The organism is Spirochaetota bacterium, from assembly GCA_034190085.1.
In the GTDB taxonomy this organism is placed as follows: domain Bacteria; phylum Spirochaetota; class UBA4802; order UBA4802; family JAFGDQ01; genus JAXHTS01.
The window spans coordinates 1-46,022 of sequence record JAXHTS010000045.1 but is presented as its reverse complement, the minus strand read 5'-3'; the positions used below and the strand labels follow the sequence as shown (position 1 = coordinate 46,022).

Sequence of the window (46,022 nt, the reverse complement as noted above, 5' to 3'; positions counted from 1 at the left end):
TTTTGATAGGAGGGGAAGCTCTATTCGCTCCCTATTCCTTGTAAATATCGTGATAACATTCGTATCCGTTCCAAATCCTGCATCGCATCTGCTTACATCATTAAGGCATATCATATCCAGATTCTTCTCTCTAAGCTTCTGTAGAGCATAGAACTCCATATCTTCTGTCTCAGCGGCAAAACCTACAATAAAGAGATTATCAATACCCCCTTCAGCACGAATTTTAGCTACAGTTTTGAGAATATCTGGATTTTTCTTTAGTTTAATAACAAGCTCTTCATTTTCCTTTTTAATCTTTGTTTTTGATTTATTGATAGGGGTAAAATCAGCAGGGGCAGCAGCCATGATCAAAACAGAATTATCCCTTATCTCTGAGAGTACAGCATTTAGAAGATCAACTGTTGTATCAATATCGATCATCCTATAGGATTTATTCGCTAATAGGGCTTTATCCATTGCGCCATGTATAAAGACTATCTCCCTTGCTTTAGCGCTGGCCTCATCAGCAATAGCAACTCCCATCTTCCCTGAGGAAGGATTTGATAGGAATCTCACGGTGTCAAGCCACTCACGGGTTGGGCCTCCGGTAACAATAATCTTTCTATCCCTTAATGGCTCCAACTGAAACCTCAAATATCTTTTGTATATCTGCAAGCTTGCCCCTACCCTCATCACCACAGAGCGCCTCGCCAATTTCTGGCTCAACAAATACTATATCCCATGATTTGAGTCTCTGTATATTCCTCTGAGTGGCAGGATGATTCCACATATTGGGATTCATGGCTGGAGCAATTACAACAGGACAGGTTACTGATAAAAATGTTGTGCTCAAAAGGTCATCTGCTATCCCATTTGCGAATTTACCTATAATATTTGCAGTTGCAGGGGCCACTAGCATGAGGGAGGCGTTCTCCTTCAATTCTATGTGAGCCATATCCCTTCTAACGACTGCGAAGCTATCTGTATATACAGGATTACCGGAAAGATTCTCCAGCGTAAGCGGTGTTATCAAATTTGTAGCCCTCTCAGTTAAAACTGCGTAAAGCGAATAATCAGCCTTAACAAAAAGACGAATGAGGTCACAGGCCTTATACGCAGAAATAGATGAGCTAATTCCTAATATTACCTTTTTTTTCATCATATCCTATGAAATATTTTCTCAAGATCCCTCTTTTCAAGCCTATGAATATATGGCCTTCCATGGGGACATCTTAGTTCATAGTCTCCCTTCAGGGCCTTGCAAACTATCATCCTGGCATCATCTGGAGAGATTGTATCCCCTGATCTCTTTGCGGAATGACAAGCAATCTTTTCAGCAATGATAGTTTTAATGTCTTTTGAATATTCTCCATTCGTTTTTAGGGATTCAACAACCTCAATAAAAAAATCTTCAACATCAAGATCAAGATCAAGATTCTCAGGTATCCCCCTTATAATAATTGCATTATCAGAAAAGCTATCAATATCAAAGGCTATTTTTTTGAAAAAATCCTTCTTTTCAATCACTATTTGGTAATCTTCAATAGAAAGTTCAATCACTGAAGGAAATATAAGCGTCTGAATTTCAAAGTCTGAATCTTCCTGAATAATTGAATCATAGATAAACCTTTCATGAGCCGCATGGAAATCAATAATATAGACTGCTTCATCCTCTTCGGCCATGATGTAGGTATCAAAAATAATACCCAATAACTTAATATCATCCCCTTGGCTATGCTTCTCAATCTCCTTGCTCAACCCTGCTACATCATCAATTAGGTATCTCAATCGATTAGTTGGATTGGGAACCCCCTCATGCCACCCTCCCCTACTGCTTTTTATACTCTTATCAGCATGTTCAACATGGTCTGATAGAAAAATGTCATTCACCGAACCCGGTTTGATCGTATTGATTGGGTTTTCTACTGAAATATCATTATCTTTATCCTTTTCTTCCCCATGCTTCAAAAAATTCGAACTAATTTTATGCGCCTGGTTACCAAGAACCCTCTTTGATATACCAAGTATAAGGTTATTGATATATCCCTGATCGAAAAACTTAACCTCTCTTTTGGCCGGATGTATATTAATATCAACCAATTGTGGATCTATTGATAACAGAATAAAAGCCGCTGGGTGTTTGCCCTTCTGGGTTAGTCCCTCATATGCCTTTGATAGAAGAAAGCCTAGGAATCGATATTCCACTGACCTCCTATTTACATATAATAGCTGAAGCGAACGGGATGATCTCATAAAGTGTGGTTTAGATAAATAGGCAGATATCTCGATCTTTAGGTCTTGTAATCGTTCAAAATAGAGATCACCCATGATGGTTTTACCGTATATCTGATGGATACGATCATCAATGCTTCCTACAGCAGGAAGCGTTATTTCCCGTTTACCGTCAACATTCAACGAAAAAGCTATTTCAGGTATTGGGAATGCTAATTTAAAAAAAACCTCTCTAATTTTTCTCAACTCATAATTTTTGCTCTTCAAAAATTTCTTTCTTGCTGGTGTATTATAGAATAGATTCTCAACTATGACTGATGTCCCGATCCTTCCTACATAGTCACTAATGTCCGTTGTATTATTAAAGCTAACAAACTTAGCGCCCACATCCTCCTCTCTCGATCTGGAATGTATTGACAATTTTGAAATAGAGGATATGCTGGAAAGAGCCTCCCCCCTGAATCCGAATGAGGTTATTTTATTTATATCACTAATATCGCTGATCCTGCTTGTAGCATGATCAACTATTGTAAGAGGCAGGTCCTCTCTATATATTCCGACACCATTGTCCCTGACAACCATTCTTTTAAAACCGCTATCAAATATTTCAACATCAATGTTAGTGGAACCTGCATCAATTGAGTTTTCCATCAACTCCTTTATTACAGAGAAAGGGCCCTCCACTACTTCACCGGCTGCTATCATCCTCTTAACTGAATCAGGAAGGGCGATTATTCTATTCACAATTTGTTATCCGAAATTAATAATATTATTTAAAAACCAACTTACTGCAAAGAAGGCTAGAATAAAGGGGTTATCCAAAAATTTCTATGAGAAATAGGATTAATAAACCACCCTAATGCAATATCAACCTTTCGATATGACTCTGTAGCGTTGCAAGGGTTGTGCCGATCTCTCCCTCAATAAAAACATCGGTTATTGATTCTGTTAAACTGGTATGCTCAATATTCATCTCAATAATATTAGCGCCTACACGTTTGGCAATATAGGGTATATTCATCGCAGGGTATACTAGAGCAGAGGTACCGATCACCATTACAACATCAGTGGATTCAGCAAAACGATGAGACTCAATCAATGCATTCTGAGGTATCATCTCGCCAAAAAAGATTACGCTTGGTTTTAATATATTGCCACAATTCCTGCATTCAGGTGGCATATCAATCAACTCAAATTCATCACGTCTAAAACTGCTCCCACAATTGAGACATTCAAGCCTGCTAAAATTTCCATGAAACTCAATAACATTCTGTGTGCCAGCATCCTGATGAAGATTATCTACATTCTGGGTAATAACAGCCTTACAGATGCCCATCTCCTCGAATCTCGCAAGCGCAAAATGAGCGGGATTGGGCTTTGCGTTTCCTATTATATCCTTCATTGAAAAAAACATATCCCAAACCTTTCGGGGATTATTCATAAAAGAATTGATATTTGCATATTCCATGGGATCAAATCTTTCCCATAGACCTCCCGGGCTACGAAAATCTGGTATACCGCTCTCCACTGATATTCCTGCGCCCGTTAGTGCAATTAAACACTTGGATTCCTTTATTATTCCAGCTGCCCTTTCATAAGATTCTTCCATACTTTTGCCCCCTTAAATGTAAGGCTTATATTCATTTTCCCAATATTATTCACAATAATTTTTCCTACTTATGTTTTTAAATGGGCTATATTCTTACAATTTTATAGATATCAATTTCTATTCCCTCAGTTTATTCCTAAGATTCACTTTCACTTATTTGCTCATTATGATGAAAATCATTATTTCCTAAACTTTGAAATACAAAAAAATTGATCATTAAAATTAAAAATAATCCTTAACAAGGGAATCATAGCACAACAGGAATAGCAAGAGAAATTTTCAATTCTGATTCTATAAAAGCACTTCACAAAGGGGGAAAAATTAAAAATATTGAATAAATATAGTTGATGATTTATCCTAAATTCTTTATAATTATATATATGTTAGTGTAATTGAACTAATATTTTTAGTTTATATTCATCCAATACTAACCAAAATGCAGCATTAATATCCGAATTAAAATAGTATTATTAGTTATATCTATAGAAATGCATGAAGAGGAACATACAGGGTAAACAGGTAATAAGAGAAATTGAATGGCAAATCACATAAACCCGTTGATGATGAGATTATCAACGCATTTTTATTGCTTTTTGATCCCATCAGGAAGGTCTCTCCAAATTTGATAAGTGGATTAAAACAGGAAGAGATTAAGACAGCCTATAGAAAAAAGGCCTTCGAGACTCATCCAGACCGAGCCAAATCAATCGGCGAGAGCGAATCGGATATGGCAGAGAGGTTTAAACAAGTAAATCTTGCTTATGAAAAGTTATATTCCTTTTTAGAAAACAATTTAAGCAGCCTTAACAATATAAATTCATCAGAAAGTGACCATAATTCTAACAAAAGTAATAGTAAAAGAAAAAAATGGGCTTCTGATCCCTTTTATAATGGTATTATCCCGAATATGGAGCTTCTGATAGGCCAATTCATCTACTATTCTGGTTATATATCCTGGGGAACCCTCATTCAGGCAATAGTTTGGCAGAGAAGGCAAAGACCACTTTTTGGACAGATAGCTATTGATTGGAACATCCTTTCGGAAGAAGAGATTAGAGAGATTTTACAGGTAAAAACCTATAAGGATAAAATTGGAGAATATGCTCTTCGTAATGATTATATCAGTCTATTTGAGTATATGGCAATTATGGGAAAGCAGCGTAATCTTCAGCGACCCATTGGAGAATATTTTATCCAAAATGGATTTGTAAATTCAAAAAATATGGAGTCTATGGTAAAGAGATTACAAGTGCATAACAGGAGGGTAAGGCTAGGAGAATAATAATCACTGCTCTGGATAATCCAATACTAACTCCCTGTTCTCATTAAGACTGCCTTACATCCATCCAATTAACTTTCAACATAGAGCTATAATAATCGCTCATAGCTGAAAGTGAAGTTACAATTACAAAATAGAAGACGATAAAGTAAGATTAGATGCTGGCTATTTCAGCTAACAGGAAGCTTGAAGCTGATTTTCATAAACTACATCATCAGCTATCTCATCTTGAGTTATCAATTCCTTAACCTCAATACATTTACTCTCTATTGTTTTGCCTCTTGTAATATTTGCCGCAGATCCTTCAATGGGTTTTTTCACAACCTCAGTCAATTCAAGTAAAAAACCCCTCAATTCATTTAATAATGTGTCTATCTCAATCGATTTTTCAACTATGGATTGACCAACACTCTCCGTTTCAGCACTTAAATTTGTAATCTCTTTAAGATTTACAATGATGCTATTTGAATTATTTGATATTGCATAAAAGACAGAAGAGATACTTTGGAGAAAGAGATTTATTTTTTCAATTATTACTTGAGTTGAATTTATATTCTCTTCAATTTTAGGAACATTCTTTTGTATATGGTTCTGTAATCGATTTATATTTTCATAAATTGTCATGAATCCCTCAAATTCATTCGGATCACGAGAAGATTCAATTCGAGAATACATCCCAATAACCTTCATAGACTTTAATATGCTTTTAAGAAAGTTAACTATACTGTTAATTTGTTCATAATCCTCAATAAATTTCTGTATGGCGTTGTTTGAGTATACAATTTTTTTCTCAATTTCATTAAGCTGAGAAATAAGCTTACCTAAAGCCTGTGACATATAATTTGACGTATTGTTATTGTTGACTGACTGTTCTTTCACAATCGTAGTGGTTTTTTGTAACTCAGCTGATTCAGATATTATTGAGTCACAAAAAGCGACACAGCTTAAAGAAAATTCTAATTGACTCTTTGATTTAGTATTCACACCCTCAGCTGTTTGCCATATTGAAGAGGATTGAGAATGAATATGATCAATTATTTCCATATAGTCCTTGCTAGCGTTATATGCTGAGATTACCTCCTGTGTTTTTAATTGAAGATCCTCTCCGGCTTTTATAACATTTCCAGAACCCGTGATCGCTCCAATTGCATCTGTATCCATCTGACCTACTTTTTCGTTTATATCTTCAAGCATCATTTTCTGGTCATTTATTTTTTCCGCTGATGTATTTACCTTTAACATCAACTCATTAACCGCATTTTTCTGTTTATCAAGTATGTCCGTAAATTCTATGAAGTTTTTATGGCCCTCAGTAATATCATTTAGAATAATTGAATTTTCATTGATCAATTTTCCAATGCCATCGATAATCGGGTCCACAACATCTACTATGCTAATTAGGTTTTGATTAATAAAATTCGACATCTCATTTAATTTGTTGGCAAGGACATCGAATACCTTTGCATTATGCGAATATTTGCTAGATTCAACTGATGCATTTATCGCTAATAAAAAAATCTCTTCTGTATCGTTCTTAATCTCTTCGATTATATTATTCAGATTATCTATCTCACTTTCAAGGGTATTCAATGTCTTCTTAATATTATCGAGATTTAAAAGAATATCTGAAAAATGTTCAACATTTGATTTAAATTCCCCTGAATTGCTATCAATGCCATTATATGAGGATTTTAGATATTGGAGTATTTCCCCAAATTTTGTTTTCAGGGTCCCGCTCTCTTCAATCAATTTTTCAATTAATGATAGACTATTTGAGGTAATACTCTTTCTCTTATGCGAATCACTATTCACATATCTTGCTGTCTCCGTTATCTCATTAACAATGGTTGATATGCCTTCTATTATTTTTTGGACATCACTCATAAGCAATCCAATCTTCCTTTATTTATTAAAATATATGCTTAATCAATGCTTCTCCTGATCTAGAAGATTTTTTAGATAATCTTCTAGAATTTGTCCATTTTTAATATTCTTGCCTGAACCCTCTATTGGATATTTGGTTGCTTCAGTCATAACCCCAACTTCCTTTGCTGTGCTGTCGTAATATTCAATTTCCTTTTCTGTAGATTTTACCGCTTTATCCTCAATCTCATTATTGAGATGGCTGCTGTCAGCCATATCATAGTTTAGGGAACTCACATTCTTTATGTCTTTACAGGCTATTTTTACATTGATCATAATTCGATTAATTAATTCATGAATATCGCCGTTATATTCCATCTTATCAAGCGACTCTTCAATCTGAAGATATTTCTTAAACTTAAGCGATAGTATTACGGTAAGAACAGTAATGTATTGAAGATTCTCTTCAAAAATTCTATGTTTCTCTACAACCATATCCCTTAATGAGATTGAATCTCTGTGCAGTTGCTTAGTAAAGTTATTTACCTTTTCTGCAAACTCATATTGTGATGATGAACTCTTATTTACATCAACAGCGATATTCCATCCCTTTCTTGCCTCTTTGATGAGATTATTCAATTCAGAGAGATTATTATCCTCAATCAATTGCTGAACATTTTGAAATTTCTCCACCATTTGCAGACCGCGTTCCAAATTAGAGGATGAACCCTTGATAGCCTTCTTTGCATCCTGAAGGCTAATTTTTGTTATCTCCTTTAATGTTTTTAGAGAATCCTGCTGTAATTGTTTGCACATTAAGATCTTATCATCTATAAGGATTATTTCATTATCCATTTTAATTATTTTCTGGATATTTGATAAGGCATCATCTATCGCTTCAGACAGATAGTTAATTTTTGATATGCAGTCTTCAATAATATCAGCATTAATGGAAACACTCTTCTTCAGATCATTAATCATATCAATTTGCTCATTGATGTTTGACTTGAGAATTACGCATGTATTCAATACAACGTTATCTTGGTCTCTCATTATAATATTCGTATTTGCAACTGTTTCAAGGTCTTTCTTTAAGACCTCACCAATCTTTAGGGATTTATCGATATATTCCATAGCTTTCTCAGAGCATGCTTTTCTTGTCTTTGAAGATTCATTTACCTTTTTAGCTATAGAACCGAATTCATCAGCCTTCTCTCTTAAATTTTCGAATATTTGATGATTCATATACTCACCTCTGTTTCTTTTTAGTTACAATAACTAATTATAGCATCCGCCATTTTATTCAATGGCAATATTTCATCCACACCGCCAAGTTTAATTGCCTCATGAGGCATACCAAAGACAACGCATGTCTCTTCATCCTGGGCTATGGTTTTTATTCCAGCATTATGCATCTCCATCATACCAGCTGCTCCATCATCACCCATGCCGGTCATAATAATGCCAAGAGCATTTTTCCCAGCTACCTTAGACACAGATCGAAAAAGGACATCAACAGAAGGTCGATGACGGGATACACGTGGTCCGTCTTTGATTTGAACATATAAATTTTTACCCTTTATAGAAATAAGCATATGGCGATTACCGGGTGCGATTATTGCACAGCCATTTCGAACCTCATCGCCATCCTTTGCCTCTTTCACTTCAATGTCACAGAGCCTATCTAAACGTTGAGCAAAGGCATTGGTAAACTTCTCTGGCATATGCTGAACGATAACTATGCCCGGTGAACTACTAGGTAATGCTTTTAACACGTTCTCTATCGCGTTAGTGCCACCTGCTGATGCCCCTATCGCTACAAATTTTTCCTTGCTGGTTACAACACTTTTCTCAGCTCGTGGAGACAGTATAACATCAGCAGTAAGTTTAGGAGGAGCCGATAATTTCTGACTGGACTTTAGCGTTAGTCTACTTACCTTTGCATTGTAGGCTGATCGTACAGCATCCGTGATTGTAACAATAGACTCATTGAGAAAGTCCTTTATTCCAACCTTTGGTTTTGTAATAACTTCAACAGCGCCTGATGAGAGGGCCTCCATTGTGATCTCTGCATCCTTTTCAGCAAGTGTTGAACATATGATTACAGGAGTAGGTCTATCCCTCATTATCTCCTTTAAGAATGTTATGCCATCCTTGCGAGGCATTTCTATATCTAAAATCATCACATCAGGCCATTGATTCTTGAGATGGTGCATCGCAATAATGGGATCATGCGCAGCAGCCATCAACTCCATATCTGGGGTTGAGTCGATAATTTCGCCAATAACCTTGCGAACCGAGGCGGAATCATCCACAATCATTACTTTTATTTTTTTTTCCATTTTTGAATATTAAAATGTTGCTCCAGCAACTTCTCTCATAACTTCTTTAGATATTTCACCTTTGCTTTCGATTGATTGTAAGTGTTGAATAAGAATTGGCACATCAAGTATTAAAGCGACCTCTCCAGTGCCCAGTATTGTTGCACCTATAGCCCATTGAAGTTTTCTAAAGATTTTACCCAATGGTTTGATAACCGTTTGAAATTCTCCGATCAGCTTATCCACTACCAGGCCAATCCTTCTCTGATTATATTCGACGACAACAATATTCTCACGCTCTTTTTTCCCTTCAGTAACATTAAAAAAATCCCGAAGCCTTAAAAAGGGAAGAATTTCTCCCCTTAAATTCAGAAAGTTATACGCATCGCTTCCGCTGATATCCTCGGCTGTTATTTCTGAACACTCTATCACCATGTCCAATGGCAATACATAAAAGACACTGCCTACCTTAACCATAAAACCATCAATAATGGCTAAGGTTAGTGGTAGATGAATTCTCATTGTAGTGCCAATCCCTTCTTTGCTATCAATAGTGATATTGCCCCTTAAGGATTGTATATTCTTCTTTACAACATCCATACCTACGCCACGTCCTGATATGTTGGTAACCTTTTCAGCAGTAGAAAATCCAGGCTCAAAAATTAGTTGATATAATTCATTGTCAGATATATCCTGGCCAGGTTGTATCAGACCTTTTTCAATAGATTTATTCAGTATCTTTTCTCGATTAAGTCCGCCACCATCATCACTAACCTCAATTATAATGCTTCCTGTTCCATGATATGCGTTTAATAATATGGTCCCCTGAGGTTGCTTACCCTTTTTTACTCTATCCTCCGGTGTGCCGATTCCATGATCCACTGCATTTCGCACCAGATGCATTAGTGGGTCATTGATCTTCTCAATCAGGGTTTTGTCTAGTTCTGTCTCACCACCATTTATTATAAGTTTAATTTCCTTCCCCCTCTCATGACTCAAATCTCTCACAACGCGTTCAAATTTTCTAAATGTATCTCCGATTTGAACCATCCGCACATTCATCGTGCTATCTCTAATATCCTCGATCAATTTGGACATCTGTAAAACCGATTCTAATAATTCTGTATCTCCCAGCTTTTCTGATAGCTGTTTAACGCTTGCGCCTGTAATAACGAGTTCGCCAACATAATTGATTAAGTGATCAAGCTTTTCAGGATCTACACGTATAGAACGTATATTCTTCTTTACCTGTGTCTGTTTCTCAAGGGCAGCATTTACTACAGATTCCTGTACCATCTTTTCTTCTACAACAATCTCGCCTAGTGGTTTTTTTTGATCTTCATCCGAAACCTTGTTTAAGGCCTCCTGCAATCGAATCGCCTCTTCAAGCTCCAATTCAGTCAATGTGCCGATCTTCGTTAGAATCTCTCCGATACGCTGGGGGGTCTCAGGCAAATTCTGAATAAGCTCAACATACTCAGATATTGAACTCTTTGGAGAAAGAATTCTCAAGGTACAATCATCAATCAGAAATTCAAAAGCATCCTCTAATATTTCTTTATCCACATTGCCCTTGAAATCGATCTCAAATCCCAGATAACAACTCTCAGGATCAATCTCTTCCAAAGTTGGAATTCTATCACATACGGTTATAATGTTAACGATCTCGCCTATCTCTCCAAGGTATTTTATAAAGGGCATTGGATCCAATCTGTTTCTAAAGACATCTTCACCAAACCTTATTGATATATGCCAGCATTCATTTAAAACCTGTTTCCCATCTGATTGAAGGGTGTCAGTTGATAATTCCGGCCTTTTAGATGTGTTGCTATCAGATAATTTCGATGAGGTAGATAGATATGTATTCAATTTTTGATATAAAGATTCACCAGTTTCAGTCATCTCTTTATCAAGCACGTTGTCCTTTGAGTCCTCAAAAAGAACCACTAACTTATCAACATAATCATGACATTTCAGAAGAAGAGCAATAAGATCACTATCAACCTGTATTAAACCCTTTCGAACATCATCTAACATATTTTCTACTATATGTGTAAACTTCTCTATCTCAACAAAACCAAACATCCCAGATGCGCCCTTTATTGTGTGAATTGCCCGAAATAATGAATTAATGGATTCTTCATCACTGATATCCTTTTCAAGCTGCAAAAGAGAACTTTCCATCTCATCAAGCATTTCCCGGCAATCCAGAAAAAAAGCATTGATTGCATCCTGCATGTCATATTTTTTCTTTGATCCCATACATTCCTCTCAAAAATTAGTAGGATTCACCAAACAGATTAAATATATTTTCAACTTCCTGACTTGTATCCAAAATCTTAAATGGGATATCTCTTCGCTGAGATTCTATTTTAGCAAGAAGCAAAAGTTGAAATCCAGATGTATCAATTTTACTAACCATTGAAAGATCAATATTTATCTCATTACAATCAGTAAGATACTCGATTAGTGCATTTTTTATTTCACCTGCTGAGTATATCGTCATCTCTCCTTCTATAGCCATTGAAGTCTTCTTGGAATCATCACTCTTAATATGTATATCCATCTCCCTCGCTCCCCTCCTTGCTATAAATGAAAGGTCTATTCGTGTATCCAACCTTATAACATTAATTTTTTTACTGCGCTGATAAGTTGTTCATGCTTAAATGGCTTAACCAACCAGGCCTTTGCCCCAGCCTTCTTCCCCTCTGCCTTTTTATCTTCACCAGATTCAGTTGTTAACATTATCAATGGAGTAAATTTATAAGACGCATAGGCTTCATCGCTAGTTAACTTTTGAATAAAGGTAATCCCATCCATATTCGGCATATTAACATCACATACTATCATATCTACATGCTGGCCATCTAACTTATTCAATGCGTCCACCCCATCTTCAGCCTCAACAATATCATATCCCTCCTCCTGTAGCGTAAATCCAACAGCCTGACGAACAGATTGTGCATCGTCAACTACTAAAATTGTCTTTCCCATAACGATACTCCTATTGAAAATATAATCGTTATTTATGAAGCGATATAATAAATCTCTCCATTCTTTATATTTTTAAACTCCAATTATTTACAATTTACAAGATATCGGTTCTAATTTTGATCGATAATAGAAATAGTCTTTGAATACGAAAGGTGAACAATTCATATATTGTTATTTAAATAATTTCATATTATTTCATCCTACCAAAACTCCATCTCATCCAATTTGTTTACTATTATATTGCTGAAGAACTAAGACATCAGGAATAACTAGCGCTGCCTAATAACATCAATGTGTTCAGGTCTGTATCAGATTCTCCAAAATTGGAGATATCATCGATATTCAGTACCCTATTGAGATTCAGCAAGATTACAAATTTATCATCATCTATCTTTCCAATACCGCTGATGAAATCTGATCGTATTTTAGCTCCAAATCCCATTGTGCTCTCTATATCATCTGGAAGAATATCAACAACAGCATTGACAGCATCGATCATTGCTCCTACAAGAATTATTTCACCCTCATCCTCAACTTCAATCATAACAATGCATGTACGCCTTGTTATTTCATTCATATGATTATAAAATCTCATTGAAAGGTCAATTACAGGCACGACCTCTCCTCTCAGGTTTATCACTCCTTTAATATATTCCGGGACTAAGGGTATTTGGGTTACACTGCTAATTTGATTATATTCTATAACCTCTCTAATATTGTTAACCTTAAAACCATATAATTCATCTCCAAGATGAAAGGTTAGATACTGTTCAATATCATTTTCGCATTGCGTTGCTTCTTCAGATCGCTCCTTCTCCATAGCCCCTCCATCAATAATTATTACGCTTAACAATGACTATATTATTAGACGATTCTCAATTCATATCAATATGCTATTCCAATAATGCAGTATTGAGGTTAGAATAAGGTTCTTCCTCAATCGTATCTGATTGCATTGCAATATTTCCTGCAGATGAAGATGCATCTGACCCTGTCTCGGTCTTAAAGAAACCCATCAGTTCCTGCATTGCAGAGGCCTGATCACTTAGAAGCTCTGCTGTTGATGAGAGTTCTTCAGAGGATGCCGCATTCTGCTGTGTTACTTCATTCAACTGTTCCATGCCGCTGCTTATCTGCCCTATTGCAGAATCCTGTTGTTCTGATGCACTAAAAATATCCTGAACAAGATCTGCAGTCTTCTTTACATTTGGCACAATCTCATCGATTAGCCCCCCGGCTTTCTCTGCACGAATAACACTATTTGATGCCAGCCCACCTATCTCTTGAGCCGCCAGTTGGCTCTTCTCAGCGAGTTTCCTCACTTCCACTGCAACAACGGCAAAACCCTTTCCATGTTCCCCGGCCCTCGCTGCTTCAATGGCAGCGTTAAGCGCTAAAAGATTAGTCTGATATGCAATATCCTCAATAAGGTTTATCTTCTCAGCAATATCTTTCATGGCTTTCACAGCATCGCGAACAGCCTCTCCCCCGTTTTCGGCCTGCTTGGAGGTATCTTGAGCCAAAACATCAGTATTCTTGGCATTATCAGCATTCTGTGAAACTGTTGCTCCAATCTCTTCCATGGATGAGGTGATCTCCTCCACATTTGCCGCCTGCTCATTCGAACTCTGGCTCAAGCTCTGAGAAGTTGCCTTAATTTGTTCTGAGGCACTGGCAAAAGTATGCGAACTCATTTTAGCTTTTGTAATTATATTTCTAATTTTTGTGATAAACTTGTTAAAATTCGATGACAGTTCTCCAATCTCATCGCTAGTTTTTACCTCTAATTGCACAGTTAGATCGCCTTCACCCTCAGCAATATCTTTTAAGCTTGCTGTAACCGTGCGCAAGGAACTCGTTATTGATCGTACAATAAATATAGAAATTGATAAACAGACTGCTATTAATACAATACAGATAATCCATAAAGCCTGTTTTACAAGAGTAGTGGAATATTTTGAAAACTCAGCAATTGCTTCAGAAAACTTTATTGGAATATCGGCTAATTCCTTTTCAACCTTACCTATTTCATTGATTATCTTCATTCTCTTTATAGTATTCTTCTCTCTGAAGATATTTCCTGCCAACTCCTCATACCTTTCAGAGGCCTGCCTAGCTTCTGCAATTGTTGAGATCAGCTTTTTCACAATCTCATTACCGGAGAGTAGCTTGAGTCTACTGACCATAATATGTGCCGTTTCATTACTGATCTCTGCAAAAGTACTATCAATTATATTTGCAGCATCATCAGCTGAGTTATTTGAGACTACATCAGGAAGTGTTGAAAATATCATCTCATAAGTATTGGCGATATTAAAATATTCCCAGAATTCAGGTATATAATTTCTGCTTTTAGTCTGTAAATATTTATACATGCTATTTTTCGCGCCAATTAAAGCTACAGTATGTCCCCTTTCCATCCTCACAATGTCAGTTGCCAAACTGAGGGTGTTGGCAAACCATATTGCAGAAAGCACCATTACTAACGCCATTAAAGACATCACTCCAACAATAGTATAAATTTTGCTTCCTATGGTGCCAGTAAATAATAATTTTATCCTTCCCCAAATGCCATCCTTTAAGATTCTCATATCTCCTTCGCCTCCTTAAATTGTATTAATAGATATATAGACTATCATATTAACTTTTATACATAATTCCTCATCTTCCATCCATCTTTATGGGGATTCATGTATATTATTAGTGGCATTTCCCTCCCTCCAAAGATTAAGAGAGATGGCATACATTGTTACATATCAATTAATAAATACGATTTTTTCGACAAATTTGACATCCAAGTGATAAATTAAATTATAACCGAATTTTTTTGAAAAAAAAAGAGAAAAATTAATTCATTATATTAAAAATATTTACTTAACAAATTAATCGTATTATGCCCCTTTAATTATAGCATTTGATCAGAGACACAATCCATCCCTCTAAATTGATTACTATCTTTTAGGTATCTTTTTATTTGAATGCGAAATGATATTTGATTGCAATGTCACATTACTCTCTAATAATTTATAATCTGAATCAGTAACAGGCATATCTCTACTCAATAACACTTTCGAGGTTTTGTTTCCCATTGGAGAAGATAAATTTCTTCCTATTCTAAAGTAACCTATGATTTTAAACAACCTCGCTGCATGTGTGGATATGTCATGTGTAGAGGATGCAACTTTCTCAAAGTATGCTATATTCTGATGTGTAAGCTGTCTTAAGCGTTCAATGCTGTAATTAATTTGCTGAACATTTATATTCTGATGTTTTGAAGCATCAGAAATAACCTGAACAAGCTTCGCTGTCTCTTGGATGTTTGGACCAATCTCACCAAAAAGCTTCCCTGCTCTTTCCGCTACTGACACACCCTCTATTGCAAGCGTGCTGATATCTTTAGCCGCTAGTTTGCTCTTCTCTGCAAGCTTTCTAACCTCCGATGCGACAATGGAGAAACCTCTTCCATGTTCACTCGCTCTTGCAGCCTCAATTGCTGCATTTAACGCTAGTAGGTTTGTTTGGCTTGCGATATCTTCAATTATATCTATCTTCTTTGTTATCATCCTCATGGTATCAAGGGTATCCCCTATCGCTTTGCCCCCATCCATTGCCTGCAAGGCTGTCATTTGGGTTATATTATCAGTATTTTTTACATTTTCTGCATTCTGTGAAATTATAGTTCCTATCTCCTTCATGAATACCCTTATCTCTTCAATGCTGGTTGTTTGATCACCAGCACAATGACTCAAATCCTTTGTTGTAGTACTTATACTATTTGTGGAATCTGTCAGAGCTTTAACTGTCTCAACAATCCCTCTTATCACCTTTGAGAACTTAACAATCATATCTCTCATAGAAGATGCTAATTGACCAATTTCATCCTTGCTGTTTATATTTATATCAACTGACAGATCTCCCTTAGCAATATTTTGTGCATATTTCTGACTAGACTGAATAGACTTAACAATCAACCTGCTTGTATATATGATTATTAATAAAAATAATGACATCCCAACTAATAGAATTATTGTTCCTTTGTAATATAGGGCATTTATTTCCTGTTGAGCATTGTCTAAATTAAAACTCGATCCAACAATCCAGCCCCATGGGTCATATGCCTTAACAAAAGACACTATTGGCACAGTTTTATGCCTCTCATTAAGCCATTGTCCCTTATATTCAACAAAGCCACTTCCATTTTTTTTACATATTTTTACTATTTCAATATAGACACTCTTACCATCAGTATCAGCTATATTAGATAAATCCTTCTTATATAATTTATTATTATAGGGATGCATTATCATTTTAGGATGATAATCATTGATCCAGAGAAAATCGTTTCCATCTCTACCAAACCTAGCGCTCTTAAGTAACTCTTTAGCAATTATTTTTGCTGCTATAGGGGTAACAAGCCCCCTCCCCTGTCTTTCGTTATATTTTTCTAATGTACAAATACCCAACTCCACTACTCCCTTTATCCTTGCCTTCTTCTCATCTATAACTTTTTCTTTTACTAAGGGGAGCAAATAGCAGATATAAAACACAATAAAAGATAGTATTATTGATATTACCGGGATTAGTAGTTTGTTCATTAGTGTCATATTCTTCAATGACAGCTTCATAAAAACATATACCTGTATTATAGTTTATTGAGTGGTTGTTTTATATTCATAGGAATGAAATATACTTAATAATCTAACGTAATGTTATACATAAAGATTAAGCAGTATATGCAATCTCAGGAATCGCTTCTTTCTCATTGGTTTCATCTAAAATTTGTTTTTCAACATTGAAGGATGCTACAACCTTCTGCAGAAAAATTGAATGTTCCCGTAAAACATTAGATGTTGCAGATAGTTCTTCAGAAAATGCTGCATTCTGTTGCGATACCTGATTTAACTGATCCATCCCGTTGTTTATCTGATTTACTCCTGTATCCTGCTGTTCAGATGCAGAAGTAATATCCTGTACAAGATCAGCAGTCTTTTTAATGCTTGGAACAATCTCTTTCAGTAGATTTCCTGCTTGCTCAGCAACATCAACACTTGCACTTGCTAAACTGCTGATCTCCTTAGCTGCTGTTTGACTCTTTTCAGCAAGTTTTCTTACTTCCCCAGCAACTACCGCAAAACCCTTACCATGCTCTCCTGCCCTTGCCGCCTCAATAGCTGCATTCAGCGCCAATAGGTTGGTCTGAGAGGCTATGTCTTCAATAATACTGATCTTCTCTGTAATTTTTCTCATTGCAGCAACTGTCTCCTCTACTGACCTACCTCCCTCTTCCGCTTGCTTAGAGGTCTTTTGCGCTATCTGATCAGTACTCCTAGCATTCTCTGTGTTTTGTGAAATGGTAGCTCCAATCTCTTCCATTGATGATGATATCTCTTCAATGTTAGCAGCTTGTTCGCTTGCGCTCTGGCTAAGGCTTTGAGCTGTTGAATTAATCTCTTCAGTGGAATTTGATAACTGATTAGCAAAATTTATAAATTCCGAAATCACTTTGTGCATATTGCTAACAAAATTATTCATACTTGCTGATAAACTTCCCATTTCATCATCAGAATGAAAATCTATCCTTTTAGTCAAATCTCCATTCCCCAGAAACCTCACCGCTTTTTGCATTATTAAAATCGGATCATTAACAACTCTATTGATTGACTTCATCGCTAAAAATGCAATCAGGACTCCAAAGGTTGATAAGACGGCCAATCTCCAGGTAATGGAAGCGATGTCAACCAACATAAACCCAAGAAATACAGCTATAATTACTGTAGGGAGTAAAATAAATAATAATTTTGTAATAATAAACCATTTGTATTTAACATATGATAATGTGATTATTACAGCACTTATAATAACAAAAACACTTCCCATTATTAAATAATCCTTCATTATTTCTTCTCCTTGTTATATAAAACTATTATGCTAATATTTTGTAATTAAATTTTGTATAAATAGTGTTCATGTTTAATTGCTTACAACATTGATTTGTATTATTGTTTAGAGTTCTTAATAAGATAATTAGTTTTTTCATTTATTTGTTATATGATTATAAATGCTTAGTTAAAAAAAATCAAAAAAAAAATATTTTATTATTTGAACCCATTATCTCTCATTTACATGAATAATCTCAATCTTTTAGTTAGGGATTTTTTTTGCTTGCAACTGAAAGGATCGATATTATAGTGATAAAAATTATTTAATTCGTCTTTTCACTTAAATCCTCAAATCCTTGACAACATAGATACTAAGCGTAGAAGCAGAGTATCAAGGTAACATAATTATTTTAATTGGGAGGTTTATAATGATTTGGTTATTAAAAAAAGCACTATATCGGCTCTTTCATGGAGTGGGAAAAGTAATCTTACCAATTGTTCCAATGCCTGTACCGGAGTTACACGCTGGAGCAGGATCAATAAAAGGGTTACCTGAAATCATACTAGCAAAGGGGATTAAGAACGTTTTGTTAGTAACGGATAAGGGGATTATGGATACAGGGCTTCTAGAAGTATTGTTTACTGGACTTAAAGAAAAAAATATTACCTATACAATTTTTGATAAGGTTCAGCCCAATCCGACTATTGATAATATTGAAGATGGGCTAGAGCTTTATCTTGAAAAGAACTGCCAGGGTATTATTGCTTTTGGTGGTGGTTCGCCAATGGATTGTGCCAAGATTATTGCAGCCCGATTTGCTAATAGGAAGCGTCCAGTTATTAAAATGAGGGGATTGTTTAAAGTAGGTATTGGTAAAAAATTACCACCTCTATTTGCAGTACCCACAACAGCCGGAACAGGTTCGGAGACCACCGTGGCTGCTGTAGTAACCGATGCTTCATCATGTGAAAAATTCGCTATAGCCGATTTTAAGTTAGTGCCACCAGTAGCAATTTTGGATCCGGAATTAATGCTTGGATTGCCACCTCATCTAACTTCAACAACAGGCATGGATGCATTAACTCATGCTATTGAAGCATATATTGGTTTGAATGGAAGTAAATTCACAAATGAGAATGCGGAAAATGCCACCAGAATTATATTTGATACTTTAGAGGATGTATATAAGAATGGTTCCAATCTTGAAAAACGCAATGATATGGCGCTAGCTTCATTTTACGCTGGTGCAGCTTTCACACGAGCATCAGTTGGTTATGTACATGCTGTGGCTCATAACATGGGCGGACTTTATGGTGTTCCGCATGGCTTGGCAAATGCAATAATTTTACCTTACGTGCTAGAATTTTATGGAAAAAAAGCTGAAAAAAAATTGGCCAAACTTGCTATTGCCGCAAAGATTGGGAATGAAGGTGATTCGAGGGAAGAATTATCACTCAAATTCATTGAAAGAATAAAGATGATGAATAAAAACATGAACATTCCAACAACCGTTAAAGAGCTGAAAGAGAAAGATATTCCATTAATTGCTGAACGTGTGTTATATGAAGCTCACCCATATTATCCCGTACCTAAAATGATGAATAAAAAGGAATGTGAAGACTTTGTGAGACAATTACTACCATAATCATCTAATTTGAAAATCACAATTTCTGATAGGCAGTTGAATATACAAGTACTGAATTCAGTAATAATTTACTGTTATTACACATCATTTTTATATGAGTAATGTATTTATGACGAATAGATCTGATCCCTTTCTAAAATATGAAGAGATTAAAAAGGCGGCAAAAATTATCAAAGGAGGAGGCCTGGTATCCTTCCCAACTGAGACCGTATATGGACTTGGTGCTGACGCTTTAAATCCCATGGCTGTAGCAAGGATATTTGAGGTTAAAAATCGCCCCTACTTTGATCCCATAATCATACATGTAGCCTCTCCATCTTCATTTGAAGCGCTTACGGATAATTTTAACAAGATAGCTCAAAGACTTGTTAAAAAATTTATGCCTGGACCCCTTACAATTGTACTTCCAAAATCCAAAATTGTTCCAGACATTGTTACTGCCGGTCTCCCAACAGTAGCAATCCGTATTCCTTCTAACAGGATTGCACTTGAACTAATCCGGGAATCTGAAACCCTGATAGCGGCTCCCAGCGCCAATCCATTTGGATATCTTAGCCCTACCAGGGTTGAACATGTAAAAAAACATCTTGGAGACCAAATAGATATGATTCTCGATGGGGGTGAGTGCACTGTAGGTATTGAATCAACAATAATAAAAATAGATGAATCTGAATCCCTTTTATTGAGATTTGGTGGCTTACCACTTGAGGAAATTGAAAAGGTGGTTGGGAAGATACGAATACCAGAGATGGATAAGATAATACCAGAATCACCAGGTCTACTACCTTATCATTATTCACCAAAAACACCACTGAAAATAATTGAAAATATCGATACTATTAAGCCTAATGGCAGAAGAATAGGAATTTTAGCCTTTAAGGCTCTGCAAAATAACCTTCCCAATGCAAATATAGAAGTCCTTTCCCCTAACGGTGATCTGAGAGAGGCAACGGCTAGATTATTTCCTCTTCTCCACAGATTGGATGCATCAGGGGTTGATATAATCTATGCTCAATCAGTGCCAGAAGTAGGTCTTGGAAGAGCGATCATGGATAGGTTACAAAGGGCTTCAAATTCCAATTTTTGATTCTTATAGTAAAGTTAGCCACTCGATTCGATTAAATAAGTGATAATGTGAAAAAGAACGCTGCTTTCATTTATGCTGAATAGATCTAAATGTAGTGTAAATGTGTAATATTGATTCACAATAATATGTATTATTGTGAATTTTTCTAAATTTTTTGTACAATTTTTCCCTTTTTTTCTATAAAAAATTGGTTTTTTAAATTGACACGTACACCATGTTTATATTATATTGTATACACTTATATGACTTTGTATGTCAATTTAGGGTAACCCCAAACCCTGGCCTCAAGTAGCAGCTTGGGGCTTTTTTTTATTCTCCGATAATTTTCAGTCTTTCATACACCCTTACCTGCCTTGTGAACTATAATGAAATCTCATATAGCGTTTAATGCGACAACCATGATAACGCGATCTTTAAACCGATTAACAAGTTTTAGTTTTACTCTCTAAATAAATGATGTTTAGGGTATTTTTTTTTTGTTAAAAGTATTCTAACATACTATTGTCCTGTAAAATCAAGAATATATTTATAAGAGATTCCTCGGAGAACATCTTCCAATGCCTTCTGTACTTTTTCAGGAGTGATAATCTCCTCAATAAGATATTCAAATAGTATGGAAAATTTATTTAAGTAATGAATTGCTTGGTACATGTTTTTTCGTGTAAGTCCATATGAGCCATAAAGTACATTTTCTTTATAATGTGTAAGATTTATCCGGTCGCTTCCAATCAACTGATTCTTATTGAGTCCGCTGAAAAATGAAAAGCGACCTCCTTTAGCAAGTTTATCTATTCCTAATTCAAAAGCAATGGGATCAGGACATGCATTTATAACGACATCAAATTCACTCTCATCTATATTCTTTACACAGGGGACACCAATGAATTCGAGAAAAGGTGTTATTTTATCAATTTTTTCCTCATTTTTTTCAATAACAATAGGACTGACCATCATTTCCTTTGCAATCAATGCAGTAATTATTCCCAAGGTACCGCCGCCATAAATGATAATTCTTTCATCCCTGTTAAGATTTACCTTGTTTAAGGCATGAAACACACATCCTACAGGTTCGGCAAAAGTCCCAATTTGCAGGGGAATGCTTATCGGAAGTGGGATCAGGCTCTCTTCTTTAACATGAACATAATCTGAAAAACCACCATCATGATGGAATCCTGTGATCTTCATCTCATCGCATAGATTTTCACGATTGCTTTTGCAATAACGGCATGTGCCGCAACAGTCACCAGGCCAGACTATGTATTTTCCCCCGAGTGAATCGGCAACTACCATTTCATGACCTAATACCCTTGGTAATACGAGATCTCTATGACCTTGGTCCCACATCTTGGCGTCAGTTCTACAAATTGCGCAGTATTGAACCTTCAGCCATTTGTAACCAGCCAAATTAGTCTGTTTCTCATCATCCTGGAGTATGAGATTCCTTAAGTCCTTTAATATCAATCTCATTTTGTTTGCCAAAATTATAAGAATACGCTTAAAGTAATTTCTGAATATTACAATCAGAAAAATTTCTATTTAATATTAAGCGATTAAGAATAATCCCTAGATATTACATGGTTCTTCACTAATTGTAAGTTTATAAAGAGAAGCGTCTTCTTCTCCGATTTTTATTAAATTATCGATATGCGATCTTACAGTATCTATTTTATCAAGAGGATATACGCTTGCCTTGTCAATATGACATTTATGATATTCACCATCTTTTATGCAAAAATAATCCTCTTTACTTTTTATTACCAAAAGTACCATAAAAATGCCCCACTAGATTAACTGATTTAGTCTTTTAATTCCTTTTACCGGATCTCTGTTTTGTAAGGATACCCAGCTTTCAAGTGTTTTAATGGCTGATCCATTATTGATAGTCTCGGACGCTTTATCAATTCCTTCGAATATATCTGCAGATTTATCTGATATATAATAGATTAAACCAGCATTTAAAACCGCTGCATCACGTCTAGCACCATTTTGATTGCCGGATATAATCCTTATAAATGTCTTAGCTTCAGACTCAATATTCTGGGATGGTATAAGCATATTTGGATCATATATTTTCAGATTATAATCAGTTGGTCTAAAATAATATTCATGGATACTCCCATCTTCTTTTAGTTCAGCACATTGAGTTGTTCCGCATACCGATGCTTCGTCCATTCCCTTGTCAGAGCCTTCAATTTCTCCATAAATAACCAACGCCCGGTTATATCCTATTTTATTCATAACTTGAGCAACCGGCAGTATCATTTCCTTTGAATACACCCCTCTTACAGCTAACCGAGGAGATGCTGGATTTGCTAATGAGGCGGCGATATTCAGAGTTGATCCAAATGCAATTTTTGAGAGGATTCTACCTAATGCATTTGGATGTATCTCAGGGCTCATCCCATTAAAAAGGCCAATTCCTGCCTTCTCAATACTCCTGGCAACGATGTGTGCGCTGCATTCCACATCCACACCAAGAATTTCTGCAATATCAACTGTACCGCATACAGAAGTAATGCCTCTTGCACCATGCTTGGCCATTTTAACACCACCTGCCGCAGCAAGTATGGATGCGGCAGTGCTGATATTAAAGGTTTTAAATGAATCCATTCCTGTACCGCAGTTTTCAACAATAGATGTGTTATCATCAATAGATACATGGATAGTATCAAGTTCATAGATCGCTTCCCAGCATCCAGCGATCTCTTCAGGGGTTTCCCCTTTTGCTGTTAGTGCAGATAGAAATGCTCCCTGCTGCATTTCCGTTACCTGGTTAGAGATGATTAGATTAAATGTGCCCTTTGCTTCCTGATATGAGAGGTCTTCACCCAGAATGATTCGATTTATGATACTGCCAAATTCTTTATCATTTTCTGTTAACATAATTCTCTCCAGTCCATATGAGATTATATTCCACCGTTACATAAGTTAGCAATTCACTATTATTTTTGAATCGCTTATTCACCAATGCATCGGCATTGCAATTGTGCCATTAAGCAATGGGCATTACAATAGTATAGAATTCATTATATTAGAGTAGATTTGCTAAGATAGAAAATGGATAGTATAAGGTCAAGATTTATGGAAGTATGTACCAATCCGGTTATAGATTTATCCATTTTCAAGCTACCTAGTATATTCCCATAGCTTAATTATTAATGGATAACTCCCAGTTTGGTATCCCTAGGCCATACAGCTTTTATTATGTATGGATAGTATAAACAGGCAGGCTTTCTGGCTTGCGGATCATTCTAATGATTGCGCCTTCCCAGGATTTCCCAGTGGCTTAAGACAACTTTCGTCCCCGCTTACAGCAATGACTGGCTTGCGATGGATTTTCACCATCTTTCCTCTTAATATTAAAATTATTTAGGAAATAATATAATACACCTGTTTATGACAATAAATAATTTATCTATGGCATTTTTTTGTCAATAATCATTTATTATATTACAGGATTATTGAGTACCTTTTTAACATTAATAGGAAAATTGACGAATCCCACCTTACTTTTTTATAAATAAAGCTATTTGGCTGTTACATCTTACATGCAATTTATTATATAAAATTGATTGACATTATAATTATAACACAATATGCTAATTAAAGTATTGTTATTCATTTTTATTACAATATTCAATTTACATTTATCAGTATAGTCAAAGATATCATCATTAATTAATAGTATGTAGCTGACATTCAAATTGGAGGTATATTTAGATGAGAAATATAATCCTATTTACTCTAATAGCTCTGTTAATAGCTATACCTGGTATTTCACAGGAAGAGAATGCTGAGAAGGGTGAAACCACAACAACGGATAAAACTAAAATCACCATCGGTGATCAGACATATTTTGAAATCACTATTGAGGACTTTGAGAATACAGAATATAACGAGAAGAACATTCATTATTATACTAAATCCATTGAAGAGAAGGCAGGAATAGCAGTTAGGGAAGACTACCCTGCGCCAATAAAAAACTCAAAAAAATATTTAGGTTTAAAGCTTTATGGAAAGCTTGGAAATGTTCTCCAGATTCGTCCTGCAAAAAAATTGTTGATAGACAAATTCTGTAGGTCCATTTCTATATGGATTTTTGGTAAAAACTTTTCAGGTGAGCTATCCATATTGCTGAAGGATGCGGATGGGAATAATCATCGCATAATATTAGGGAAACTTAATTTTATTGGCTGGAGAAAACTTATATTTAGAATTCCTGATAGCATTGTTCAACAAGATAAATATTTAACTAGGGAAAAGCATATAGAGATAATGAAATTAATATATAAACCTGGATCACGAGGCCGTGATCCGGTTTGGCATTATTTCTATATTGATGATATAACAGCTATGGTCCGTGAGAAATATACGGATAGACAGAGTGACGATTGGTAATAGAATTATAATCTGAAGAATTCAAATAAGATCAGGTTTCTGTTTTTGTTGGATTGTGGGATTCTAACTGATGTTGATTGTTGGACTCAGTGTTTTATTTTAATATACTCCATTTCGCCAAGCGAGTGCTCATCCTCTGTAGAATTGAGGCAATATAATCCTCTGGTGATAAAAGCATCATTTTCCATTGGGGGAATTTTACCCAGAATAATATCGCCATCCACTAATAACTTTGCATACCTCTCGCCATCGCTAATAAGATGATACTCATGCCAATCAGAAGTTGATATTGGGATTTTTCTTCCAGATACTTCAATCTCCTCATTATTGAGCTTCAGATAATATGCTATACCATTACCCAAGCTATAGGCAAAGAGCGTAAAGGAATCTCCAGCAATCAGCCTAGCCCTTGATTGTATGACAAAGGAATAGGCAGATAGAACCCTTCGATAAAGACCAGCCGACTTACCCCTGATTGAGTTGAGCCTAATAATCCTCTTGTCTTCATTCACAGAAAAACTAATTGCGCCTTTATCAGCATTTTCAATATGAATCCAGTTCTTTGGGGTATTTGAGTCTATCCAATCTATAAAGTAGTCTTCAAGAGCCCAATCCACAATTGATTTGTCCTTTGGTCGCTTTTTAAGATTTAGGGGAGCTAAAAATTTTCCAAAGACCCACCCCTTCAAACCCTTAAGGTTTGCTACTCTATACCAATAATCTCTAACATCGCCAATCTGAAATGTATCCATTGATTTCTCTAACTGAATTAAATACTCATCTTTTAATAGCCTGCCGATTACCTCCCCCTCGACTCCTGGAGAATTTCTTATGTTGACATTTTCTCCTTTGCATAGATGTATTCTGGTCATTTCAGGACTTGTTGGGTATCTTATCCCATATTCCTCAATGAGATCCTGAAAAAAGGATTCCCTTTCATTTAGATTGATATTTTCCTTATTAAGTCTATTTATAAACATCTTCACTAATTGAGGAAGATTATAGGTATTGGGATATTTGGTTTTATAATTAACAATTGCGTTTATTAGCCTATCTCCCTCTGTGCGCTCAATCTCTTGAAGTAACTCAAAATCCAAATCTTCTATCAATTTGCTTCCCTTATATCCTGAAACAAAATCATGATACAATTTTCCATTTGGGATTATCCTGCTAATCTTCTTATCAATCACAAGCTCAAGTTCCCCGCTGATCCTGTTGTTTATATACTTCAATCTATCCTCAACTCTATTCCTCGCCTTCTCCCTTTTGAAATTGTCGGCAATCTCGGTGGAAAGGATTTTGAGTTCCTCTTCATATTCCCCATCAAGTTCTTCCGCAAGCCTGTTTATGGACTTTACGCTATAGTATAGTATCTTCTCTCTCCCTTCATAATCTGATATTTTTGACAATTTATTTAGTACCTCTAGAGAATCTAAATACTCACCCCTCTCAAAGCTATCTATTGCACTCTCAACATCCTTATCCTTAAATAGAATGAGACTAATAAAGAGAATACAAACACCTGTTAATAAAACAATTATAATAGGTTGTAATTTCATCTTTTATGCATTTCCTGGATTTTTAAATTCTACCGCTAATCATTATCTCAACAAGCCTATGCCCTTCTTCTATGAAGAGTCCTGTTTTTAGGGCTGACCCCTCATTAAAACCAGAGATATTATTTGAAGTGTAAGGATCAACTGATAATCCTCTACTGGATAATATGCAAAAGGGCACAGGATCAGAAACGTGTGTTCTTAGACTAATTGGGGTTGGATGATCAGATATAACAAGCACTGTGTAGTCATCATAATCCTTAAGACCTTCCAGCACCCTTCCAACTACCCTGCTATCAAAGTCTTCAATAGCCATTATCTTATGTTCCAGATTCCCCTCATGACCCGATTCATCAGGGGATTCTACATGTAAAAAAACAAAATTTGACTGCTTTAGGGCCTTTATCGAGGCATCGGATTTGCCCTCGTAATTGGTATCAAGATAACCAGTGACTCCTTCAACATGGATTGGAGCCAGACCCACAGCCCTTCCAATACCATGAATAAGATCAACTGCAGATATAGTATAACCCTTCAGCCCAAATCGTGATTCCAGTGAATCCATGAAAGGCTTCTTACCCCCTCCCCAAAGCCATAGGGAGGTTGGATCCCCCTGAAATCTATCCCTAGAATCCTTTATTAGGTCTGATCCATTGATTATTTTACTATACTCATCCATGATATGTATTAAAAAATCCGCTCCATCACCCTTTGGCAGGTAATTCTTAGTTTTCTCGCCATGTATATCGTGTGGAGGGGTTGTGTCAGCAACTGTATCATAGGGGAAATTTCTCCAAATTAGTATATTTCTATATTTTACTCCTGGATAAATCTCTATATCCTTGAAACTAATACTATTTTTCAATTCCTCTATGATAATCTTTGTAAAATCTGTATCAATGTGACCCGCGCTGAAATCCATCATAATGTCATTCTTATCGATATTAACAAGATTGCATCTAAATGCCACATCCTTGGGCGCCATCTCAATTCCCATATTTAGGGCCTCCAGTGGGGCCCTGCCTGTGAAGTATTTCTTGGGATCATAACCGAATATAGAGAGATTAGCAGTGTCACTCCCAGGCGTCATGCCATCAGGTATGGTCTTTGCCAAACCGATAATCCCGTTAGATGCGATATGATCCATATGCGGCGTAGCAGCAATCTCCAGGGGCGTCCTATTGCCATGCTCCGGAATGGGATAATCTGCCATCCCATCACCTACCAGTATTACTATTTTCCTTTCTAGTTTCAATTATTTCTCCTAACTTAGCCTATACCTTCATATAAATTCCAGAGGATAATCAGAATATTATTTTCACACTGACAAGCTCAGGGAAATGAATTATATTTATCCATTTACGAATAAAATATTACCCAGCAGGAAGCGCGGTTGTTGGCTGCATGAGGTATTGACCTCTTAAGTGATTTTATAAAGAAGCAGTTCTATTAACATATTATAATAAATACTTGCGGAACCTGAGATATTCAGGTATATATCATTCCATTATAAAAATATCTGTAGCCTCTGCATTATGGTCCTTATATCCGGTAAGCATCTCAATCTGATCATTTTTCCAGTAACAGGCTACTTTCCTGATTACTCCCTCAACTTCTGTGTTATAACACCCAGATAGATATAGATCCCCGCCAACACCATGAATAGCATGAACCTTAGCTGCTCCCGGAGCCTGCAGATCTGTAATCTCAATATTCTCTCCAGAAATCTGACAGCAAAAGGCCTTATTCTTCATTGAGTTGTCCTGGTATTGTCCGCATATAAAGACATCATTGGCCGAGACATAGATATCCTTCACACCATGGGACAATGTTTCTATAATAGAATTCTGTTCTCCATTCAACCATAAACCCGCTAATCCGGTTGATCGATTGCTGCTTCGATAATTGGCAGCAATATATACATCATTGCCAGATACATATATTGAATTTGCGAAATTATCGCTATATTCAGGCATCACCAGCTCGATCTCTTCCAGGGGTTCATTATACTTATTATATTTCCAGTAACAGGCCTTCCTCCCGGATCCGTCTGAACGATTCCCTGCAACATGGATAATATCATCAGTGATATAAATCGATTTAGCCAGCGTTGGAAGTCCTGATTTTATGGATCCTGCGAATATGTCTGTTCTCGTAACAGTCTCATTGGACAAGGACCAGTAGCAAGCCACATACTGACTTGAAGCATTACAGTAGTACCCTGATGCATAAACCTTATCCCCATATACAAATACAGAATAGGCCACTGAGTGGCTGTTCTCATCGACCCATAGGATCTCATCATCCCTCCACAGACATGCTGAGACATCACTTCTCTCTCCAGCTCTCTGCGAATCGCCTCCATTATAAGAATATCCTGCAAGATAAACGTGATTTTCAGTAACAAAAATAGATTGAGGGGAGGCATAGGCCCTAGAACCCCTATCTAACTCAATCATCCCTTCATTTGTCCATAGACACGGGATATGTTCATCGTCACCACTCTCAGACAACCCTGAATCCATGTTATAGAATCCGGCAACATATATCTCTGGCGTAATCGGCACGTTAAGGGTAACCATCATTATTTCTGTTGACACCGGATACTCCGGGCCAAAGTTGAAGAGAGAATAGGTGCCCTCATTGCCCCAGAAGTTGTGCTCCCCATTGTAGATGTCCTGGTCATATATAAAATAGTATGAAATGTTGCCAGCTTGATCGATCAGTTGTACTGCCTTAATGTCCCATAGGCCATGTTCCGGGAGATCGCTATAGTGAATTGTGGACGTATAGGTGGCATAATTGTCATCTGAATATGATATATCCCTGAATTCCAGCAGATAGGCATTGTCAATATTATAATAGACATTATTGTGAGGATGCAAATACATTTCAACAGGATAGCGGTTCATCGTAAAATCATCCATACGATGTCCTGAAGAGCCGATGTTCTCAATGGTTACAGATATTTTAACAGAATTCTCAGCGCTCTTATCAACCTCGATTAAGAGAAGCTCCGGACCTGAGGTGTCAGGATCTGAGGAGTGAAAAGTGAATTCCGGCACAGGCACCTCAGTCTTTAGCTCAATATCCTCTTCTTCCTCAGACCAATCATTATACCAGTATGTATTATCAATAATCCCCTTGTGCTCCATTGTGTAACCGATGAGCCTCTTTATATTATTGATGATTCCATCTATCTGTATCATTCCCATCTTCCATGTGCCGCTTTCGCAAAAGTCCTGCAGGGCGGTTGTCCCCTCCCAGATGTCGGTTCCATCCTTCCTGTTAAGGTTCAGCTCAATCACCTGGCCTTTATCAAACCTGGCTCGATTATATCTATAGGATTCCGGAGAGAATAGATATGCGCATATTGAAGGATCAAAATTGAAACTGCTGGTGCTTAGATCAACAGTGACATGTATTTGCTTCTCATCGAACAAGCATCCTGCCTCTTTGAGGTCACAGAACCGGATTCCTTTAGATTCAGCCGGAAGGGTATGAGTATCATCAAGGTCAACTGAAATATTCTTAGAAGACCCACCAAGGATCTCAATATAGGTAGGATCAGGGCCGCCATAGTAACTGCCATCATAGATCGTATAGATATCGCCATGCACCGGATCCATGCTTTTTGCTATGTCACTGAAGCGAATCACAAAGAGATAGTAACGACCGTCAGGGATCCCTGTTAACAATTTTTTATTATCTTTAATAGAGGTGATGAGGTTTCCTGCAATCGCTAGGTCGCTGTTATCATCATCCCTCATCAGCAGGGCCACTATTGGGCTCTGTTCGCTCACACCCTGGTTACCATTGTAATTTATTGTCAGGTTGATGCTCCCCTCAGAATTTCCATCGCCCTTTGAAAGTTGTTCACTAACATAGCTGTTCCACGATTTTACCTTGAGGTGATCTTCGTTTATGGAAGACACCCTTCCTTTCAGTGAATCAATCCTAATCAATTTCATCATATACCACTTCCCATCATCGCTGCAAAAATATGAGTAGTAGGCATTATCCTCGATGATTGTAAATCTTCCATTCTGTAGATTAGATTGGGCTATCTCATTGGTAATGCTATTGAAGGTGTACCTCTTAACTGAATCATCTATTAAGTAGTAGGGATCTTTATTATTAAAGTGGATTAGCTCATAGGCACTATCCTCGCTAAAGAGGCAATAAATAGCTGTTGAATCTGTCATGAATTTATCGAGTCCATCCTTTGTGTTGCCGATGTAGAAGTAATCCTCGACTATTTTTTCTATTTTCCAGAGCGAATACATCTCATTGCTATTCCTCTTTCCGATAAAGGAGAAGTCTGTGGGCTGACCCGAGCTAGGGAGATTGGAAATATCTGTGAGGAGTGGCTTATCACCAATAGGGTTAGGAGTGATCCCTTTATTATCAGGATGACTTGTGCTCCCCCTCTTCTTAATAGATTTTCGAGATACCTTTCTAATATTATCACTCTTCTTTCTTAAGTCTAAGTTTTCAGCCAGATCAGTAATATCAACCTCCATATCCTCTATTAAGTTGAGCCCAAAGGTCTCATCCTCTTGAGGCGTTGTCATGGTGTCCGTTAATTCGATTTCCTTGTTGGTGTCCGGACAGCTGACAAGTGAGAGGTTTAGTATTGAAATAATAAATAATGAAATTATATAATTACAGATCGTGTTTGAAAGGGATGAAGTACACACTTGTAACTCCATTATTCACATGATTTCTATCAATGGATATTTGATTTTACATACATTGATATCATGCTATTTTAGCACATCTATATTGTAAACTTTTTTTTATTCTTCATATGATAATCTGACTAATGAAGAAGTCAATAACAAGCAGTTTACACTAGAGAAGTCCTAAGGAGCGTGGATGATAACCTCTGGTCAATGGATGTACATTACCGAGTGTCACGAAGGAGCAACTGAGGGTTACGAAGATGGCAACTGAGGATTACAAAGGGGCAACTGAGGATTACGAAGAAATTATTGAGCGTTAGGATGGAATCTATGCATTCACCAAGGATGATAGATAGAACCCTGGCATGCCCCCTTATTCACCTTCCTTCGTTAACTCTATCTCCCTCAATCTGAGTTTTAGATAGACTCTCATAAGCTCAGCGACAGACCAGGCCTGCGCAAAGCATCCGCGCGGGGTGTGGGGATAATCGCCGTCCCGTATCTCCTCCAGGCTTCCAACCGCGCCCTTTCTTAAGAGTCTCACAGAAGGAGCGAGAAAATTCAGCGCCCTTCTCACTGACTCAATGTTATCCCCATAGGCAAAGGCAAAGGCTTCAACAAAGTATGGGTATAGCCAAAGCCAGGCTGTGCCATTATGATAGGCTGCCTTGCGGGAGGTATCCTCATCGCCTTTGTATTCGCCTTGGTAGGGATAATGAGGATCAGAGAGCAGTTCACCGGATAGGGTACGGATATATAGGGGCTCTTCTATATGCCTGTCAGCTAAGGAGCGAATTGCAGCGGGTATCACAAGCTCCTTCTGTATCTCTCTGAGCATAAGTCTAGCCCTATCTCTTGGAACTAGGTTGAGGTAGAGCAGTATTAGCTGGTTTGGTCGAAGAGATGTATCCTTGATCGAGCCTTGCGCCCTTGCCCCATTAGAGCTCCAAATTCCATCAGCAAAGTATTGTTTATCATCAAGCCAGTATAGTGCCCACAGGGATTCCTCAGCCTGCGCAGCCCATGATAAATAGCGTTCCTTGGTATCTTCACTATCAATATTATTGGCAAGGAATCTCAATCCATTTATCCATAATCCCTGAATCTCTACCGGATATCCCTCACGGGGTGTGCCAGCGGGATGCTGAGTGTCCATCCATGTAAAATGCGATGGAGAGAAGATGAGGCCTGTTTCTTCATCTAGTCGAATATTATTCCCTGTGCCCCTGGCAAAATCCTCCACTATGCCCTGAAGCACAGCGAGCATTGTTGTGCCATCGGCACGAAGAGGCTTTGACAGAAAGTTATAATCCTCGATAGCCCCTTCGACATAACATCTCACTGCCTCGATAAACCATAGGGGCGCGTCAGTTGTATCATAATTACCGGCGCTCTCGCCATAAATTGTATTGGGTACCATCCCATCCCTGGTGAACTGCGCAAGCTCAGTCAAAATGCCAGCTACCTCATTGTTAAAACCCGCAGCGATTAAACCAGGCACACAAATGAGGGTATCTCTGCCCCAATCCAAAAACCAGGGATACCCTGCAATTACAGTGAACCCCCGACCCCTTTTCACAACAAATTGATCCAGAGCCAACATAAATGATTTAGCAATAGGATCATCCCTCAGCGCTAGCGGCATTCTCCTGAAAAGCTCATGCTGTCGCCTCGCCTCCCCTGAGACTTGACTATCAAAATTTCTATGAGAGGAATCCCTTTCAGTTGTTAACAAAAAATCGATATTCTCGCCTTCAGTCATGGTTTCAAGAAAATAACCGGGACTAAAGGCATCCCCACTGGATTCCTGGCCTCTAGTCGCATCCATAGGGTGACCTATATCCTTGATCCATTGAGGTTGGGTCGCGAACTGACCCCTGCCCGTGCTGACGAAAAGCCTCTCTTCCTCGTATGGATGATAATAAAATCCCGTCTTATCATCTATCACGGTAAATGGTTTTTCACCTTTACCTTCCAGATAAACGGCGCTGGAGTGATAGTGATAGGAACGCCACTCAAGACAAAATTCAACTTTTAGTAAAATTTCTTCAGTCGCCTCGATACAACGATACTGAATAAGAACTGTATTTTCATCCCTTACAAGGTGGATCTGCTTTGTAAGCACAAAGCGTGCGTCGTAGTCTTCGATAATAAACCGCCATGTCGGAACAGGGTAGCGCTTAAACTGCACACAGTCCCTGGCATCAAGCCGATAAATCCTATCATTTATAAGAAGGGAATCATAGGAACACTTAACTAGCACTACCCTATCCTCCGGGTAATCATGGGAAAAATTGGCCATCAGAAGGGCGTCATACTTGCTATGAACCTCTCCAGGTACAAGAGGGGTTTTGACAAAGGATCCTCTTCCATTGGCAAGGATAAAGCACATCCAATCATTAAGGATATCGCTTTGATTAAGGGTAAGATGGAAATCCTCCATTTCCCTTTTAAATCCTTTATAATCTGGAAGCGAATAGACAGGATAATATGCGTTCTCCCATCTTCGATTAATCTTTCCATTTAGTATATCAACCCAATGAAAGGTTAATTGAGATCTCCTATGCTCTTCAATTGGGGGGAATATGGCCCAATCACAACCATCATCTCCATTTACTGTCTCTATTCTCTTATCATTCAAAAAAACACTTGCAGCTAGCTCAGTGGATGTGATAAGCCATTTATGACTTTCAAGAAGGAAATCCTTATTCTTATTGGTGAACTCCCACACCTCTGAGTACTCCTCTAATAAAAACTGATGAAGTTGAGTTATCTCCTCTTTAAAATCTGGATTGAAGAAGGCATCAAAAGGGTGTGTAGCGGCATAGGCGATGAGCCCCCTGTAGGGATTCCAGAAGGAGAGAAGCATCTCTTGGTCAATTTGAGCAACCTCATGCCTATCATAATACTGAAGCATAATTCGATATACAGTATCTATCTCATCAATAGGTCGCTTTTCGCTATTTAAAAGAAATAATTCATATGGCTTTCCAAGCTCCTGAAAACGAAGCACAAGGACCTGGCCTTGTGTAATATCTAATATCAGACCCCTGCCATCCATTCTATATGTTGAATCACCAAGAATATCTACCGCCTCAAAGGGATAGCTAAAGGGTGGATCAATACCCAATTCATCTAACAAGAGGCTTATTGATGCAGAATTCTCACAATCAAGGTTTACTATAACTAGGATGAAATTACGTCTCGACTTATATGCGCGATAAAAGGTGCATATATTCGGCCAGGGTGTGTCTATTACCTCTATATTATCATTGAGCCAAAAGCAGGGATTTCTATCGAGTATTCTATTGATTCTTGATATCTCAGATACAATATTATCCTGTGAATCCCAGTTAAGAGCGCCATTCCCATGAACATCTATCTTTTCATCAGCTAACCATTCAACCCCGTTTGTAAAGCCCCAGTTTCCATAATAACTTGTAAAAGCGCTGAGGCATAGGCGCATAAGGGCATAGCTTCTTCCCTTTGTGGCGAGCCTATTATTATCGTGGGTTTCAGCATAATGAACGAGAATGCCCTCCTGACTGCTTACCCTATTTGCATGACGTAAATAGTTAATAATCTCATCTTTGCTGTAGTTCTGAAAGAGTTCGCTATATGCAGAGTTTATCATACCTTCCTGAAGCAGTTCCCTGGTGCATTCCATGGCTCCACCTAAACCCTCAAGCAGGAAAAAGGTCTCAGGAAATTCCTCCCGAACCCTTGCAATAATATACTGCCATAATGAGAGTGGAACCATATAGCCTGCATCCAAGCGAAAGCCATCCACCCCCCGTCTGCACCATATGATGAACATCTCGGCTAAATAGATCCACAAATCCTTTCTACTATGATCAAGCTCAACAAGATCCTCCCAAATCTTCCCCCATGCTCCAGGTGATACAAATTCACCATCAGATTTTCTAACCTGCCATATACTATGAACCGAAGATATTCTCGAGCCCCATCCAGTATGATTTATAGCCATATCGAGCATTACCTTGCCATCAAGACAGTGTACAGTAGAGGTCAAATCGATAAATTGCTCCTCAATGGTGCGAAAACGATCAAAAGTGGCATAAACAGGATCTATTGCATAGAAATCCAGACTCGCATAGGGACTTCCATATCTTCCCATCCTGCCATAGCTTTGAGGCACAGGGTTTATTGGAAGAAGATGTATGGTCTTCATTCCTAGGTCCTTTATGATAAAGCGCAGCCTCTTTTTGAACTCATCAAATTTTCCAGAGGGCTGTATTACAGTGCAGCCTATTTTTTCAAGCTCATCTACCCTATCCTGTATATCATGGGTTTCGCCCTTTGATGTATTCCTTTCCTCTCTGAACTGCCGAAGAAAGGCACAATAAATCGCATTCCCTCTCTTATATGAAGCAGGGAATACACTTATACCATGATTGGATCCCGGGGCCCAATATATCCATGGATTCCGGGAATCTTCACTACCGACCCAGAGTTTCCACTGAAAATATCCAATCTGATCAAGGAGGTAATCGAGGCAGTATTGACCTGTCTTACTATCATACCTCAAGGGGATATCATAGAAATCCCTTTGATGACTAAAACCCTCCTCTACTCTCTGAATTATCTGCGATCTTATCCTACCCGCCTGTCCGAGGTTTGTGCATATTTTAACTTTATAATTGATAGACGAAGACGGCTCTTTTTTAATAATAGTGACCCGGAGACTGAAAATGCTAAATGCAGGTTTACATAAGGATTCTTTAGGTGTGTATTGAATAGAGTGAATAGGCTGTTCCATGGCTTTTTTCCATTCATTCATTAATTATAGTTAATATACAGTGACATTCCAACAGGAGAAGATATATCTTCCCGCCCAAGCTTGTTACGAAATGTGATCCAAAATTATAACTGAAGTATGCATTGTATGAGTGAATTTATGTTTACACATATTTTAGGTATTCAAGGCTATTTAGGTGACTGAAGCCCAGGTAATTAATCCAGGTTCATATATCCCTATCATCCTCTGATGATTGGGTACAACTCTAACAGTAAAGCCGAACTGACCCGTCTTTTGACAGGGGATCGAACCTTCATATAGATAAGTGCTTTTATCAAGGTGTTTAACCAAAGTCATGGATAATGCGGATCCCTCTTCTATATCCCCCTTTGAATTAAGACTACCATTGTACAACTCAACGATCACATCCTTAGTCTCCAGAACGCTAATGTCAATAATTGCCTCAATCTTCATCTCGGATCCAACAATTATTGATTTGGCCTCTTTGATATTTAAATCTTTAATTTTAATATTTTTCCATACTTTATTAATTTTATCTTTCCATAATGAATATTTTTTTGTTTCGTTAAAATCATTGTCAGAGAGTAGTTTAAAATTATTATGGGCATTGATATAAAAATTTTCTATATATTCTCTTACCATTCTATTAGTATTGTATGTGGGACATATCGATTTCATTGACTCCTTTATCCTTGCAATCCAAGCCCTGGGCAATCCATCAGTTCCCCTATTATAAAACATCGGAATAACGTCTTCTTCAAGAATATTGTATAAAAATTCGCTCTCAACCTCGTCCTGATAATCATGATCATCATAATCCTCGCCCGAACCTATTGCCCAACCATTATTGCCATTGTATGCCTCCAGCCACCAGCCATCCAATATGCTTATATTTAAACCTCCGTTTGGAACAACCTTCATACCGCTGGTTCCTGAGGCCTCCATTGGCCTGATAGGTGTATTCAGCCATACATCCACACCCTGAACAAGATATCGAGCAATATTGATGTCATAGTCCTCAATAAATACGATCTTATTCCTAAACCTCGGATCCCTTGCAAGATGAATGATATGCCTAATTAACTCCTTGCCCGCATGATCCCTTGGGTGAGCCTTTCCAGCAAATATGAATTGAATGGGTCTATCCCTATTCAATAAAAGCTTCTCTAATCTGTCCATATTCCTAAAAATTAGGGTGGCTCGCTTATAGGTCGCAAATCTCCGCGCAAATCCTATTGTAAGAGCCTCAGGGTCCAGAATTGTATCAGCTATCTCCACATCATTCTTTGACGTTTCTCTCTTTATAAGCTGATCCATCAATGTTCTTCTTGCAAATCCAACAAGGATCTCCCTCATCCTCTCCCTACATCTCCAAAGTTCTGTATTTGGAATTGAATCAATATTCTGCCAAATGTCCTTATCAACAGGATTATCAATCCAGCGGGGTCCTAAATATCTATTGAGGAGTCTCATAATCTCGTCAGAGGCCCATGACAGCATTTGTGTTCCATTGGTAATGTATCTGATTGGCACCTCGTGAATAGGCAGTGTGGGCCATAGACCCTTCCACATCTTTCTTGAAACGTCACCATGAAGCAAAGATACTCCGTTATAATATGATGATGTTTTTATTGCTAGAACTGTCATACAAAAGGTTTCCATATCATCATCAGGATTCTCTCTACCAAGTGCCAAAAAATCCTTCACAGTCATTCCCATCTCATTATAATGGTGAAACATATATTCCTCAAGCAGATCAGGAGAGAACCTATCATTACCCGCAGGCACAGGGGTGTGGGTTGTGAATATGTTGCTTGAACGGACGAACTCTAATGCCTCTGCATAACTCAAATTATAATCCTTCATTGCGGTTCGTATTCTCTCAATCCCCATAAAGGCAGAATGCCCCTCATTCATATGATAGACCGTAATCTCTTTGCCAATAGCCTTAAGCGCTCTAGTTCCCCCTATACCAAGCATCATCTCCTGCTTGATTCTCATCTCAATGTCTCCAGCATATAATCCATCGGTAATGCTCTTGTCTTCATCGCAGTTTTTATCAATATTTGTATCCAAAAGATATAATTCTGTTCTTCCGATAAGAGCCTTCCAAATTTGAGCGTATACAATCCTTTCAGGAAATTCCACTCCAATTAATAATGGTTGATCCTCGTCATTCATTACAAGGCTTACTGCTATATTATAAAAATCCGTTTCCGGGTATATCTCCTGCTGCCACCCATCAATATTCAGATACTGATGAAAATAACCGAGTCTATATAACAATCCAACACCGGATAGCGGTATACCCAATTCACTGGATGACTTCAAATGATCGCCAGCTAATATCCCAAGTCCCCCAGAATAAATGGGAAGGGATTCATGAATACCGAATTCAGCTGAAAAATATGCAATCTCAACATCCCTTTTCTTAATATTAAATTCATCAAACCATGTCTTTCTGGTTAAGTGTAATTCTAATTCCTCTTCAACTCGCTCCATATGTGCAATAAAGCTTTCAGACTCAGCCGCCTCATCTATAAGTTTCTGCGAAATCGATCCCAATAGTTTAATCGGATTATGTTGTACTGTTCGCCAAAGATCAACATCAAGTCTTCTAAATAAATCAATAGCATCATAATTCCATACCCACCAAAAATTACTAGCAATATTCATAAGAGGTCTCAAGTTTTCGGGTAAGTATGGCAATACTCGATATTTTTGAATTTTAAACATATCATCCTCCATAAAGGACTATATCATTTAGATTAAGCCCCATTATTTCATATCAGATAAAATTGAAAACACAATCCGAAAAGCTATGATCTATTCAGTTTTATTATAAATGAAATGTGTTAAAAATGCAACTCATAATAAATAGAAGAAGCCCTTTAATATCAGTTGCAGGCCAAGAGGCAGTTTTCATTTAAGATAATACTAATTTTTTTATATTTTTTTTAAATTTCTTGACAAGTGGGAAACAACTTCTTTTTATTAGTTTAGCTTAAATATAAGTTACCAAAAAAACAAAACCGTCTGGTCGGTTCATATTCTATCTATATCTAAGGGAAAAATGTATTCCACAATATCTTATACCCATAATCTTCACTAACCTTTAGCTTAATTAAGGTATTATTACATTTTCTTTTAATTATAATACAGATAATGTTAATTAATCTACAAACTGAGTATATCAGTATCAAATATCACAATTACAACCTATGTACAGTCGGACCCATGTTTTGAGAATTTTTGCATAACAGATATTCTTAAGTTAATATATTTATTTTAGTTAATAGTATAATTAGGTTATCAATAATTCCTCCATAGTAAAATGGTTAGGATTAACCTTCTCTGATTATTGAATGGTTGCAATCTTTATATGAAATAATGTGAGGTCTGTTAAATGTCACTAAAGTGTAACAAATGTGAATATGAGGGTCCAAGAAATGAGTTTCGTATTTTATATCGTGCCTCAGATCCTGGACCGGATCTTTATAGGCAATGTCCTAAGTGTAAGCAGATGGTATATAGCGATGAATTACAACAGGATGAAGAGTCTTCGACCAATGACATTTGGGGAATTAGTTCGCTTCGGGGTAAGGTTTTCAGGCGACGCAAAAATGTCAATGAGGATAATATGTAAAACATTGTTCATGATGATGAAGAATAAATACATATTATGCAATTGGAATACTAATGTTCTATATAGAATAGATTGATTCCATCTATATGTCTTTCGGGTTGTAAAAATCTAAATTATAGGGATAAAACAAGGCAGGCTTAAGGCCTTGTGGTAAGTATAAACAATATTATTTTTATTAAGGAGGTGAAGAGAGATGAAATGTCTTCATTGTGATTATGAGGGACCGATGGAATCCTTTAGGTACCTCTATAACGTTAGAATAGAGGAGACTACAGCAAATCGTGAGTGCCCGAAGTGCTTTGGTTGGATTATAGTTGATGAGGTAAAGGGTGAAATGGCAGATGCGAGTGTACAGGGTAAAGTCCCTGGCGTAATTGTATAGATGGTAGCTATCATCCATCATCCTATTATAAAAGTATTCATGGGTGGTGAGGTTCGCTACTGATAGAAAGTAGAGATTTTACGAATGTGAAGTTAAATACTGAGTGATAAAAGGAGTTTAGAGATGGTAGAGATGCCAGATGAAGTGTATGAGGCTCTGACAGATTTTTATACGTTAAAGATGGTAGCTAGTGTCAACTCATCGGGTATGCCAAATGCAGTAATGATAGCAACAACTTCAGCATTAGATAAGAGCACTGTCTGCTTTGCAGATTTAAGGCTAGGGAAGACAAAGAGTAACATACTTGAAACTAAAAAATTTACTGTAAACGTTCTCAAGCTAACCCTTGAGTCCTATCAGATAAAGTGCAGTTTCAATAGTTATCAGGAGAGGAGCAAGGTTGCAGATCAATACTGTGAGCAGATATACCAAAAGATTAAGCTTCAACCCAAGGGGATAATTGTAGGCAAGGTGGAAGAAGTATATTGTACAAGTTTAAGCAATGCAGGCACAAAGCTTGCTTAGCTCTAAACATAAAGGAGGATGAGTAAAATGGCAAAACTACCTGAGGAAGTATTGGAGACATTAGAAGGAGATGCTAAGTTTTGCACCCTTGCGACTGTGGATGAGGATGGCGGTATGAATCTTGTGCCAATCAATTCATTAAAGGTTATTAATGATGATACATTAGCCTACGCATGTTGCTTTAATGGTAAAACCACAAAAAATTTGGAGGCTGGACGAAAAAGGGTGGCGATTGCGATATTCAAACCGATGAGAGAGGGGTATCAGGTAAAGGGTACGTTTTTGAAGATGCAGGATTCAGGAGCGCTTTTTGATAAATTTTCTTCTGAAATAAACCCTGCCCTTGAGATGATGGGAGCTAATTGCAAGGTTCTAAATGTGGCAACGATTAAGGTGACAGAGGTTTATGCATTAACCATACCGATTGCAGGTGAAAGGCTTGCCTAGGCGTCCTTGCTCTATCACTTTATTAGTAATATCAATTATAATAATGATGGCAGGGCATGGCGACTAAGTATACCTCTCATGTGCTAGAGAATATTTTATGCTTCTAACATAGATATATAGAAGTATCTTTGAGTAATATAGAGGATGTGAAGCAAGTTTGTAGAATTTTGTTCTATAGAGAAAGAAATATATAAATAATTTCGGGGAGGTTTGTTATGGAACAGGTAACAAAGGAGAAGAGTGAACAAGAATTATATGACGCTCGTGAATACTGGTGGTGGGCTGAGAAGAGGAGATCACCCAGACTCAACTATTTGAGAAAAGCAGTCTGGTCAAAGGCGACTAAGGGTTCAGCATGGCTGCCGGGAGTGCAGCTATGCCTTGATAATATCCGCTGGCATACAAGGATATTCAGGGAAGCCCCTCCATCGGAACCAATTATTTTAACCAGGGCCAGAGCCCTGGCAGCGGTGCTTGATAATATGCCCATCTTTATCACTGATTATTCACGTATTCAGGGATATCCAGGGGGTGCCCCGCATCTAATTACCTGGATTCCCACAGCATCCTCAATGATCAATGACGACTTATACAATGACAGAACAAATATTATTCCTGAGGAGGATCTGGAAGAGGTAAGAGAGATGGTTGAGTTCTGGAATGGTAGGACCTATGAGGATGTTTGTAAACAGAATTATACTCGCAAGGAGAGGCAGGCATCCCTAATGCTGGCTGATTTTGGAGGGGCTGGGAGGGAGATGACTGCTTTTGATTATGTCACCCCACAACCAGACTGGATGTATCAGGGTTTTGACTCAATAATTGAGTCAATTGATGAAAAGATATCTGAATCAGAAAAGATAGTGCGTGATGCTAACACAGCGGAGGAACAGATATCATACATGGAAAAGTTGGCTAATTGGAGAGCAATGAAGATATGTCTGGAGGCGACAATAAGGTATGCCAGGCGCTTTAGCCAGCTGGCCAAGATAATTGCGGATAATTTTGAAACGGACCCAAACAGGCGTCAGGAACTACTGCAGATAAGCGAAACCTGCGAGAAGGTGCCTGCGCGTCCACCGGAGCATATATGGGAAGCTATGCAGTTTGATCATTTTGTGCAGATAGCATACAGGTTAGAGTGGCACAATGCGGCATGGCCATGGCGTCAGGATTTTTGGCACTGGCCCTTTTACCAAAAGGATGTGTTTGAAGAGAAGAACCTGACAAGGGACGAGGTGGTCGAATATTGCGCAGAGTGGATGATAGCAGGATATACCATAGGCAAGTCATGGCTCAGGGGCGGCAGGGAGGTTCTGCAGGGAAGTCCAGGGCCTTACGTATGGACAATTGGAGGCGTTGACGAGCAGGGTCGCGATGCGTGCAACGATCTCACTGATTGTTATCTCGATGCGGCAATGATAAGCAGAGTGAGCGATCCTACATTTAGTTTTCGCTATCACTCTAATGCGAGCACTGTGACGCTCAAAAGGGTTTTTGATTGCATACGTCATGGTCTTGGTTATCCATCCCTGAGGAATGACGATGTGCTTATTCCTAATCTCATACAGTGGTTTGGTCATCCATTAAAGGAGGCAAGGCGTTGGGTTCATCAGGCCTGTATGGCTCCGGCTCCGGATACAAAGATGGGTGCTCCGGCCTTGAGATATCCTCAGGCCTCAATAGCCACAGGGGCCAAGGCAATAGTTCTGGCCTTTAATAATGGCGTTGATCCCATATCCGGGATGCAGACAGGGGCAAAGACTGGAGATTGCATGACGTTTGAGAACTTTGATGATTTTTACAATGCCTGGTATGAACAGATAAAAACGGGCTTTAAGAGGGCAACATCTCAGGAGCATAAGAATAGGGAGATAGAGGCCAAGTTGTATCCCAAACCTATGACAACGGCACTTTATGAGCGTTGTGTGGAGACAGGCGAAAATAGCGCACGCTCAAAAGAAAGGAGCAGTTTGTGGTTTACCCTCTTTGCCTTTGGTGACACGGGGGACTGCCTGGCAGCAGTCAAGAAGCTGGTGTATGATGAGAAAAAATATACTATTGGCGATTTAAAGGCTGCGCTGGATGCAAACTGGGTTGGCTATGAGGATATGAGGATGGAATTTGTCAAAGCGCCCAAATGGGGCAATGACGATGATTATGTGGATCAGATTTGGGTTCGGATGTATGAGGACTTGGGGAAGATGTCCTGGTCAGTGCGGGATATATGCGGCTCGCCCTGGCCGACACTGCCGGAAAGCGTAAACACACATATAGCAGCTGCTACAAATATAGGCGCTTTGCCAAACGGCAGGAGGTTGGGTGATCCGATCTATGATGGAGGATGTTCTCCTGGGGCTGGTCTAGATAAGAAGGGGCCAACTGCAGTGCTGAAATCAGTTGGCAAGCTGGATCATATAGGTTCATGCAGGGCAACGCTGTTGAATCAGAGATTGTCTCCTGCTCAACTCCAGGGCGAGAAGGGTTTTAGGTTATGGAGAGACTATATAAAAACCTGGCATGAATTGGGTATAGGTCATGTCCAGTTCAATATGGTTGACAATGACACATTGTATTCAGCTCAGAAGGACCCTGAAAAGTATAGTGAGTTGTTGGTGAGGATTGCGGGATATAGCGCACATTTTGTCGAGATGAATAAGATAACTCAGGATGCTATTATTGCTCGTAACGTGCAGGAAATGTAAACCAATTGTAATTGATATCCCACTTGCTTGTTTCTGTGAGGGAAAAGCAAAATTTTAAATGGCTGTTGAATGACTTACATTTAGAGGCTATCGGGGATTAGTTTTGTAGTAATGATAAAATTGTAATATCAAATAGCGTCATGAGGCATACAAGAGAGCATTTTCATTAGAAGTGAAGAGGTGTGTATCATGACGTTTTTCTGTTTAAAAGATGAAGCATGCTAATAACATTAGATGAGCTTTGCTAAGCAGGGTAACAAGATAAGGTAATTAAAGTAATCTTGAACAATAACTTATATCATTACGCCCCATTCCTTCTTTGTGTATATTGAGATTTTATTATAATAATGGAGGAATTGTTTATGAAAAAGAAGAGTGTCTATGTTTTATTTATCATTTTATTGGGTTTATGTATTGGGGTGATAGGATTTTCCAAAGCTGAAGCTAAAAAAAAGGCAAAATATGTTTGGAAGATGGCAACGGTTGCGCCAGATGCCGCTTATCTCTCTGAAGCTTTTAGAGATGTGATATTGGAACGATTTGAGAGAGTAACTAATGGTGAACTTACTATTACCATGTACTGGGGTGGAATAATGGGAGATGAGGAGGATTATATCGCAAAGATGCGTTTTGATCAACTTCATGGTTGTATCTTATCAGTTGGTGGGGTGCTTATGGCATGTCCGGAAATGGGTGTTCTGCAGCTTCCCTTTATGTTTAATGATTATGATGAAATTGAATATATTAGAAAAAATTTAGGTGAGAGATTCACTAAAATTTATGAAAAAAATGGTTACAAATTGTTGGTATGGGTTGATCAGGATTTTGATCAGATATATTCGACTAAATATGAGATGAGAACCCCTGAAGATTTCAAAAAGAGCAGGTTTTTGACACATGCTGGTAGAATAGAGATTGAGTTAATAAAGGCCCTTGGCGCAAGTCCAATACCAGTAGGTGTTCCTGAGGTGGTTCCTTCATTTAGGGCAGGTGTATGTGATACTGTTATATCTCCAGCTTTATGGTGGTTGGGTTCCCAACTTTATACAATTACTAAGTTTGTCAATGCGTATCCTTTTAGATATTCACCAGCAACAATTGTAGTTACAAATAAAAATTGGAGAAAACTTCCAAAGAAGCATAGAATTGCCCTTAATAAAGAATTACCATCCCTTCAGAGTTATATGAACAAAATAGCACATAAGATCAATAGGGATTGTCTGAACGCAATGATTAAATATGGACTCAAGGATGTAAAAATGTCATCTGAAGAGATTGATGTATTCAAGGATAAAACAAGGCCAATATGGAATAAACTTGTCGGAAAGATGTATACTAAAAAACTTTTAGATGACCTTTCATATCATTTAAGAGTATACAGAGCAAAGAATGTTAAAAAGAGATAACATGAGCAAAATCTTATTCTCATTCTGCAATAAAGCAGGAGATCAATCATTCAGTACCGGATAATATAAATAAAGGAATCATTTTAATAGACTAAAAGGAGGTGATGGAATGCCCAGATGTGGAGATTGTAAAAATTTTATTCCTCAAGCAGCAAATTCAGCCGCCAGTATTGGAATGTGCAAAGGTATTCTGGATGAGGATGGTTTAGGTCAAGAGGTTAATATCTATGCAGAAGTGGGTGACTGTCCAAAATTTGAGGAAGAGGATCGAATTAGAACGAATGTTTCTGAATTTGGATTTGGACAAAAGATCCGAATGGCCAGAGGGTTTGATGAAAAATAAATTTTTGGGGCTTAACAGCTTAGCTTATTAGTTACAAAATATTTTTGGGAGGTTAGAGGTATGGAACAGACTGCAAAAGAGAAGAGCGAGAAAGAACTATACGATGCCCGAGAATACTGGTGGTGGGCAGAGAAGAAGCGATCCCCAAGGCTTAATTACTTACGAAAGGCCGTCTGGTCTAAGGCTACCAAGGGTTCGGCATGGCTGCCTGGGGTCAAACTATGCTTAGATAATATTCATTGGCAAACCAAGATATTCAA

33 protein-coding genes, 1 pseudogene and 1 riboswitch are annotated in these 46,022 nt (G+C 37.7%); of the genes and pseudogenes, 12 read left to right on the top strand and 22 right to left on the bottom strand.

Annotated features, from left to right (window positions below; translation table 11 throughout):
* From SVZ03_07995 to SVZ03_07980, 4 genes are all read right to left on the bottom strand, one after another.
* Window positions 1–621, bottom strand: a 621-nt coding sequence (locus SVZ03_07995; protein MDY6934149.1) for a phosphopantothenoylcysteine decarboxylase, incomplete at its 3' end; no start/stop codon positions are given.
* Window positions 602–1,141: a flavoprotein gene (locus tag SVZ03_07990; protein MDY6934148.1), complete on the bottom strand. Its 540-nt coding sequence runs from the start codon at window positions 1,139–1,141 to the stop codon at window positions 602–604. The genes SVZ03_07995 and SVZ03_07990, both read right to left, overlap by 20 nt.
* The gene (gene mutL, locus SVZ03_07985; protein MDY6934147.1) at window positions 1,138–2,955 is read right to left on the bottom strand and encodes a DNA mismatch repair endonuclease MutL; all 1,818 of its coding nucleotides are present in this window, start codon (window positions 2,953–2,955) and stop codon (window positions 1,138–1,140) included. The genes SVZ03_07990 and mutL overlap by 4 nt, the downstream gene beginning before the upstream one ends.
* A 112-nt stretch (window positions 2,956–3,067) precedes the next feature.
* Entirely contained in the window at window positions 3,068–3,820 is a 753-nt protein-coding gene (locus tag SVZ03_07980; protein ID MDY6934146.1) for an NAD-dependent deacylase, read from the bottom strand.
* A 532-nt stretch (window positions 3,821–4,352) separates the two neighbouring features.
* Between SVZ03_07980 and SVZ03_07975 the strand changes: the two genes are divergently transcribed.
* Window positions 4,353–5,102: a J domain-containing protein gene (locus SVZ03_07975; GenBank protein MDY6934145.1), complete on the top strand. Its 750-nt coding sequence runs from the start codon at window positions 4,353–4,355 to the stop codon at window positions 5,100–5,102.
* A gap of 171 nt (window positions 5,103–5,273) precedes the next feature.
* Here SVZ03_07975 and SVZ03_07970 read toward each other — a convergent pair whose 3' ends face one another.
* The 10 genes and pseudogenes from SVZ03_07970 to SVZ03_07925 form a co-directional block, all read right to left on the bottom strand.
* Window positions 5,274–6,983 carry a methyl-accepting chemotaxis protein gene (locus SVZ03_07970; GenBank protein ID MDY6934144.1) on the bottom strand — a complete coding sequence of 570 codons (1,710 nt, stop codon included), beginning with the start codon at window positions 6,981–6,983 and terminating at the stop codon, window positions 5,274–5,276.
* A gap of 42 nt (window positions 6,984–7,025) precedes the next feature.
* Window positions 7,026–8,207, bottom strand: coding sequence for a hypothetical protein (locus SVZ03_07965; GenBank protein MDY6934143.1), 1,182 nt, complete (start codon window positions 8,205–8,207; stop codon window positions 7,026–7,028).
* Between the two features lie 20 nt (window positions 8,208–8,227).
* Window positions 8,228–9,304 (bottom strand): chemotaxis response regulator protein-glutamate methylesterase, encoded by a 1,077-nt coding sequence (locus SVZ03_07960; protein ID MDY6934142.1) that lies wholly within the window; start codon window positions 9,302–9,304, stop codon window positions 8,228–8,230.
* Between the two features lie 9 nt (window positions 9,305–9,313).
* Window positions 9,314–11,545 carry a chemotaxis protein CheA gene (locus SVZ03_07955; GenBank protein MDY6934141.1) on the bottom strand — a complete coding sequence of 744 codons (2,232 nt, stop codon included), beginning with the start codon at window positions 11,543–11,545 and terminating at the stop codon, window positions 9,314–9,316.
* A gap of 16 nt (window positions 11,546–11,561) precedes the next feature.
* Complete coding sequence (locus SVZ03_07950) at window positions 11,562–11,849, bottom strand: STAS domain-containing protein (protein MDY6934140.1); 288 nt, start codon at window positions 11,847–11,849, stop codon at window positions 11,562–11,564.
* A 53-nt stretch (window positions 11,850–11,902) separates the two neighbouring features.
* Complete coding sequence (locus SVZ03_07945; protein ID MDY6934139.1) at window positions 11,903–12,277, bottom strand: response regulator; 375 nt, start codon at window positions 12,275–12,277, stop codon at window positions 11,903–11,905.
* Window positions 12,278–12,536: 259 nt separating this feature from the next.
* Complete coding sequence (locus tag SVZ03_07940; GenBank protein ID MDY6934138.1) at window positions 12,537–13,097, bottom strand: chemotaxis protein CheW; 561 nt, start codon at window positions 13,095–13,097, stop codon at window positions 12,537–12,539.
* Between the two features lie 73 nt (window positions 13,098–13,170).
* Window positions 13,171–14,868: a methyl-accepting chemotaxis protein gene (locus SVZ03_07935; protein ID MDY6934137.1), complete on the bottom strand. Its 1,698-nt coding sequence runs from the start codon at window positions 14,866–14,868 to the stop codon at window positions 13,171–13,173.
* Window positions 14,869–15,228: 360 nt separating this feature from the next.
* Window positions 15,229–16,872: a methyl-accepting chemotaxis protein gene (locus tag SVZ03_07930; protein ID MDY6934136.1), complete on the bottom strand. Its 1,644-nt coding sequence runs from the start codon at window positions 16,870–16,872 to the stop codon at window positions 15,229–15,231.
* Between the two features lie 250 nt (window positions 16,873–17,122).
* Window positions 17,123–17,944 (bottom strand): annotated as a pseudogene (locus SVZ03_07925) (methyl-accepting chemotaxis protein).
* A gap of 640 nt (window positions 17,945–18,584) precedes the next feature.
* On the opposite strand from SVZ03_07925, the gene SVZ03_07920 reads away from it, so the two are divergent.
* Window positions 18,585–19,802, top strand: a complete 1,218-nt coding sequence (locus SVZ03_07920) for an iron-containing alcohol dehydrogenase (GenBank protein MDY6934135.1) — start codon at window positions 18,585–18,587, stop codon at window positions 19,800–19,802.
* Between the two features lie 109 nt (window positions 19,803–19,911).
* Window positions 19,912–20,889 (top strand): L-threonylcarbamoyladenylate synthase, encoded by a 978-nt coding sequence (locus tag SVZ03_07915; GenBank protein ID MDY6934134.1) that lies wholly within the window; start codon window positions 19,912–19,914, stop codon window positions 20,887–20,889.
* Between the two features lie 498 nt (window positions 20,890–21,387).
* Here SVZ03_07915 and SVZ03_07910 read toward each other — a convergent pair whose 3' ends face one another.
* The 3 genes from SVZ03_07910 to trpD form a co-directional block, all read right to left on the bottom strand.
* The gene (locus tag SVZ03_07910) at window positions 21,388–22,356 is read right to left on the bottom strand and encodes an alcohol dehydrogenase catalytic domain-containing protein (protein MDY6934133.1); all 969 of its coding nucleotides are present in this window, start codon (window positions 22,354–22,356) and stop codon (window positions 21,388–21,390) included.
* A gap of 96 nt (window positions 22,357–22,452) precedes the next feature.
* Window positions 22,453–22,659 carry a hypothetical protein gene (locus tag SVZ03_07905; GenBank protein MDY6934132.1) on the bottom strand — a complete coding sequence of 69 codons (207 nt, stop codon included), beginning with the start codon at window positions 22,657–22,659 and terminating at the stop codon, window positions 22,453–22,455.
* 12 nt (window positions 22,660–22,671) lie between these two features.
* On the bottom strand, window positions 22,672–23,772 hold the full coding sequence (trpD, locus tag SVZ03_07900; protein ID MDY6934131.1) for an anthranilate phosphoribosyltransferase: 1,101 nt from the start codon (window positions 23,770–23,772) through the stop codon (window positions 22,672–22,674).
* A 323-nt stretch (window positions 23,773–24,095) separates the two neighbouring features.
* Window positions 24,096–24,298, bottom strand: a riboswitch (cobalamin riboswitch).
* Between the two features lie 311 nt (window positions 24,299–24,609).
* On the opposite strand from trpD, the gene SVZ03_07895 reads away from it, so the two are divergent.
* Complete coding sequence (locus SVZ03_07895; GenBank protein MDY6934130.1) at window positions 24,610–25,287, top strand: flagellar filament outer layer protein FlaA; 678 nt, start codon at window positions 24,610–24,612, stop codon at window positions 25,285–25,287.
* Window positions 25,288–25,373: 86 nt separating this feature from the next.
* Here SVZ03_07895 and SVZ03_07890 read toward each other — a convergent pair whose 3' ends face one another.
* The 5 genes from SVZ03_07890 to glgP form a co-directional block, all read right to left on the bottom strand.
* On the bottom strand, window positions 25,374–26,846 hold the full coding sequence (locus SVZ03_07890) for an SH3 domain-containing protein (protein MDY6934129.1): 1,473 nt from the start codon (window positions 26,844–26,846) through the stop codon (window positions 25,374–25,376).
* A gap of 22 nt (window positions 26,847–26,868) precedes the next feature.
* On the bottom strand, window positions 26,869–28,098 hold the full coding sequence (locus SVZ03_07885) for a cofactor-independent phosphoglycerate mutase (protein MDY6934128.1): 1,230 nt from the start codon (window positions 28,096–28,098) through the stop codon (window positions 26,869–26,871).
* A gap of 244 nt (window positions 28,099–28,342) precedes the next feature.
* A complete protein-coding gene (locus tag SVZ03_07880; protein ID MDY6934127.1) occupies window positions 28,343–31,543 on the bottom strand; it encodes a hypothetical protein in 3,201 nt (1,066 codons plus the stop codon).
* Between the two features lie 358 nt (window positions 31,544–31,901).
* Window positions 31,902–36,308, bottom strand: a complete 4,407-nt coding sequence (locus SVZ03_07875) for an amylo-alpha-1,6-glucosidase (GenBank protein ID MDY6934126.1) — start codon at window positions 36,306–36,308, stop codon at window positions 31,902–31,904.
* A gap of 171 nt (window positions 36,309–36,479) precedes the next feature.
* Window positions 36,480–39,044, bottom strand: a complete 2,565-nt coding sequence (gene glgP / locus SVZ03_07870) for an alpha-glucan family phosphorylase (GenBank protein ID MDY6934125.1) — start codon at window positions 39,042–39,044, stop codon at window positions 36,480–36,482.
* Window positions 39,045–39,714: 670 nt separating this feature from the next.
* Here glgP and SVZ03_07865 point away from each other — a divergent pair.
* The 8 genes from SVZ03_07865 to SVZ03_07830 form a co-directional block, all read left to right on the top strand.
* Window positions 39,715–39,954 (top strand): hypothetical protein, encoded by a 240-nt coding sequence (locus tag SVZ03_07865; GenBank protein ID MDY6934124.1) that lies wholly within the window; start codon window positions 39,715–39,717, stop codon window positions 39,952–39,954.
* A gap of 193 nt (window positions 39,955–40,147) precedes the next feature.
* Window positions 40,148–40,336 (top strand): hypothetical protein, encoded by a 189-nt coding sequence (locus SVZ03_07860; GenBank protein ID MDY6934123.1) that lies wholly within the window; start codon window positions 40,148–40,150, stop codon window positions 40,334–40,336.
* 123 nt (window positions 40,337–40,459) lie between these two features.
* Window positions 40,460–40,861, top strand: a complete 402-nt coding sequence (locus tag SVZ03_07855) for a hypothetical protein (GenBank protein ID MDY6934122.1) — start codon at window positions 40,460–40,462, stop codon at window positions 40,859–40,861.
* A gap of 27 nt (window positions 40,862–40,888) precedes the next feature.
* Window positions 40,889–41,308 carry a pyridoxamine 5'-phosphate oxidase family protein gene (locus tag SVZ03_07850; GenBank protein ID MDY6934121.1) on the top strand — a complete coding sequence of 140 codons (420 nt, stop codon included), beginning with the start codon at window positions 40,889–40,891 and terminating at the stop codon, window positions 41,306–41,308.
* A gap of 215 nt (window positions 41,309–41,523) precedes the next feature.
* Window positions 41,524–44,013: a pyruvate formate lyase family protein gene (locus SVZ03_07845; GenBank protein MDY6934120.1), complete on the top strand. Its 2,490-nt coding sequence runs from the start codon at window positions 41,524–41,526 to the stop codon at window positions 44,011–44,013.
* Window positions 44,014–44,375: 362 nt separating this feature from the next.
* A complete protein-coding gene (gene dctP / locus SVZ03_07840) occupies window positions 44,376–45,419 on the top strand; it encodes a TRAP transporter substrate-binding protein DctP (GenBank protein MDY6934119.1) in 1,044 nt (347 codons plus the stop codon).
* A gap of 109 nt (window positions 45,420–45,528) precedes the next feature.
* Window positions 45,529–45,762: a hypothetical protein gene (locus SVZ03_07835; protein ID MDY6934118.1), complete on the top strand. Its 234-nt coding sequence runs from the start codon at window positions 45,529–45,531 to the stop codon at window positions 45,760–45,762.
* A gap of 60 nt (window positions 45,763–45,822) precedes the next feature.
* The coding region (locus tag SVZ03_07830) for a hypothetical protein (GenBank protein ID MDY6934117.1) at window positions 45,823–46,022 on the top strand (200 nt) is incomplete at its 3' end.

Bases quoted from the DNA above. Each gene is read 5' to 3' on its own strand.
- SVZ03_07935 (MDY6934137.1), bottom strand. From the start codon at position 14,868: ATGAGAATCTTAAAGGATGGCATTTGGGGAAGGATAAAATTATTATTT.
- SVZ03_07860 (MDY6934123.1), top strand. From the start codon at position 40,148: ATGAAATGTCTTCATTGTGATTATGAGGGACCGATGGAATCCTTTAGG.
- SVZ03_07850 (MDY6934121.1), top strand. From the start codon at position 40,889: ATGGCAAAACTACCTGAGGAAGTATTGGAGACATTAGAAGGAGATGCT.
- SVZ03_07845 (MDY6934120.1), top strand. From the start codon at position 41,524: ATGGAACAGGTAACAAAGGAGAAGAGTGAACAAGAATTATATGACGCT.
- SVZ03_07910 (MDY6934133.1), bottom strand. From the start codon at position 22,356: ATGAGATTGATATTAAAGGACTTAAGGAATCTCATACTCCAGGATGAT.
- SVZ03_07855 (MDY6934122.1), top strand. From the start codon at position 40,460: ATGGTAGAGATGCCAGATGAAGTGTATGAGGCTCTGACAGATTTTTAT.
- dctP (MDY6934119.1), top strand. From the start codon at position 44,376: ATGAAAAAGAAGAGTGTCTATGTTTTATTTATCATTTTATTGGGTTTA.
- SVZ03_07955 (MDY6934141.1), bottom strand. From the start codon at position 11,545: ATGGGATCAAAGAAAAAATATGACATGCAGGATGCAATCAATGCTTTT.
- SVZ03_07835 (MDY6934118.1), top strand. From the start codon at position 45,529: ATGCCCAGATGTGGAGATTGTAAAAATTTTATTCCTCAAGCAGCAAAT.
- SVZ03_07960 (MDY6934142.1), bottom strand. From the start codon at position 9,304: ATGGAAAAAAAAATAAAAGTAATGATTGTGGATGATTCCGCCTCGGTT.
- glgP (MDY6934125.1), bottom strand. From the start codon at position 39,044: ATGTTTAAAATTCAAAAATATCGAGTATTGCCATACTTACCCGAAAAC.
- SVZ03_07950 (MDY6934140.1), bottom strand. From the start codon at position 11,849: ATGGATATACATATTAAGAGTGATGATTCCAAGAAGACTTCAATGGCT.
- SVZ03_07865 (MDY6934124.1), top strand. From the start codon at position 39,715: ATGTCACTAAAGTGTAACAAATGTGAATATGAGGGTCCAAGAAATGAG.
- trpD (MDY6934131.1), bottom strand. From the start codon at position 23,772: ATGTTAACAGAAAATGATAAAGAATTTGGCAGTATCATAAATCGAATC.
- SVZ03_07945 (MDY6934139.1), bottom strand. From the start codon at position 12,277: ATGGGAAAGACAATTTTAGTAGTTGACGATGCACAATCTGTTCGTCAG.
- SVZ03_07970 (MDY6934144.1), bottom strand. From the start codon at position 6,983: ATGAGTGATGTCCAAAAAATAATAGAAGGCATATCAACCATTGTTAAT.
- SVZ03_07920 (MDY6934135.1), top strand. From the start codon at position 18,585: ATGATTTGGTTATTAAAAAAAGCACTATATCGGCTCTTTCATGGAGTG.
- SVZ03_07990 (MDY6934148.1), bottom strand. From the start codon at position 1,141: ATGATGAAAAAAAAGGTAATATTAGGAATTAGCTCATCTATTTCTGCG.
- SVZ03_07905 (MDY6934132.1), bottom strand. From the start codon at position 22,659: ATGGTACTTTTGGTAATAAAAAGTAAAGAGGATTATTTTTGCATAAAA.
- SVZ03_07980 (MDY6934146.1), bottom strand. From the start codon at position 3,820: ATGGAAGAATCTTATGAAAGGGCAGCTGGAATAATAAAGGAATCCAAG.
- SVZ03_07895 (MDY6934130.1), top strand. From the start codon at position 24,610: ATGAGAAATATAATCCTATTTACTCTAATAGCTCTGTTAATAGCTATA.
- SVZ03_07875 (MDY6934126.1), bottom strand. From the start codon at position 36,308: ATGGAACAGCCTATTCACTCTATTCAATACACACCTAAAGAATCCTTA.
- SVZ03_07930 (MDY6934136.1), bottom strand. From the start codon at position 16,872: ATGAACAAACTACTAATCCCGGTAATATCAATAATACTATCTTTTATT.
- SVZ03_07940 (MDY6934138.1), bottom strand. From the start codon at position 13,097: ATGGAGAAGGAGCGATCTGAAGAAGCAACGCAATGCGAAAATGATATT.
- SVZ03_07965 (MDY6934143.1), bottom strand. From the start codon at position 8,207: ATGAATCATCAAATATTCGAAAATTTAAGAGAGAAGGCTGATGAATTC.
- SVZ03_07915 (MDY6934134.1), top strand. From the start codon at position 19,912: ATGACGAATAGATCTGATCCCTTTCTAAAATATGAAGAGATTAAAAAG.
- SVZ03_07890 (MDY6934129.1), bottom strand. From the start codon at position 26,846: ATGAAATTACAACCTATTATAATTGTTTTATTAACAGGTGTTTGTATT.